This window comes from Herbidospora sakaeratensis (genome assembly GCF_001570525.1).
GTDB classification, from domain to species: domain Bacteria; phylum Actinomycetota; class Actinomycetes; order Streptosporangiales; family Streptosporangiaceae; genus Herbidospora; species Herbidospora sakaeratensis.
The window spans coordinates 55355-113025 of the sequence record NZ_BBXC01000019.1; the positions used below are offsets into that span (position 1 = coordinate 55355).

Below are 57671 nucleotides of genomic sequence, written 5' to 3' on the forward strand. Positions count from 1 at the left end.
CGCCCTCAGTGGCGATAAGCACATCGTCGCCATGGCTCATGACATTCATGGCCAGAAGTTCATCTCCGTCGACGAACCGCATACCGATCACGCCGCTGGTGGCCCGGCCCATGGGACGGAGGGCCTCGTCGGAGGCGGTGAAGCGGATCGCCTGGGCGTTGCGGGAGACCAGCAGCAGATCGTCTTCCTCGGAGACCAGCCGGGCCGCGATGACCTCGTCGTCTTCCCGGAGGTTGATGGCGATCAGGCCGCCGGACCTCGGGGAGTCGTACTCGGAGAGCCGGGTCTTCTTCACCAGGCCGCTGCGGGTGGCCAGGACGAGGTAGGGCGACACCTCGTAGTCGCGCAGGTCGAGGACCTCCATGACCCGCTCGTCGGGCTGCATCGCCAGCAGGTTGGCGAGGTGCTGGCCGCGGGCGTCGCGGCCCGAGTCGGGCAGCTCGTAGGCCTTGACCCGGTAGACGCGGCCCTTGTTGGTGAAGAACAGGAGCCAGTGGTGGGTTGTCGTGACGAAGAAGTGCTCGACGATGTCGTCCTGGCGCAACTGGGCGCCGCGAACGCCCTTGCCGCCGCGCTTCTGGGCCCGGTAGAGATCGGTGTTGGTGCGCTTGGCGTAGCCGCCGCGGGTGATCGTGACGACCATCTCGTCTTCGGCGATCAGGTCCTCGATGGACATGTCGCCCTCGTACGCGATGATCTCGGTCTTGCGCTCGTCGCCGTAGCGGCTGACGATCTCCCCGAGTTCCTCGCCGACGATCTGGCGCTGGCGGAGGGGGCTGGCCAGGATCTCGTTGTACTCGTTGATCTGGACCATCAGGTTCTCGTACTCGTCCTGGATCTGCTGGCGCTCCAGGGCGGCGAGCTTGCGGAGCTGCATGTCCAGGATGGCCTGGGCCTGCGTCTCGTCGATCTCCAGGAGGTCCATGAGGCCCTGCTGGGCGGCCGAGGCCGACGCCGACTGGCGGATCAGGGCGATCACGTCGTCGAGCCGGTCGAGGGCCTTGAGCAGGCCGCGCAGGATGTGGGCCCGCTCCTCGGCCTTGCGCAGCAGGTAACGGGTCCGGCGGACCACGACCTCGATCTGGTGGCCGATGTAGAACTTGACGAACTGGTCGAGGCGCAGCGTGCGGGGCACGCCGTCGACCAGGGCGAGCATGTTGGCGCCGAACGTGGTCTGCAGCTGGGTGTGCTTGTAGAGGTTGTTCAGCACGACCTTGGCGACCGCGTCGCGCTTGAGCACGACCACGAGGCGCTGGCCGACCCGCGACGACGACTCGTCGCGCACGTCGGCGATGCCGTTGATCTTGCCTTCCTTGACCAGCTCGGCGATCGACAGCGCCAGGTTGTCGGGGTTGACCTGGTAGGGCAGCTCGGTGATCACCAGGCACTGGCGACCCTTGTTGTCCTCTTCGACCTCGACGACCGCGCGCATCGTGATCGAGCCGCGGCCCGTGCGGTAGGCGTCGTCGATGCCGCGCTTGCCGACGATGAGCGCCCCGGTCGGGAAGTCGGGGCCCTTGACCCGCGCGATCAGCCCTTCGAGGAGCTCTTCGTCAGTGGCCTCGTAGTTCTCCAGCGCCCACCTGACGGCCTCGCCGATCTCCCGCAGGTTGTGCGGCGGGATGTTGGTCGCCATGCCGACCGCGATGCCGGCGGCGCCGTTGACCAGCAGGTTGGGGAACCGCGACGGCAGCACGACGGGCTCCTGAGAGCGCCCGTCGTAGTTGGGCTGGAAGTCGACGGTCTCCTTGTCGATGTCCCGCAGCAGCTCCATCGCGATGGGCGCGAGCTTGCACTCGGTGTAGCGCATCGCGGCGGGCATGTCGTTGCCGGGCGAGCCGAAGTTGCCCTGCCCGTCGACCAGCGGGTAACGCAGCGACCACGGCTGGGCCAGGCGCACCAGGGTGTCGTAGATCGAGCTGTCGCCGTGGGGGTGGTAGGAGCCCATGACGTCACCGACGACACGCGAGCACTTGAAGTAGCCGCGGTCGGGGCGGTAGCCGCCGTCGAACATCGCGTAGAGCACCCGGCGGTGCACCGGCTTGAGACCGTCGCGCACGTCGGGCAGGGCACGCGAGACGATGACCGACATCGCGTAGTCCATGTAGCTGCGCTGCATCTCGGACTGGATGTCCACCGGTTCGATGCGGTCAGCCGGCGGCGGGCCCGGAGGCAGGTTAACTTCCGTCACGTCAATCCTTCACAGGGTGGGGTTCGGCTGCCGCGGTCTAGACGTCGAGGAAGCGCACGTCGCGCGCGTTCCTGATGATGAACTCCCGCCGGGGGGCGACGTCCTCGCCCATGAGGACGCTGAACATCTCGTCGGCCTGGGCGGCGTCGTCGAGGGTGACCTGGAGCAGAATCCGCGTCTCCGGGTTCATCGTGGTCTCCCACAGCTGGTTGGCGTTCATCTCGCCGAGACCCTTGAACCGCTGGATGCCGTCGTGGGCGCGCGGGTCGCGCTTGCCGCGGGCGATGCCCTCTTCGATGATCGCGTCGCGCTCGCGGTCGGAGTAGGCGTAGGACGCGTCCTCGCCCTTCCGGTCCCACTTGATCTTGTAGAGCGGCGGCTGCGAGAGGTAGACGTGACCGGCTTCGATCAACGGCCGCATGAACCGGAACAGCAGGGTCAGCAGCAGCGTCGTGATGTGCTGGCCGTCGACGTCGGCGTCGGCCATCAGGATCAGCTTGTGGTAGCGGAGCTTCGAGATGTCGAACTCGTCGTGTACGCCGGTGCCGAGCGCCGTGATGAGCGACTGGACCTCGGTGTTCTTCAGCACGCGGTCGATGCGCGCCTTCTCGACGTTCAGGATCTTGCCGCGGATGGGCAGGATCGCCTGGAAACGCGAGTCGCGGCCGCCCTTGGCCGAACCGCCGGCCGAGTTGCCCTCGACGATGAACAGCTCACACTTCTCGGGCTCGCTCCACTGGCAGTCGGCCAGCTTGCCCGGCAGCCCCGAGCCGCTTTCGAGCAGCGACTTGCGGCGGGTCAGGTCACGGGCCTGACGTGCGGCGATGCGGGCACGGGACGCCTGGAGCGACTTGCTGATGATCTCCTTGGCCTCGCCCGGGTTGCGCTCGAACCAGTCGCGCAGGTGGTCGTTGCAGGCCTTCTGGACGAACGACTTGGCCTCGGTGTTGCCCAGCTTGGTCTTGGTCTGGCCCTCGAACTGCGGCTCGGCCAGCTTGACCGAGATGATCGCGGTCAGGCCCTCACGGACGTCGTCGCCGGTGAGGTTGTCGTCCTTGCCCTCCTTGAGGAACTTCTGCTCGCGCGCGTACCGGTTGACGATGGTCGTCAGCGCGGCCCGGAAGCCCTCTTCGTGGGTGCCGCCCTCGGCGGTGTTGATCGTGTTGGCGAAGGTGTAGACCGACTCGGAGTAGGAGGCGTTCCACTGCAGGGCGATCTCGACCGAGATGCCCTCGCCGTGCTCCTCGAAGTCGACGACCGAGTTGTGCACCGCCTCCTTCTTGGAGTTCAGGTGCTTCACGAAGTCGGACAGGCCGCCCTCGTAGTAGTAGGTGATCTCGGTCGGCTCCTCTTCGGCGCCGTGGTCGGGACGCTCGTCGCGGATGACGATCGTCAGGCCCTTGTTGAGGAAGGCCATCTCCTGGAACCGGCGCGAGAGCGTCTCGAAGTTCCAGGTCGTCGTCTCGAAGATGTCGCCGTCGGCCCAGAACGTGATCGAGGTGCCGGTCTCCTCGGTGGGCTCGCCCTGGATCACCTCGGTGACGGGCTTGGAGCCGACGTACGACTGGCGCCACTCGTAGCCGTCACGCTTGATCACGGCTTCGAGCCGGGACGACAACGCGTTGACGACCGAGAGGCCCACGCCGTGGAGGCCGCCGGAGACGGCGTACGACTTGCCGTCGAACTTGCCGCCGGCATGGAGGACGGTGAGCACGACCTCGAGGGTCGGCTTCTTCTCTGTGGGATGCTCGGCGACCGGGATGCCCCGGCCGTTGTCCACGACCCGCACGCCGTTGTCGGCGAGCAGGGTGACCTCGATGGTGTCGCAGTGACCGGCCAGGGCCTCGTCGACGGAGTTGTCCACAACCTCGTACACAAGGTGGTGGAGACCACGCTCTCCGGTCGAGCCGATGTACATACCCGGGCGCTTGCGAACCGCCTCAAGACCCTCGAGAACGGTGATTGAGCCTGCGTCGTAGGACAAGTGCGAAATCCTCCTGCCGCGGACACGCGGCAGGAAACATAGGATGGCTGCCTGCCGTGCCCGTCACCGTCGTGAGTGCCCCGATGCGCTCACCCTGGGGAATCGGCTCGCCACGGCCGGGGTGACACGCAAACGGACGTGTCCTTAAGTCCACTTTCATTCTACCGGCTCTCGGAGCCTCAGGTGGCATTGACGGGGGCTGTGATGCCCTCTAATACGATGATCTTGGTTTTGGTGTGACACCCCGGACCCTGGGGTTCAGCGCGCCAGGCGCGATTTCGGGCCGGTGCAAGACTTTTCCACAAGAGTCATGCCGATCTTGTGGAAGCCCGCGTCAGCCGAAAGTGTCACCCGGTCCTCGACTCCCCTTCACCCTGATGTGGCCCGCCTGTCGCGGCGGTGCGAGGTTGGGCCCGCGGACCTTCACGGCGGTGACCGTGCCGTCCCCGAGTTCCTCGTTCAGCCTTCTGACCAGCGTCGGAGCGAGCAAACGCACCTGGGTGGCCCAAGCGGTCGAGTCAGCCGAGACGATGACCTCGCCGTCTTCGAACGCCTCGGGACGGGTGTGCAGCCCGAGCTCGGCCCCGACGATCTCCCGCCAGCGCCCGAAAACCCCGCCGATCGCGACCGGTTCCTCCCACCCTCGGGCGGCCAGCAGGTCCTGGATCGCGGCCCCGAAGAGCATCGGATCGCCCGAGTCGCGCTTCGGCCCGCCCTTCTTCTTCCTGGGTTCGGTACGCGGAAGCTGGCCCCGCCGCTGGGCGTCGGCTTTGGCCTGGGCGAGTTTTTCGCGCGCGAGTGCGGCGCCTTTGGCGTTGGAAGCCCGCTGCCCCTCAGACGGAATGTCAACAGCCTGTGGATAACCGGCCGACGGCGCGTCACCAGCGTTCTGTGGATTGCCGGGCGTTTGCCGATCTCCACGCCGCCCCTGTGGATATCCAGGTCCCTGTGGATGGTCACCCGACACCGGTCACGCTCCCCTCGGTGACGTCGAAGCGGGCGCCGCTCAGTTCCCTCGGCACGTCCTCCGCCACCGCCGCCGTGATCAGCACCTGCTCCGCCGGGGCGACGATCTCGGCCAGCCGCCGGCGTCGCTGGGCGTCGAGTTCGGCGAACACGTCGTCGAGGATGAGCACCGGATCGCCCCCTTCGGAACGCAGCAGGTCGTAGGCGGCCAGCCGCAGCGCCAGCGCGAACGACCACGACTCCCCGTGGCTGGCGTAACCACGCGCAGGCAACTCGCCCAGCCGCAGCAGCAGATCGTCGCGGTGCGGCCCCACGAGGGTGACCCCCCGCTCGATCTCCTGCGCCCGCGCCTCGGCCAGCGCCTGTCCCAACCGTACGGCCAGTTCCTCGCGGTCCGTCCCCAGGTCGGCGTCCTCTGTGGAAAACCACCGGTAGTCGATCTGCGCCGGCACGGAACCGGGCGCCAGTTCCGCATAAGCCTTGGCCACCAGGGGCCGCAGGTTTTCCACAAGGTCGAGCCGGGCCGCGAGCAACTCGGCGCCGTGGCGGACCAGGTGGGCGTCCCAGACCTCCAATGTGGACAACACGTCGCCGGCTCCGGCCGAGGCGAACGCCGCGTCGTCCATCTGCCGCCTCGGGCTCCGGCGGCGGGCCTGGGAGGCGGTCCGGAGCAGGGCGTTGCGCTGCTTGAGGGCACGGTCATAGTCGGCCCGGACGCCGGCGAACCGGGGGTGGCGGGCCACGAGGAGGTCGTCCATGAACTTGCGGCGTTCGGACGGGTCGCCCTTCGACAACGCCAGGTCTTCGGGGGCGAACAGCACGGTCCGCAGCACGCCGAGGGCGTCTCTGGCCCGCGACACCGGCGCGCGGTTCACCCGGGCGCGGTTGGCCTTGCCCGGGTTGATCTCCAGCTCGACCAGCGCCCGTCTCTGGTCGCGCTCGATCACGGCCCGGATCACTGCGCGGGGGGCGCCGTGGCGTACCAGAGGAGCGTCGGTCGCCACCCGGTGCGAGGCGTGCGAGGCGACGTAACCGATCGCCTCGACCAGATTGGTCTTGCCCTGCCCGTTGGGCCCGACGAAGGCGGTCACCCCGGGTTCGAGCGCCAGCTCGGCGGTGGGGTAGGACCGGAAGTCCGTCAGCGACAGGTGGGCGGTGAACATGCCGGTAACGGTAACGGGCTCCCGCCGTGAAACGGGAGCCCGGCCGAGATCAGGAGCCGTTGGCCTCGGGCATGGTGCTGTCGGCCGCGCCGGGGGCGTCGGCGCCCTTCTCGTACGAGCCCTCGGCGGCCGTGACGGCGTGGCCGCCGAACTGGTTGCGCAGCGCCGCGACCATCTTCATGGCCGGCGAGTCTTCCTGGCGTGAGGCGAAGCGGGCGTAGAGCGCGGCCGTGATGACCGGCAGCGGCACCGCGTGGTCGACCGCCGCCTGGACGGTCCAGCGGCCCTCTCCGGAGTCCTGGGCGTAGCCCTTGAGGTCTTCGAGGCCGGGGTCTTCGTCGAGCGCGCGGGTGAGCAGGTCGAGCAGCCAGGAGCGGATGACCGTGCCGTGACGCCAGCTCTTGAACGCTCCAGGGACGTCGGTGACGATGTCGGTGGCCTCGAGCAGCTCCCAGCCCTCGGCGAAGGCCTGCATCATGCCATATTCGATGCCGTTGTGGACCATCTTCGCGAAGTGGCCGGCGCCGATCGACCCGGCGTGGACGAAACCGTCCTCGCCCTCGGGCTTGAGCGTGTCGAAGATCGGCCGCAGATGGGCGATGTCCTCGGGCTGGCCCCCCGCCATCAGCGCGTAGCCGTTCTTCAGGCCCCACACGCCGCCGGAGACGCCGACGTCGACGAACTTGATGCCCTTCTCGGCGAGTTCCTTGCCGTGCTTCTGGTCGTCGACGTAGTGGGAGTTGCCGCCGTCGATGATCACGTCACCGGCGGAGAGCGCGTCGCTCAGGGACGCGATGGTCGCCCGGGTGGGCTCACCGGCCGGGACCATCACCCAGACGGCGCGCGGCGCCTCCAGGCGGTCGACGAGCTCCTTCAGGCTGCCGACGTCGCTGACGTCGGGGTCGCGGTCGTAACCGACGACCTCATGGCCACCGCGGCGCAGCCGCTCGGCCATGTTGCCGCCCATCTTGCCCAGGCCGATCATGCCGATCTGCATGAGAGCACCCCCTCAGGGTTCCATCTACGGTCACGCGATTCGCCTACCCGACCCGAGGGTTGATCATACGGATTCGGTCAGCTTGAGAGGCGAATGGGCATGATCAGGTAGCGGTAGTCGGGTATGCCCCCATCTTCCACAGGCTTTCCACCGGTGAGGATGGCGGGCTTCGTCGAGGTGGTGAACTGCAGGCGAGCAACGTCGGAATCGATCGCGCCGAGACCTTCGAGCAGGAACTGGTGGTTGAAGGCGATGTTGATCTCGCCGCCGTCGAAGTCGACCGGCAGGACTTCCACAGCCTGTGCCTCGTCGCCGCTGCCCGCTTCGAGCACGACCTCGTCGCCCCGGAAGGCCAGCCGGACCGGGGTGTTGCGCTCGGCGACCAGGGCCACACGCTTGACGGCTTCGACGAAGGAGCTGGTGACCAGCTCGGCGCGGGCCGAGAACTCGGTCGGCAGCAGCGAGCGGTACTTGGGGAACTCGGGGTCGAGCAGCCGCGTGGTGGTGCGCCGGCCGGAGCTGCTGAAGCCGATCATGCCCTCGCCGGTGCCGCCCACGGAGCTCAGGGCGATCTCGACCTCGGCGCCGGTGACCAGCGACTTGGCGGTGTCGGCGAGGGTCCGGCCCGGGATCATCGCGATGGCCTGGAAGTCGGGCTGGTCGGGCTGCCACTTGAGCTCGCGGACGGCCAGCCGGTAGCGGTCGGTCGCGGCCAGCGTGACCGTGTCGCCGTCGATCTCCATCCGGACGCCGGTCAGCATCGGCAGGGTGTCGTCCTTGCCGGCGGCGGTGGCCACCTGGGCGACGGCCGAGGCGAAGATGTCGCTGCCGACCCGGCCCGCGGCCGGCGGCATGGCCGGGAGCGAGGGATAGTCCTCCACCGGCATCGTCAGCAGGGTGAACCGGGCGGTGCCACAGGTCACGACCGCCTTGGCGCCTTCCACCACGAAATCCACAGGCTGTGCGGGAAGCGCCCGGGTGATCTCGGCGAGCAGGCGGCCCGAGACCAGCACCACGCCGGACTCGCCGGTCTGCAGGTCGAGGGTCACCTCGGCGGAGACCTCGTAGTCGAACCCCGAGAGCTTGAGCTGCTGGTCGTCGGTGACCTCGAGGCGCATGCCGGCGAGGACCGGCACCGAGGGCCGGGCGGGGAGGCTGCGTGCCGTCCACGCGACGGCTTCGGCGAGCACGTCTCGGTCGACCCGGAACATCACGTGGATCAGCCTCCTGTGGTGGGTGGGACGGCGTCGGGCGGTGATGGCTGGGGGCGGCGACGCGGTGGCGCTGAGGTGTGACTGCCCATCTTCGTCGCTTGCCGGGAGGTGTCAACTCCGGGATTTTTTGCTCCGGCCCGAGCTCGAAGGTTGCTCTTGACTTTCCTCTAGGTAGAGATATCGGTCGTCTTAATAGGCGCTGTGGAAATGTGGAAGAACCCCTATAACCGCAGGTCAGCGGCCGGATTTTTGTCCACAGCACCTGTGGACGACCTGGGGATTACTCAGCGCGTGCTGGGGATAACTTTTAGTTACCCACAGGCCGTCCACAGGTTTGCACCCAGTTATCCACCGGTTACCCACAGCTTATCCACAGGTTCTCCACATGAGACACGCCCGACACGGAGTGTGTTTTTTCCACTACCCACAGGTCATCCACAGCGCGTCCACAGGTTATCCACCGCTGGAGGGGGGCTTCTCCACAGGTTGTCCACAGAACTGTCCACAGCCCGGTGTGGCCTGTTGATCTATGAGTTTCCAGCGCGCGACGAATTACACCTGTGTTCCGTGATCCACAGAGTTATCCACAGGCTGTGAATCAAGAGGTGCGTGCGCGCTGCTTGATCCGGGTCGTCAGCTCGTTGACCTGGTTGTACATCGAGCGCCGCTCGGCCATCAGGGAGCGGATCTTCCGCTCGCTGTGCATAACAGTGGTGTGGTCACGGCCGCCGAACTGGGCGCCGATCTTCGGCAGCGAGAGGTCGGTGAGCTCCCGGGCCAGGTACATGGCGATCTGACGGGCCACCACGAGGGCCCGCGACCGCGATCCGCCGCACAGGTCGTCGAGCGAGACGCCGAAGTACTCCGCGGTCGTCGACATGATGAGCGCGATCGTGATCTCGGTGCTGGAGCTGTCCTCGGTGATGAGGTCCTTCAGCACGATCTCGGTCAGCCCGATGTCCACCGACTGCCGGTTGAGCGACGCGAAGGCCGTCACCCTTATTAGTGCGCCTTCGAGCTCACGGATGTTGGTGGCGATCCGGCTGGCGATGTACTCCAGCACGTCGGGCGGCGCGGCCAGGCCCTCCTGGATCGCCTTCTTGCGCAGGATCGCGATGCGCGTCTCGAGCTCGGGCGGCTGCACGTCGGTGATCAGCCCCCACTCGAAGCGGTTGCGGAGCCGGTCCTCCAGCGTGACGAGCTGTTTCGGCGCCCGGTCGCTGGAGATCACGATCTGCTTGCTGCTGTTGTGGAGCGTGTTGAAGGTGTGGAAGAACTCCTCCTGCGTCTGCTCCTTGCCCTCGAGGAACTGGATGTCGTCCACGAGGAGGATGTCCACAGCCCGGAACCGCGCCCGGAACCCGTCGGCCTTGTGGTCGCGGATGCTGTTGATGAAGTCGTTGGTGAACTCCTCGGAGCTCACGTACCGCACCCGCGCACCTTCATACAGGCTCTGCGCGTAGTGACCGATGGCATGGAGAAGGTGCGTCTTCCCCAGCCCCGAATCCCCATAGATGAAGAGTGGGTTGTACGCCTTGGCCGGCGCCTCGGCCACCGCGACCGCCGCCGCGTGGGCGAACCGGTTGCTCGCGCCGATGACGAACGTCTCAAAGGTGTACTTGGCGTTCAGCCGCGCGGGCTCACCCGGCTTGCCGCCGGAGGGCCGGGGCGGCGCCTTGTCGTTCTTCTCCTCAGCCTGTGGATACTGCGTGTACGGCTGCTCGGCGGGCGGCGGCGCACCTGGGACTCCCTGTGGGCGACCCTGTGGAAAATCAGCCTGCTGCTCTGTGGGCTCCTGGTGAAAGCCCTGGCCGAAGCCTTGCGGAGATTGCACAGGCTGTTGAAAGCCATGATCCCCAGGCTGGGGAAAACCACCGGAACCGGTGGGCTGGGGATAACCGCCGGGGGTCCCGGCCTGGGGAAAACCACCCGACGGGGTGCTCTGGGGATACCCGGGCGTACCGGTCTGGGGAAAAGCCGGACCGCCACTCTGGGGAAAACCACCCGGACGGCCGTAGTTCTGCTGCTTGGGTTCCGCCTGGGTCGCGGTCGGATCGACCATCACCGCGATGCGGACCGGCCGGCCGAACTCCTGCGACAGCGCCTGCATGATGAGCGGCCGCAGCCGCACCTCGATGACCTCTTTGGCGAAGTCGTTGGGGGCGGCCAGCAGAATCGTGTCGTTGATCAGCCCGGACGGCTGCGTCATCTGCAGGAACGCGCGCTGCTGACCCGAGACTCCCTGGTCGAGGAGTGTGGTGAGCGCTCTCGCCCACAACTGGTTGAGGTCGACGCCGTCCACCGTTCGGCACTCCTCCCTGACGCGGTCCCCATGATCGCTCGCCGCGTGTCGTTATCCACACCCGCCTCGACCGGTCTGGTCCCGGTGGCGCCGGCCCCCGCTGTGACTATCCACAGAAGATCCACAGGAGATCCACAGGTGCTCTGGGTGTGGAGGGAAGGGCTGGACGCCTGACAGTAGCGGTGTGCGCGACCTGCGTTCAAGACGTTGTCCACAGCCTACTGGCACCCGTTGCCCACAGGATGTGGATGACCAAGGACCGTGTGGATAACCCCACAGCCTGTGGAAAACTAGGGGTGCCGGTTTGACCATTCGGGCGTCTACCCCGTAACGTGACCCGGTCGGCTTTCTCGGGACGGCTCTTTCGCATGCCCTGTGCCCGGTGGGCCGTAAACTTTGGTCTAATCGCCCTAACGACAGGGCACATCTAGCCTGGAGCCCATCGTGAGCAAGCGTACTTTCCAGCCGAACAACCGCCGTCGCGCGAAGACCCACGGCTTCCGGCTGCGCATGCGCACCCGCGCCGGCCGCGCCATCCTGGCCGCCCGCCGCCGCAAGGGCCGTCACGACCTCACCGTCTGACCGGCACTTCGTAGCAGCCCCGCCCGCCGTCACCTCTGACGGCGGGCTACTTGTTAAGGAAGTATCCGGTGCTCCCGCCCGCTTCCCGCATGCGCAAAGGCGAGGAGTTCGCCGAGGCGATCCGGCGCGGGCACCGCGCCGGTAGACCCTCCCTGGTCGTCCACTTCACCGCTGTGGAGGCCGACGAGGCCCCGATCGTCGGGTTCGTCGTCAGTAAGGCCGTGGGTGACGCGGTCACCAGGAACAGGGTCAAACGGAGACTCAGACACCTGATGCGGGCACGTCTGCACCTCCTTCCGCGAGGTAGCCTGCTGGTGGTACGCGCCAATCCACCGGCCGCGTCCGCGCGCAGCGAGCACCTGGCCGCCGATCTCGATGTCGCGCTCCAGCGACTGATCCGGCGGCCGCGGGATGGACGGTCATGACAACCGAGCAGCCCCAGCCGGTCACGCCGGTCTCGACGGCTGCCCGCGTATTGATCGTCCCGATCAGGTTCTACCGGGCGTTCATCAGTCCCCTCCTGGGGCCTCGATGCCGCTTCTATCCCTCTTGCAGCGCGTACGGTCTCGAGGCGATCGCCGTGCACGGGGCGCTGCGCGGGGTGTGGTTGACCATCCGTCGCATCGGCCGATGCCATCCCTTCCACCCCGGCGGGTTCGATCCCGTGCCCCCTCGACCCCACGACAAGCAAGGGAGCTAGCTCGGTGGAGCTGTCCTGGCTGAACTGGCTGTATACGGCCATCGCCTGGGTGATCACCCATATTCACAACTTCTACAGCCTCGTCCTCAGCCCCGATAACGGGCTGAACTGGGCGCTGACCATCATCACGCTGACCGTGCTGATGCGAATCCTGATCTTCCCGCTCTTCCTGAAGCAGATGCGCTCCTCGAAGAAGATGCAGGAGCTCGCGCCCAAGGTCCAGGATCTGCGCAAGCGTTACAAGAACGACAAGCAGCGCATGAACCAGGAGGTCATGCGCGTCTACCAGGAGGCGGGCGCCAACCCCCTGGGCGGCTGTCTGCCGGTCATCGCGCAGTTCCCGATCTTCATCTCGATGTTCACCGTGCTGAACGCGATGGCCCACGGCCAGCCCCGCTTCGGCATGACGCAGGAGCTCGTCGACAGCGCCCGCGCCGCCCACATCTTCGGCGCCCCCCTCCCGGCGACCTTCTTCACCAGCGCCGCCGACATCGAGAAGTACGGCGCCGACCCGGTCATCGCCAAGATCGTTCTGGTCATCTTCGTCGCGATCTCGTCGCTGACGACCTTCCTGACCGTCCGGCAGAGCGTGACCCGCTCGATGGCGCAGATGCCCGACAACCCCATGGCGCAGCAGCAGAAGATCCTGATGTACATCTCGCCGCTGTTCGCCGTGTTCTCCCTGAACTTCCCGCTGGGCCTGATCCTCTACTGGGTCACCACCAACGTGTGGACCCTCGGCCAGCAGCACTGGTTCTACAGCCGCAACCCGATGCCGCAGTTCGACGCCAAGGGCAACCTGATCCCCGTCGAGGTCAAGCCGGGCTTCTTCGCGCGCTTCCGCAAGACCCCGCCCGTTTCCGAGCAGCCGGCGGAGCCAGAGCCTAAGATCGTCCGTCAGCAGCCGACGCGCCAATCACGTAGCAAGCGGACCGGCAGCAAGAAGTCGTGAGAGGGAGTTCCCACGTGACCGAAGCCGAGGAGACCGTCAAGGCGGCTCCGAGCGTCGCCGCCCTGGAGCAGGAGGGCGAGATCGCCGCCGACTACGTCGAGGGGCTGCTCGACATAGCCGACCTCGACGGCGACATCGACATGGACGTCGAGGGCGACCGCGCCCTCGTCTCCGTGATCGGCCTCAAGGGCGGCGACCTGGTCGGCCCCGGCGGCGAGGTCCTGGAGGCCCTCCAGGAACTGACCCGCCTGGCCGTCCACCGGCAGACCGGCGAACGCTCGCGGCTGATGCTCGACGTCGCGGGTTACCGCGAGCGCCGCCGCGAGGAACTCACCAAGATCGGTGTCGCCGCCGTCGACGACGTCAAGTCGTCCGGCGAGCCGAAGGCCCTCAAGCCGATGACGCCGTTCGAGCGCAAGGTCATCCACGACGCCGTCGCCGCCGCCGGCCTGCGCAGCGAGTCAGAGGGGGAGGAGCCCCGGCGTTTCGTCGTGGTCCTGCCCGCCTGACACTCCCGCCTGTGGAAACCGCCGCCCCGTCCCGGGTCGGCGGTTTTCTTTGTCTGTACGGCTTACGCCTGCACTTTTGGCCTGCCGCGCACAGTTGTCCACAGGACACACACCGCAGTATCCACAGGTTTATCCACAGGCTTCCTGGCCGTCGTCCACCGCCCGATACCCTACGAGGGATGACCGAAGAAATGAGCAACCAGCAGCCCCCCGAAGCCGCCATCGCGGTGTTCGCGGGTGACGCCTTGGCCCAGGCGGAAACGTATGCCTCCCTGCTGGCCGGGCCGGGGGTGGTGCGTGGGCTGCTCGGCCCTCGGGAAGTCCCTCGGATCTGGGATCGCCACCTGTTGAACTGTGCCGTGATCGCCGAAGCGGTGCCGCCCGACGTGAAACTCGTCGACATCGGCTCGGGCGCGGGCCTGCCGGGCATCGTCCTGGCGATCGTCCGCCCCGACGTGACCGTCACACTCCTTGAACCGTTGCTCAGGCGCACCGTCTTCCTCGAAGAGTGCGTCGAGACCCTCAAGTTGCGCAACGTCGAGGTGCTCCGCGGCCGCGCCGAAGAACTGAAGGGCAAACGCACCTTCGACGTCGCCACCGCCAGGGCCGTCGCCCCCCTCGACCGCCTGCTCTCCTGGTCGCTCCCCCTGCTCCGCGAGGGCGGAGAGCTCCTGGCCATGAAGGGGGAACGGGCTGCCGAAGAATTGGCGGGCGCCGACACCCAATTGTCCGCTCACGGGGCAAAGACGGCCGAGCTTGTCACGGTCGGGCGCGGTAAAGTCGATCCGCCTGCAACTCTGGTCCGCGTCATCGCCGGCGCCGGTTCACGAGCTGCACAGCGCCGACGTAAGAGGTAGTCGCGGTCGGGCCGGGAACGATCGAACGACCTGTTGAATCAACCCGGGACGACCCGAAAGACTCGCGGCGACGCGACGAGCGCGGCCTGATGGGGGTGGGGCCGCACTCCCGCTCCGAACCACCGGCCAAGGCCGGTCGAAAGGACGACCAAGGTGTCCCAGCCCCCGCTAAGCCCCGGTGATTCCCCGCTGGTTCGAGAGGCACTGAGTTCTGTGGTTTCACGTGAAACAGCCGCGCCCGGCAAGCCGGCCGCCGACGGCCCCGTCGGATACTCCGCCCGCCGCGACGGCGACTGGCCACGCCCGCCCAAGACCCGAGTGATCTGCATTTGCAACCAGAAGGGCGGCGTGGGCAAGACGACCAGCGCCGTGAACCTGGCCGCGGCCCTCTCGATGCACGGCCTGCGGGTCCTCGTGGTCGACCTCGACCCGCAGGGGAACGCCTCTACGGCATTGGCCACCGAACACCGAGCCGGGACACCTTCCATTTATCAGGTCCTCGTGGAAGACCTTCCGATGGAGTCGATCGTGACCCAGGTCCCGGACATGCCGGGCCTGTTCTGCGCTCCGGCGACCCTCGACCTGGCCGGCGCGGAGATCGAACTGGTGCCGATGGTGGGCCGTGAGACCCGGTTGCGGCGCGCGTTCGCGGCGTACGAGTCGGCGCAGATGGACTACATCCTGATCGACTGCCCGCCGTCCCTGGGCCTGCTGACGGTCAACGCCCTGGCGGCCGCACAGGAAGTCTTGATCCCCATCCAGTGCGAGTACTACGCCCTGGAAGGTCTGACCCAGCTCCTCCAGAACGTCGAGCTGGTCCGCGTCCACCTGAACCAGACCCTGAACGTGTCGACCATCCTGCTGACGATGTACGACGGCCGCACCCGCCTGGCTTCCCAGGTGGCGGAGGAAGTCCGCTCCCACTTCGGCGCCACCGTGGTCGACGCGGTCATCCCCCGGAGCGTCCGGGTGTCCGAGGCGCCCAGTTATGGCCAGTCGGTCATGACCTACGACCCGGGTTCGAGCGGCGCGATGGCCTACATGGACGCGGCACGAGAGATCGCGTACCGCGGTGCCGCTGTCGCGGAAGCGTGAACCTGTAGCCTCTTACAATCGTGCGCGGCGTTTGAGAAACGACGCGGCGTTTCGGTACGACGGGCTGACGGAGATCAGCCATGCGGCGTTTCGGTGCGGGTGAGGAGCAAGGGTGAGTCAGCAGCGTCGGGGGCTCGGCAAGGGTTTGGGAGCCCTCATCCCCACCGGCCCCATCGTCGACCCGTCGGTCGTCGGCGTGCCGGCCCCCACCCCACCGGGTGACAGGGAACTGATCCCGGTGGCCGGGGCCTACTTCCACGAGATCGCCGTCACCCAGATCATCCCGAACCGCCGCCAGCCCCGAACCGTCTTCGACGAAGACCGCATCCGCGAACTGGCCGACTCCATTGCAGAAGTCGGCCTCCTCCAGCCGATCGTCGTCCGCGCCGCCGGCGTCGACGAAGACGGCAGGGACCAGTTCGAACTCATCATGGGCGAACGCCGCCTCCGCGCCAGCCGCCTGGCCGCCCTGGAGCGCATCCCCGCGATCGTCCGCAGCACCGGCGACGACGAGATGCTGCGCGAGGCCCTGATCGAGAACCTCCAGCGAGAGCAGCTCAACTCCCTGGAAGAAGGCGCGGCGTACCGCCAGCTCCTCGACGACTTCGGCGCCACCCACGAGCAACTGGCCAGGAAGATCGGCCGCTCCCGCTCCCACATCACCAACACCCTGCGCCTGCTGAACCTCCCCCCGAACGTCCAGCGCCGCCTGGCAGGCGGTTCGATCACCCCCGGCCACGCGAGAGCTCTCCTGTCTCTGGACAGCCCGGAAGCCCAGGAACGCCTGGCGACCCGAATCGTGGCCGAAGGCATGACGGTCCGGACGGTCGAGGAGATCGTGTCCCTGGGGGAGGCGACGGCCGGTCCCGCGCCGCGGAAGCCGAGAACGAAGCAGCCGGTGGCACCGGCACTGCGGACGCTGGCGGATCGGCTGTCGGATCACTTCGAGACCAAGGTGAAGGTCGATTTAGGGCGTCGGAAAGGGCGGATCGTGGTGGAGTTCTCCACGATCGACGACCTTGAGCGCATCATCGGAACGATGGCACCGGACGCGGCTAACCAGATGCGGGAGCAGGAGAGCGACTAGGTTTCACGTGAAACAGCTCCCTTGGACGTGAGTCCGGGGGAGCTGTTGCTTTCCGGAGGCAGGGAGCTTAGTCGCCGGGAAGGACATGGTTTCACGTGAAACCGAGACCGGATTTCTGACGAGACAGGTGGCTCCCGTTCTCTTGCGGGCGCCACAGCGGGCTTGAGCGACCTTGTCTTTTGCCCTCGCTGGCAACGGCGGGGCCAGGGGGAGGCGAGCAGGTGAGTGTGACATCTCCCGTCGCGGGACCCCAACCACATCGTCCCCGAGTCGGCCGGTGGCTAGCCTCCTGGACGACCCGATAGACGGCACGCCGTGGGCGCACCAGCACGGTGCTCGCAGCCCCATGCCGACGGACACTTCGGGTCGCTCTCACGGTCGCCAGCAGCGTGAGGAGCGCGGCGAGTCCATAGGCGGAGACAAGGAACGGCCCAAACCGAGACGGCCTGGCAAGGCGGTAGGCGGCAGCCTGGCCGCCGCGACCGCGCCCGACAGGTTGCCGATCTCGGCCCCGGTGATCGACTTCCTGCTGTCGCATCCAAGCGGGCAGACGATGCACACCGCCGGTTCAGCCCGGTACATGTGGCAGACAGCCAGAACACGGAGCCTTCTTCTCGAAGGGCTTGGCTCGGAGCGGAAAAACTCTGAGCAGAAGGGAAGGCGCATGGAGATGCGGCATGAAGGGGCGCCTTCCTGTGACCACTCATCAGCGCTCACCAGCCATCGACTGGACCTCTGGGGCGGCACTGGAGGGTAGCCCGAGGCGGCGAGCCCACGTGAAGCTGAGCACAGCAGCAGCGTCGCTTGCTAGCGAAGGCCTTGTCGGGCTCAGCAGCGCTCCAGCCCTGGCGCTTGCACCGACATTGGCGCGACCCCACTTGCTCAATGGCAAGGCCGACTGAGTGCTCGGGGACGAACCTCGATCGCGAAAACGTGTGAGTCGGCATAGGCGTGAGCTTGGGCAGGGGCACCTCCCGAGAAACGTGTGGGTCCGCGCAGGCCTCGGCCTACGCAGGGGTACGTCCCGCGAATGACGCAGCTGTGGCTGCGCCGTATGTATATATGAACACGGGCAGCGAGCGTCTCTGGATGAGCGCCCATTTGCTACACGTGAGGCGCTGCACCGACGATGAGGTCGTGAGGCCAAGTTGAGGATTCCGGTAGATCTCTCACCCCGGTCGAGCCTGCTGGTCGAGACAGCAAGTCCGCGAAGAACGATGCCGTGGGCAGCGAATGAGCATCTGCCCGTCATGAGGCCGTTCATTCCGACCGGATGAGTAACCATCGGAGCTCCGGTCGGAGGGGCTCGCTACGCCAGCGCGAGGACATGACGCCGAGTCGGTGGAGCCCGGTAGATCCCTCGCCTGACATCGCTACTCGACTGCATGCTCTTCCATCCGCTGCCGTGCCACCCAGTCCGTCCTCAACTGACCGAAGGTCTGAAAGATGATCGTGTCGTTCAGGCAAGGAGCGTCTGCCCATCACGCACTCATTCATTCCTGGCAAGGGAACGCTGAAGGCGGCCGTCGCTGCGGAGCCCTCAGATCAAGCAGACGTGATGTGCCACGGGTGCATCGGCCTCAAATTGACCCCAGCTCACTGACCGCCAGTCCAGCGTGGCGGCAGTCTCCGCCAGTGCTTCTGACCTATAGATCCGAGTGACCTATAGATCCGAGCTTCGGAACACCTAGCCTGCGGTCTCAAGCGGCGGGTGGGAAAACCCTCCGGGGGCGAAGAACCCTGCTTGATCTGTTCCACATGACCTAGCAGTAAGAAGTACTACGGAGCAGAGCTGCAGTGAACCGCTCAGCTCCGGCGCTCGAGCAGGCTCGCCATGATCGACGTTTGGCGTCCTCTCGGCTGAACCGAAGGTGTCGACCAACACCATCCTCGCTCAGGGTTTAGGGAGCATCTCGTCCCACCACTACACGAGAGACGTGGACGGTTACCTCTGCCTCTCCCCCCGCTGTGCCGGCGGAGGTCTTAGCTCAAAGCCGATGCAGTCACCGCCACATGGCTGCGAAGGCGCGCCAGCGTGATAGGAGTTACCAGGCGCTAGATCCATTGGTCGGTACTGACTTGATCGAATGCGTGGGCCATGTCGAAACCATCCACTACGCCTGGACAAGCAGTGGCGCAGAGAGGCAGGGATGTTTGGCGAGCGCAGAGTCGAGTTCAAGCTTGAGCGCAAAGGTCGCGCATAGGGCTGCACCTCACCCTGATTGGCATTTGGGCAACCCATCGGCGACGAACTGGTGCTCTGTCCGCCGCGCCCACCGCATGAATTTGTGTCCGCCAGGCCCACCGCATGAACAGGAGTCCGTCGCCTGCGACAACGCGGAACCACGCTAGAACTTGAGACCGCGTCCCTGCATTCCGACGTGCAGGGGTAACAAGACGGCGGCTCCTTGACCGAATGTCTCATGCTCGCGCACTGCAGCCGGCTTGAGGCCGGTCTGCGCGGTACCAGCACCGGGGCGCTCTTTCCTGCCTCCACGCATGCCCGGAAGGAGCAGAGGGAGGACTGGCGCGCAATCCAAGTGATCACAGCACACCCGAGAGTCGCTCTCAGCTGGCGAGGAAGACGATGAGGCAAAGAGCCCGGCCGGTCAAGGCTGTCCGAGAGGGGAGCGCCCCACATGTGTGCGGACGTCCTCGCCGACCCTCTCTCACGCGCCTCCGCTTACCAAGGAGGACGCTGATCGTCTCGGGGATGTTTGGTTCTTCCTTCAGCTCCAACAGAACGGGAGGCTGCTGAAGATCGGCCCTCCTCTCGAACGGCTCGACCCGTGCGGAGAAGAAGACGCGAGATGAAGGAGCGCCTTCCTGTGCCACAGCTATCTGTTGCTCGCCCTAATGTCGCCCGCCCTCTTGGGCGCCGTCACTGACTTGCCGTCGGCCAGCACACGTTTCACGTGAAACATCGCACTGAAGCGCACTGCATTCGACAGGCATCGTGAACGATCGCTCGACTCGGAGCAGGCGCCAGCGAGGGCGATGTCGGACCGTGAGGTCTCAGCACATCGGCACCTACCGCAAATGGCATCGCCGCGTGAGACTCACGGTCGCTAAGCTGCATCACTCATCGACGGCATGCTAGGTAAGCAGATGCCTCTCTCCCCAGAGGTGATGCGTTGGCGGCTGACGATCCGCTGCCTCGATCGTGGTCTGCGCGTCGCCGTGCTGAGGCGCCACTCTTCTATTTTGCAGAGCCGACCGAAGGGCCATCCGGTCGGTGCAGCGGCGCTACGTCGTACGCGCTGGCCGTGGATCAGCGAGCCGGGAACCACGCGGGGAAGAGACGGCTTAGCAAGCCTGCGCGAGAGAAGTACCGCGGATGAGGATGTCATCGACAGCTGTGTGTCCAAGCTCAGGCAAATGGATCCACCGGGAACAGCGACACATCGACCTTGGCAGACACCTAGGCGGGGCCAGCCAGAGCATCAGGCCGGCCCCACCGCAATGTTTCACGTGAAACTAAGCGCCTCATGCGTAGCCGCGATTAGCGCGTCGACGTCTTCCTCGGTCGTGTCGAAGGCCGTCACCCACCGCACGACTCCCCCAGCCCGATCCCAATGCCCGAAGGTGAACCTCTCCATCAGGTACGCGATCGCCTTCTCCGGCAGCACCGGAAACACCGCATTCGACTGAACCTCGTACCGGAACTTCACCACCGAAGCCACCCCGTCAGCCAACCGGTGTGCCATCGCGTTGGCATGCGAGGCGTTCCGCAGCCACAGGTCGCCACGCAGCAAGGCGGTGATCTGAGGGGAGAAGTACCGCATCTTGGAAGCCAGCTGCATGCCCTGCTTACGAAGGAAGAGTGCCCCAGGCAGGAGTTCCGGCCGCAGGACGATCAGCGCTTCCGCCCCCAGGGCGCCGTTCTTGGTCGCGCCGTAGCTGAGGACGTCCACGCCGACAGCGGTCGTGATGTCCCCCAGACCGCAGCCGAGTTCGGCGGCCGCGTTGGCCAGTCGAGCTCCGTCCATGTGGAGGAAGAGGCCGTTCTCATGAACCACCTCCGCCAGCGCCGCGATCTCTTCAGGCGTGTAGACGGTCCCGCACTCGGTCACCTGCGAGATGGACACCACCCGAGGCTGCGACAGGTGCTCGTTGCCGACAGCCCCAAGCTGCGCGAGCACGTCGGCAGGCCGGAGCTTCCCGTCATCCGTCGCCACGGTGAGCAGCTTCGTCCCGAGAACCCGCTCGGCGGCGCCGGCCTCGTTGCCGTTGATGTGGGCACTGGCTGGGCAGATCACCCCGTCGTACGGCCGGAGCATCAACCCCAGCCCCACCACGTTGGCCCCGGTCCCGTTGAACATGGCGTAACCCTGCGCCTGTTCCCCGAAGACCTCCCGGACAGCGCTCTCCATGTCGGCCGTCCAGGGATCGCTGCCATAGGGGAGCGTGTCACCGTCGTTGGCCGCAACGACCGCTGCCATCACCTCGGGATGAACACCCGCATGATTGTCACTACCGAAGCTTTTCGCATGAACCACCCGCCAAGCCTAGGTCAGCGCCCTCCTGGCCCAGACGCCCAGGTCCCGCCAGACCAGGCCCGACGGCGGCCACGAGATCAAAGCGACGTCACACCCTTGTATCGGCTGAGGTGCCTGAAGCTGATCGACTCGAAAGCCTGGAAGGTGGCCATGCATTCCATAGGGGAGTAGACCGTGCTGTTGCGAACGTAGATGAAGAGACCAAGCTGCCTGGGTGCCATCCAGGCGAACCTCCATCGCATATCTGCTCGATGACTCCGCACCTTTGGGAGGAACGTATGCCTACAACGGCGGGGAGCATGTACGGCTGCTGATGACACGTCATCATGCGAGTAGACGGGTCCCGGTCGCTCATCCCGGTCGCTCATCCCGGTCGCTCATCCCGGTCGCTCATCCACGGCTTACGAGACCCGACACAGGAGTACGGCTGAGTGAGCATCGACACCTTGTTGCTGAACGTTAGAGCCGACTCTTCAACCCGCTCGAAATGTTCATGCCCCAACCCGTAGACGACCTCGTCTCATGGCTCCCGGAGAAGCCTTGGTGCTGACATCTTCTGGCGATACGGGAAATCGGCGCTGCAACATCTCATGGGCGGTCTGGCCGACCAGCGAACGTGTCGACACCGCAGGCATACGGTCCCTTGCCCGGCTGCGGCGCCGGTCGGTGGAATTCGTCTTCCAGTCCTTCCATCTGGTGGAGGAGCTGTCGACAGCCGAGGCTTCCTCGACGACGCGACGGCCCTGGAGGTCCGGTCGCATCTCGCGATCTGCGACGCCTGCGGGGAAAGCCTCGCCGGTCTGGCCGCGGTTCGCGAACTCCTCTCGGCGGTGCCGGTGACCGCCATGCCGCTGGGCGTCGCGATGCGGATCGACAGGGCCCTTGAGTCCGAGGCGGAGCGGGGTGGCCTCCGCCTCGTCGAAGCGCCCGACTGAGAGCGGTAGCGGGTGGCCGTCGCCCACGTCCTGGCCAACGAGCCGCTGGTGATGACGGCGGACGAGCTGACTGGTAACCGCGACACCACGGCGACCAACGAGGTGCTGCGTCTGTTCGCCGGGCTGCGCGACATGGGGCAGACCCTCGTATTGGTCACCCATGACGGGCGGATCGCGGTCACTGCCGACCAGCTGATCTCGATGGGCGACGGAGTCGGCCAGGTTCTGCACAACCTCCATCAGCTTCTGAGAGGTCTTCGACAAACCGTCCGGGCCGATTAACCGGGGTGGGCTTCACAGTGTCGCCCGTCTTGGTCACATCGATAGACCACGCCAACCTCAGACGAATCGTCGGTCGACTGAAAGACGATGAACGGCCCTGTGGTTGGTGGACCACGCGTTAATGGTGCAGGTGGACAGCCTGCCAGGGGTCGTCCGGGCGCCGGAGGGATGGGCTGGGCGAATGCGACGAGATCCTGGATTCGCCGGTCGTATCCGAGAGCGAGAGCCGCTGGAAGTCGCACTGACCCCCGCCGCCCACCTCCTGGTCACCGCCCGGAAGGCGACATATGTGCACTAGTACGCACTAGACGCCTTGTGTGGTTTTGTGCGCAGAACGGCCCCTGGCCCCGGTCCTAGCGTGAGCGTCGTCCGGAAAGACGGACGACGAACCACAACGGAGGAAACAGTGCACACGATCGGCAAGCTGCTCGCCGGAACCGTTCTCGCCGGCATCGCAGCCACGGGGGTTGCTATCGCACCGGCCGCCACGGCATCCGCCACCACCGCGTCGACCTCCGCGTCGGCCGCGCAGTACGGCTCCAGCTGGGACCGCTTCGAGCGGGGCGACGGTCGCTTCGACTACCGCTGGGGCAAGAGCGGCGGCCGCTACTGGCTCGACTTCCGCATGTGGGACCGCGACCACAACGACCGTGACTACAGCTTCTTCGACGTCTACTACAAGAACGACGGGAAGTGGTTCTTCTACAAGCGGTACAACACCAAGAGCTTCCTGTCCAAGCACATCGTCTTCGGCAAGCACGTCGACGACTTCCGCGTCCGCGGCGGCTACGGCCACAACGGCAGCTTCGGCTGGGGCGGCTGGCACCACCGCTAAAACGACTCCCACGGGGTGCTGATGTGACAGGCCCGGACCTTCATGGTCCGGGCCTTCGGCATTTCTCCACCGCGTAGAACGATGGCCGATCCGCCGCTTCGGCTGCTCAGGGAGGTCATAGGCGCACCGCTGAGCGAGCGGATGCTTGCCACTCACGCGGCGGATCACCCCATAGAACGCTCAAGCAGCCTCCCCGCCCGCTGCCGGTCTCACCGGCATAGGCTCGGGATCTCGGGTTTCGACTATGAGGTTTCCGCCGAGGTCCCCCTCGATCTGCACATCTCAGATTGTGCGTCTCGGGCCGCCTGCTCGCCACGATCACCCGTTGGGCCGGAGCGTGCGGGTGATCACCACGGCCCCGCCGGCTTCCGGATTTGTGACAACACCCGGCAGACCGTCTCGAGATCTGCCGGAGTCCACCGACGGCCGCATCCTGGAGGCGATCAAGCCTGTCCGGCGGGAACCGGCCTCGGGATGCGCGACGCCACGTGTCCGGATCCCGCCAGGTCCGAAACGGGCGATCAACCCCGGCGTCCCGCCGCAATCTCCAGCAACCCCCGGCAAAGCGCCCCCAGATCCCGTCCAGCCGCCTCAGCCGCCATAGGCAGCAGCGAAGTCTCCGTCATCCCAGGCGCCACATTCACCTCGAGAAACCAAGGCTTCCCGTCGCCATCGACAATCAGGTCAGTCCGCGAAACGTCCCGCAGCCCCAACGCCGAATGCGCCGCCACAGCCATGGCCTCACAAGCCGCCATGGCCTCGTCCCCCAACCGCGCCGGCGCGAAGAACTCGGTCCGCCCCGCCGTATACCGAGCCGCGTAGTCGTAAGCCCCGCCGTCAGGCACGATCTCCACGGGAGGCAACGCCACCGGCCCCTCCCCCAGGTCGACAACCGACACGGCCACCTCAACGCCTTCGATGTACGTCTCGATCAGCGCCGTGTCCCCATAGGCGAAACACCCCACCATCGCCGCCGGCAGTTCCTCGGCCGACCGCACGATGGAAGCCCCAAGCGCCGACCCGCCACGCGAAGGCTTCACGAACAGAGGCAATCCCAGGGAGTCGACGATCCGCGAAAGCACCGCGGAAGCCCCCAGGTCGTGAAATGTCTCCTTGGGGAGGGAAACGGAGTCCGGCGTGTTCAACCCCCACGACCGCACCACGGCCTTGGCGGTCGGCTTGTCGAAAGCCACCCGGCACGCGTCCGGCGCCGCCCCCACGTATGGCACGCCGAGGAGCTCCAGAACGGTCCGGATCGCGCCGTCCTCGCCGGCCCCGCCGTGCAAGGTCACGAAGACCGCGGTGGGCCGGTCGGCGAGGACGGAGGGCACCAGGGACGAGTCGGTGTCGCGGGTCTCCACGTCGACGCCCTGGGCGCGCAACACTTCGGCCACCCGGCGGCCGGACCTGATGGAGACCTCACGCTCGTAGGACAGTCCTCCTGCCAGCACGAGCACGTTCCCGAGATCGCTCATAGCCCGGCCTTTCTCCGATTCTGTACGGCTAGCCCGAACAGGCTAGCCGTACAGAGGATCAGGCGAGGTCTGGACCGGGTGTGTCCACCCCGGAGTGACCGGCCCGGGACCGGGTGCCGAACATCTCCACGGTCCGGAGTTCTTCCTCGATGACGCCGGCCAGGCGGCGGACGCCCTCGCGGATGCGGTCGGGCTGCGGGTAGCAGTAGGACAGGCGCATGTGCCTCGATCCCGAGCCGTCGGCGTAGAAGCCGGTGCCGGGGACGAAGGCGACGCGCTTGTCCACGGCCTGGGGGAGCATGGCCTTGGAGTTGAGGCCCTCGGGGAGGGTCATCCACACGAAGAAGCCGCCGGCCGGTTTGGTCCAGGTGCAGCCCTCGGGCATCAGGGTTTCGAGTGCGCCCAGGAGGGCGTCGCGGCGTTCGCGGTAGAGCTCGCGGAAGGTCTTGATCTGCTCCCGCCACGGCTGGGTCGTCAGGTACTGCCCGACGGCCAGCTGGGTGAAGGTCGAGTGGGACAGGACCGCCGACTCCATCGCCAGCACGAGCTTCTGGCGGATCGCGTGGGGGGCCAGGGCCCAGCCGACCCGGAAGCCGGGTGCCAGGGTCTTCGAGAACGATCCCAGGTAGACCACCCCGTCGGGGTCGTCGGCGCGCAGGGCGCGCAGCGGCTCGCCGTCGAAGCCGAGCAGGCCGTAGGGGTTGTCCTCGACGACCAGGATGCCGGCCTTCTGGCAGATCTCCAGGACCTGGCGGCGGCGGACCAGGTTGAGGGTCACGCCGGCCGGGTTCTGGAAGGTCGGGATCGTGTAGAGGAACTTGATGCGCTGGCCGGAGGCCTGGAGCGCGTAGATCGTCTGCGCCAGGGACTCGGGAATGAGGCCCTGGTCGTCCATGGCGATGTGGACGACCTTGGCCTGGTAGGCCGAGAAGGTGCCCAGGGCGCCGACGTAGGACGGACCTTCGGCGAGGACGATGTCGCCGGGGTCGACGAAGATGCGGGTGATCAGATCGAGCGCCTGCTGCGAGCCCACCGTGACGACGACGTCGTCGGCGCCCGCGTCGATGCCCTCCATGCGCATGACCTCGCAGATCTGCTCGCGCAGTGCGGGGTCACCCTGGCCCGAGCCGTACTGCAGGGCTTCGGGACCGCGGCGGTTGACGAGGTCGGCGACCAGTTCGCCGACCACGTCGAGGGGGAGCGCCGTGACGTAGGGCATGCCGCCGGCGAGGGAGACCACTTCCGGCCTCGATGCGACGGCGAACAGAGCTCGGATCTCGGAGGCGACCATCCCGGTAGCTCGTGCGGCGTACCGATCGACGTAGGCATCGATGCGTGACCCGTGGGTCGCGGGTGTCCGACCGTGATCCGTCTCATTCGTCACGGTCCACCTCCGTTTCATAGGCGTTAATTCAGAGGGTAAGGCAGCCGGGTGAACGGTCCGCAATCGGTATCAGCATGAGAGAAGGGCCGTGTGCTGCGCGCCGAATTCCTGTTCGGACCGGGAGCACCGGCTACTATTCCAGCAAAACTGCCGGGACCAATGCCGGGAATAGGGGCGTCACGTGTCGCGTCGGCTGGCCAGCATCACGCTCGACAATCTTGATGACCTGCCGCGCAGGTGTCGTAATTGCGTGTTCTGGGAGCTCGACCCCATGGGGGGCGAGCGGGCCGCGCAGGCCGGGGAGCCGAGCCTCGAGAAGGAGGCGTGGGTCTCCGCCACGCTGCTCGAATGGGGTTCCTGCGGCAAGATCGCCTATGTCGACGGGGTGGCCGCGGGCTTCGTCCTGTACGCGCCGCCGCTATACGTGCCGCGATCGGTCGCCTTCCCCACGTCGCCGGTGAGTTCCGACGCGGTGCTGCTGATGACCGCCCACATCATTCCGGAGTTCTCCGGCGGCGGGCTGGGGCGCATGCTCGTGCAGGGCGTGGCGAAAGATCTGACCCGCCGGGGTGTACGCGCCATCGAGGCGTTCGGCGACCTGAAATGGGAGCAGCCGGGGGCGTGCGTGATGCCGGCCGATTATCTGCTGTCGGTGGGCTTCAAGACGGTCCGCCCGCATCTGCGCTTCCCCCGCCTGCGGCTGGAGCTGAAGACCGCCGTCTCGTGGCGTGAGGACGTCGAGGTGGCTCTGGAACGGCTGCTCGGCTCCATGAGCCCCGAACGGGCGCTCCGGCCCGTCTGAAACGATCTGAGAGCCGTACAGGCCCAAAGAAGAAGCCCTCCCCGGAGGGAGGGCTTCCGAAACTAGATGACGCCGTCGAGTTCGCGGAGCAGCATCGCCTTCGGCTTGGCGCCGATGATCTGCTTGACGACCTCGCCGCCCTTGTAGACGTTCATCGTCGGGATCTGCAGGATCCCGTAGTCGCGGGCGATGTCGGGGTTCTCGTCGATGTTGAGCTTCACGACGGTCAGCTTGTCGGCGTGCTCGTTGGCGATCTCCTGCAGGATCGGCGCGACCTGGCGGCACGGCCCGCACCACTCGGCCCAGAAGTCGACGATGACGGGCTTGTCGCTCTGCAGGACCTCGGACGCGAAGTCCTTGGTGGTGACGTTCTTGACGGTGCCCACGATGGCTCTCCTTGTGTTGGGTGGGAACTATTCCTGGTCGGTGAGCCAGCGCTCCGCGTCGAGCGACGCGGCGCAGCCGGTGCCCGCTGCGGTGATGGCCTGGCGGTAGGTGTGGTCGACGACGTCGCCACAGGCGAACACGCCGGGGATGTTGGTCTTGGTGGTGGGCGCCTCGACCTTGATGTAGCCCTCGTCGTCGAGGTCGATCTGGCCCGCCACGATCGTGCTGCGCGGGTCGTGGCCGATCGCCAGGAACAGGCCGGTCGCGTCGACGGTCGACTCCTCGCCCGTCTTGACGTTGCGGACCCGCACGCCGGCGACCTTGGCCTCGCCCAGGACGTCGACGACCTCGCTGTCCCAGAGGAAGCGGATCTTCTCGTTGTTGAACGCCCGCTCCTGCATGATCTTGCTGGCGCGTAGCTCGTCGCGGCGGTGCACGACGGTGACCGACCGGGCGAACCGGGTCAGGAAGGTGGCCTCCTCCATGGCGGTGTCGCCGCCGCCGACGACCACGATGTCCTGGTCGCGGAAGAAGAAGCCGTCACAGGTGGCACACCAGGAGACGCCCTTGCCGGACAGCCGCTTCTCGTTGACCAGGCCGAGCTCGCGGTAGCCGGAGCCGGTGGCCAGGATGACCGACTTGGCGTAGTAGGTGTCGGTGTAGGTCTTGACGACCTTGGGGTTGGCGTTCAGGTCGACCTCGACGACGTCGTCGGCGACGAGTTCGGCGCCGAACCGCTCGGCCTGCTTGCGCAGGTTGTCCATGAGGTCGGGGCCCATGATGCCGTCGGGGAACCCGGGGAAGTTCTCCACGTCGGTGGTGTTCATGAGGGCGCCGCCGGCGGTCACCGAACCCTCGAAGACCAGTGGACGTAGATCGGCTCGGGCGGAATAGACGGCCGCCGTGTAGCCGGCCGGGCCCGACCCGATGATGATCACGTTACGGACGTCGCTCAACGCTCTGCCTCTCCTTCAAGCTCTGCACGGGCGTCAACAGATCCTAGGCGTCGGCGATTCCCGCCACACATGACGAAGGCCCCGCGGCATTCCGCGGGGCCTTCGATCAGCAGAAACTCAGTTCCAGGTCGCGAGACCCTCGGGACGCAGGTTGTGGCAGTCGGGGCCGACCACGACCACGCGGACCGCGTTGATCGTCTTGTCCTCCCAGAAGGCCATGATCGTGGCGTCCTGGCCGTTGTAGAAGGCCTGGTCGACCGCTATCGGCTGGCGGTCGAGCTCGTTGGCCTTGTGGGCCACGCACTTGTCGGTCTGCGCGTCGGTGTTGGTACCGGTGCCGGGCTCGGGACCGAAGTAGCCGAGCAGGGGGCCGTTCAGCTCGCGCGAGGTGTAGTTGTGCCCGCTGGCCCGCACGGCCCAGGCCGACTCGGCCGTCTTCAGCGGCGACTTCTCGGGCGAGACGGCCGGTCCGGCCACGGTGACGCCTCCGTCACCCGATCCGGACGCCACGATCTGCGTGGCCAGGCCCACTCCGCCGAACACCACGGCCGCCGCGGCGGCGGCCGCGACCGGCATCGCCCAAGCGCGGCCGCGAGTCTTCTTCCGGCGAGCTGCCAGCGGCACCACGGGCGCGGTCGGCGCCGGCTCGACCGGCTGCTCCCAGGGCGAGTCCTTCATGATCTCGTCCCAGTCGGGCGTCTCGACGAGGCGGAGGCCACCCCGCTCCGCCTCGGACTCAAGGGCCCTGTCGATCCGCATCGCGACGCCCAGCGGCATGGCGGTCACCGGCACCGCCGAGAGGAGTTCGCGAACCGCGGCCAGACCGGCGAGGCTTTCCCCGCAGGCGTCGCAGATCGCGAGATGCGACCGGACCTCCAGGGCCGTCGCGTCGTCGAGGAGGCCCTCGGCGAGTTCGGCCAGGATCTCCAGGTCGTAGTGCGTGTCACCCGTCACGAAGTTGTGCTCCCTTCGGGGATGAGACGCGAGTGAGGTCGGTTCGGTTCCGCAGATGGGAAAGAATCGGGGCAAGTTTCGCGCGCCCCCGCGCACAACGACTCTTCACCGTTCCGGCCGGTACGTCCAGTACGGCGGCGGCGTCCTCGACCGAGTAGCCCATCATGTCGACGAGCACCAGAGCGGCCCGCTGGTCGGCCGGCAGCAGCTTGAGCGCGGCCGTGACCTCGAGAGACACCTCGCGCTCGGCGGTCTGGTCGGGCAGCGGCATGTCGCGTTCGGCGGCCTCGATGAGCTCGTCGTCGGCGACGGGCCGGACCGATTTCCGGCGCATACGGTCAAGACAGGCGTTCACCACGATGCGGTGCAGCCACGTGGTGACGGCGGCGTCGCCCCGGAAGCTCTCGGCCTTGCGGTAGGCGGACACGAAGGCGTCCTGCACCGCGTCGGCGGCCTCGTCGGGGTCGCCGAGCGTCCGCAGGGCGACGGCCCACATGCGGTCGCGATGGCGCTTGACGATCTCGCTGAACGCCGTGGTGTCGCCCTCGATGTGACGGGTCAGCAAATCGGCATCACTCAGCGCCGGCCGACCGGAGAGGTCGGTCGGTGGGGGTATGTCTGGCGGCGAGGTCACTGGTCTGCCGATCCCGAGGGGTTCACGTGCACGATGGTGCCACCATACTTCCCTCTGCGAACGGCAAAGCGCGTAAACCAGATCAAACCGGCCTGCTTCTATGGCAGGTTCAGAGCGCGAGCCACGGTCGGCCTCCGGCCGCCCGCGTCTCGCGTCATTCCTTCACTCCCAGAAGCTTCACGTCGCGGATCATGGTCCGGTAGCCGTTGTTGTGCGGGGGCAGCTCGGTGAACCACACGAGCAGGTAGCGGGTGGGCGACGAGCCGTTGAGGTCGAAGGTCACCTTGCCGCTGACGTCTTTGCGGGTGAGGAAGGTCTTGAGGCTCTCGGGCGCGGGAGAGGCGCCGGTACGCAGCTCGACCGTCCCGCCGGAGGCGCCGAAGTCGATCACCGCCTGGGTCAGCCGGGTCTCCTTGCCCAGGTCGAGCAGCAGGCCGACGCCGTCTTTGAGGCGGCCGAAGTCGGGGCCGCCGTAGGTCTCGGAGTGCCAGTCGGTGGTGGCCGAGCCGTCGATGGCCAGGGCGGCCAGCTCGTTGCGCTCCTCGCCGTCGCCGAGAGGGTCGAAGCCGGTCGCGCCGGAGATCTTCACCTCGGCGGGCTTGCCCGCCGCCTGGCCCTCTTCGGCCGTGGCGCTCGGGGCGGCGCTGGGGACGGCGGGCTCGGTGCCCAGGCTCTTGCCGAGCGTCCAGGCGCCGACGCCGACCACGACCATGGCCAGCAGCACCACCACGGTCAGCAGGAACCGCGACAACATGGGGGAGCGGCGCGGCGCCGGGCGGTGGATCATCGGCGGCATCGGCGGCCGGCCGCCGATCGTGTCGACCGGCTCGGAGCGCAGCTCGACGGCCGGGGGCAGGGTCGAGACGGAGGCGGGGGCCGGGCGGGGCACCTCGGCCAGGGCCTCGGCGACCTCCATCGGGGAGTCCATCGGCTCGACCGACTTGCGCAGGCCGAGGATGCGCGAGGTGATCGTGTCGAGGTAGTTGGGCACACCCGCGGTGACCTGGCGCGGGGTGCAGTAGTGGTCGTCGTCGAGGGGGGCCTCGGGCAGGCCGCAGTCGTCGTCGGGCGAGGGCCAGTGGCCGGTGAGGGCGGCGTACAGGAGACGGCCGAGACCCTCGGCGTCGGCCTGGGCGCGTTCTTCTTCGGTGAGGTTGTCGGCGATGTCGAGGATCGCGGCGTCGACGCCGACCCCGAGGACCTTCACGGTGTTGCCGGAGGTCCACATCAGCCGGTTGGGGGCCAGGTTGAGGTGGGCCAGGCCGTGTTCGTGGGCGTGGGCGATGGCCTCGGCGGCCTCGGCGACCAGGGCGGCGCCGCGTTCGGCTTCCAGCGGGCCGGCCGCGAGCAGGTCGAGCAGCGACTCGCCGGAGACCCACTCGCTGACGACGTAGGCGACGCCGTCTTCGTCGGCGGCGTCGAAGACCTGGGTGAGGCGGGGGTCGGTGAGGCGGGAGGCGGCTCGCGCGGCGATGACCACCTCGTGCTGGCGTTCGAAGTCGGGAGCGAAGGTGTGCACGGCCACCGGCCGGGCCAGCACTTCGTCGATGGCCTTCCAGAAGGTGGCGCCGGACGACTCGTTCACCCGGTCTTCCAGCCGGAATCGATCAGCGAGACGGGTTCCGGGTTCGACAGTGGACATGCTCACGCCGCCGCTCCCAAGAACGGCAGCCGACTCCGGGTGGATCCGCCCACACCTGCTCGCTTCCGCTCGACCTTCCACTGTGGCGCACCATGCTAGTGCCGCGCCGGTCTTGCCCGCCTTCCCCTTCGGAGTCGCATCAACCGGACCTTAAGCCCCGTTGGCACGGAAACCGTTAGCGTCCTACCCGTCTCGTCACCATTCCAATGATGGACCGCACTTCCTGGATGCCCAGACGGTGCGCGAGCGCGAGGTAGACGCCGAGCGCGAGACCGCCGCCGACGACGAGCACGACCAGCGAGCTGAGCACGGTCACCTCGGCGATCCGCACGCTCGCCCACAACACCGCCAGCGCCACGAGGGCGGCCGGGATCGCCGCGAGGTACATGCGCATCAGTCCCGAGGCGACGGCCCGCCCGCCGAGTCCGCCGACCCGCCGCGACGCCAGCACCCACGTGAGGACGCACGCCAGAACGTACGTCACAGTGAACGAACCCGCCAAACCCATGACAACCAGGTCGGGTGGGACAGTGAAGTACAAAGTAAGACCGATCGCTGCGTTGACCAGCACGTTCGCCCCCGCGATCACCGCCGGAGTACGGGTGTCCCCGAAACTGTAGAAAACCCGCAGCAGCAATTGGAAGACCGAGAACGGCACCAGCGCGAGGCCGAACACCTGGAGCACGTTGCCGATGTAGATCGCCTGCTCGACCGAGACCGCCCCCCGGCCGAAGATCAGCACCGTCACCGAGGGGCCGAGCACCATCAGCAACAACCCGGCGGGCACGATCAGCGCGCTGACGGTCCTGACCCCGCCCGCGAACTCCTCGCGGGCCGAGGCGAAGTCCTTGTCGTGCACGAAACGGCTCAGCCGGGGGAGCAGGGCGGTGATCACCGAGACCGCGATGATCCCGTACGGCAGCTGGAAGAGCTGGAAGGCGTAGGAGTAGGGCGTGAGGCCGCGGCCGTGCACCCCCTCCTCCGCGGCGGCGGCGCCGGCCCCGACGGCCAGGTTGGTGGTGATCACGAAGCCGACCTGGTTGATCACCGTGAAGGCCAGCGCGCCCGCGCCGAGCCGGGCCATCTCCCCCAGGCCCGCGTTGCGCAGGTCGAACCTCGGCCGGAACCGCACCCCGGCCCGCAGCAGCGAGACGACCAGCACGAACGCCTGGGCCACGATGCCGGCCGTGGTGCCGAGTCCGAGCAGCACCAGATCGGCGTGGGTGACCTGGCCGATCTCCGACGGGCCGTCGCTCAGCAGGTAGGCCGCCGCGACGCCGATGACCACGACGTTGTTGAGCACCGGGGCCCACATCGGGGCGGCGAACCGGTCGCGGGCGTTCAGGATGGCCCCGGCCACGGCGCCCACGCCGAAGAAGGCGATCTGGGGGAGGATGAACTGGGCCATCGTCACGGCCGCCGCGACACCCTCGGGGGGGAGCTTGTCGGCGTACAGGAGCACGAGGGGCCGGGCCAGCACGACCGCGATGATCGCGACGGCGGTGAGGCCGAAGGCGGCGACGGTCAGCAGCCGCTGTTCGTAGGCGGCTCCCCCGTCGGCGTCGATCTTCTGCCGCCGCACGATCGCCGGCACCACCACGCTGCTCAGCACGCCGGTGATCAGCAGGTCGAGCAGCACGAAGGGGATCGTGTAGGCCACGTTGTAGGCGTCGCCGAGGATCGCCGTGCCGATGGCGGAGGCCAGGATGGCGGTCCGCAGGAAACCGGTCACACGGGACACCAGCGTGCCCGCCGCCATGATCGCGCTCGCGCGCAGCATCCGGCTCATCGATCAGCTCCTTGATCCACCCGGCCTACAGCGAGACGAGGCTACGCCCCTTGGGGCTCCTCCTGCTCCACGGGCATCTGCACGGGCGCCGGGAAGACCGGGTCCTTGCGCTGGTGGCGGCGCAGCAGCCGCATGACGACGGCGGCCAGCATGATGGTCACCGCCACGCCGACGATCACCAGGGCGATGCCGGTGTATCCGGTGGCGGAGATCACGATCTCGGTCGGCTTGCCGTACTTCCGGCCGTCGGCGGTGAGCAGCTGCACGTCGAACTTGGCCTGGCCGTGGTCGGCGGGCACCACGACGGGGATCTCGTAGGTGCCGGCCTTGCCGGCCTGGACCTCGGCCTGCTTCTCGACGAACACCCCGCCGGCCGCGTCGACCTGGAGCTGGTCGGGGTCGCGCGACTTGACCTCGAGGTTGAAGTTCACGTTCTCGCGGAGCGTGTTGCGCACCGTCACCAGGATGCGGCCGTTGGTGCCGGCCACCGCGAACGGGTCGTCGGCGCCGACGATGAAGACCCGGGCCATCTGTTTCGCGATCGACGAGTTGAGCTGCCGGGCGTACCCGGGCGCCTTCTTGCCGCCCCGCCACGACGCGGAGGTCAGCCGCAGCACCGCCCGGTCGTAGGTGCGCTGCCCGCTCGTCGGCAGCGCCATCGCGACGTCGGCGGTCCGGGCCAGCCGGCGAACCCCGTTCATGTACGACTTGGGCAACTCCCTCTGCCGCGCCTGCGGCGGGTAGACCAGGTCGCCCACCCGGGCGTTCTTGGCCGGCCTGATCGAGGCCAGCGGCACGTCGCGCACCCACGGCAGCGGCTTGAGCAGCGCGGTCATGAAGGTCGAGTCGGGGTTCCACAGGTGGTTCGAGGGCATCGCGATCAGCGGCGCCGCCCGCTCGGCGGTCAGCCCGTTCATAGCGGTCTCGGCGATGTAGCGCTGCCGGGCCGCCACGGTCGCCCCGGCCGCGCGGCCGTCGGTCGCGAGCAGCCCGCTGAGCACCGGATCGGCCGTCTGCACGATCACCGGCCCGCTCACCGTGTCGACCACCCCGGCCGACCCGGCCCGCGCCGCGACCGCCTCGGGCGGCAGGGCGGCCTGGGCCAGCAGCACCGTGTCGACGCCGTTGACGGCCAGCGCGTCGAGGGTGTCGCGGTCGACCACCCCGCCGACCGGCCAGACCGTGGACGTGGTCGCCGACCCCACCTTGAGCAGCTGGTTGGTGGCGAACGAGCCGACCAGCAGCGCCGTGGGGGTGGTCGTGTCGAGCCCGTTGTGGACGACCGCGCCGAGGTCGGCGTCGGCGTAGGGCATCGCCATGACGGGGTTGTCGGCCAGCGCCGACCGCAGGGAGGTCACCCACTCGGCGCCCTGGGCCACGCCCTCCTTGGCCGTGCCGTCGAGGTAGTAGGCCCGCGACAACCGCTGGGCGTCGTCGAGCACCGAGCCGTCGACGAACCAGGTGGCGGTCTCGTCGGTCGCGGTGGCCAGCGCGAGCAGGTTGTTGAGGCGGCCGTCGCCGAACAGGTCGTCGTCGAGGAACGTCTGGTCGTCGGCCCGCTTCGGCTGCGCGGTCAACGGCAGGGCCAGCGCCAGCCGGGTCGGCTTCACGGCGGTGCCCTCGGGGACGTACGTGAGGAAGGTGCGCTCGACGCCGACGACCTGCCCGGTGGCGCCGTCGACGGCCTCCACCTCCAGGGGGTAGACGCCCGGCTGGCTGATGCTGAGCTCGGCCGGCGACACCGAGATCGTGAACGGCAGCTTGCCCGAGCCGTCGAGCGGGGTCGCCTGCACCTTCGGCCGCCACGAGTTCGTGAAGATCGTCTGGCCGGTGACGTAGGCGGCGATGTCGGCGCGCGAGGTGAAGGGGCGTCCGGCGGCGTATCTGATCTGCACGCGGACGGGGCTCTGCGGGATGCCGGTGACGGCGCCGGCGATGGTGATCGTCTGGTCGGCCCGGGTGGGGGACTCGGGGCTGAACTCACTCAGCGTGACCGGGTCGGCCGCACGCGCGGTGGCCGCCGCTGCTGTGGGGGCCGCCGGGATCGCCAGGCCCGCACCGGCGAGCAGAAAGGCGAACAAGACGGGACCGAGGCGACGCACGCCCTGAATGCTATAGGCCCCGGCCATATGGCCGTTGTCAGCTTGCCAGGCCGTGACCGGCGAGCTCCACCGGCTTTCCCGAGGCCAGGGGGAACAGATGCACAGCGCGTAGTCGCAGCGCTGTCATGCGTTCACCCGTCGCGGTGTGCACGAACGCGTCGGGGTCGGTGGCGTCGACCAGCCGCCGGTCGATCAGCAGGGTGAGCTTCTCGGGGAGCAGCAGCGGGCAGACCAGCCCGGCCGCGTAGTCGGTGACCGCGTTGACGGTGTAGGAGGAGGCGGGCCTGACCCGTTCGGCGCCTAACGCGGCGGCGATCACGCTCGGCCGGGGCTTGCGGGCCACCGAGCTGATGACGGCGACGGGTTCGCGGCACCCCCGGGTGGTCACCTCGAACACGGTGACGGTCACGCAGGTCTCCGGCGGGACTCCGAGCATCTTGGGCAGCTCGTCGGCGGAAGTCAGGACGCGTGGAAGCCGTACGATTTCATGGTGGATTTGACGGGCGAGGAGCCAGCGATGGATCGCGAGGGCGTCCTGCATGTGGTGTGCTCCTTCTCCCGGCCCCCGACAGATCTGCACTGAACGTAGCCTGCTGATCGCCATAGGTGTATTAGCCCAGTGGCACCTGTTCCGTAACCGAAGGACCTACCCAGCTTGTCCCCTACAAACCCGATAGAGAACGCTCTGGCCGACCTGCTCCGCCGGATCGAACCCGTCGCCCACGAACTGGGCGACCTGTTCGCCAAACACGGCCACGAGCTGGCCCTCGTGGGCGGGCCGGTGCGCGACGTGCTGCTCGGCCGGTCGGGGGCCGACCTCGATTTCACCACCGACGCCCATCCTGAACGCGTTCTGGAGATCGTGCGCGATTGGGGCGACGCGATCTGGACGATCGGCATCGACTTCGGCACGGTCGGCGTACGCAAGGGCGACTGGCAGCTCGAGATCACGACCTACCGCAGCGAGTCGTACGACCCCAAGTCGCGCAAGCCCGAGGTGTCCTACGGCGACACGCTCGAAGCCGACCTGGCCCGGCGCGACTTCGCGGTCAACGCGATGGCGGTCCGGCTGCCCAGCCGGGAGTTCGTCGACCCCTACGGCGGGCTGGGCGACCTGGCCCGCAAGGTGCTGCGCACGCCCGGCACGCCGGAGCAGTCGTTCGACGACGACCCGCTGCGCATGCTGCGCGCGGCCCGGTTCGCCTCGCAGCTCGGGTTCACCGTCGACCCCGACGCGATCAGGGCGATGACCGAGATGGCCGGCCGCATCGAGATCGTCTCGGCCGAGCGCATCCAGGCCGAGCTCGACAAGCTGATCTGCGGCGCCCACCCGCGCGAGGGCCTGACCATCCTGGTCGAGACGGGCCTGGCCGACCACGTCCTGCCCGAGCTGCCCAAGCTGCGGCTGGAGATCGACGAGCACCACCGGCACAAGGACGTCTACGAGCACACGCTGATCGTGCTCGACCAGGCCATCGCGCAGGAGGTCGGCGGTCCCGACCGGGTGCTGCGCTGGGCGGCGCTGCTCCACGACATCGGCAAGCCCAAGACACGCAGGAACGAGCCCGGCAACCGGGTCTCCTTCCACCACCACGAGGTCGTCGGCGCCCAGATGACCAAGCGTCGCCTGACCGCGCTGCGGTTCCCCAAAGAGGTGACCTCCGACGTCGCCCGTCTCGTCGAGCTGCACCTGCGCTTCCACGGCTACGGCACCGGCGAGTGGACCGACAGCGCGGTGCGCCGCTACGTCCGCGACGCCGACCACCTGCTCGACCGGCTCCACAAGCTGACCCGGGCCGACTGCACCACCCGCAACAAGCGCAAGGCCGCCGCCCTGGCCCGCACCTACGACCAGCTCGAAGAGCGCATCGCGAAGCTGGCCGAAGAGGAGGAACTGGCCAAGATCCGGCCCGAGCTCGACGGCAACGAGATCCAGGAGATCCTCGGCATCCCGCCGGGTCCGATGATCGGCAAGGCGTACAAGTTCCTGCTCGACCTGCGGATGGACGAGGGCATGCTCGGCAAGGACGTCGCCCGCGCCCGCCTGCTGGAATGGGCGGCCGCCCAGTGAACCTCGCGGAGCTCGACAGCAAGCACGTCTGGCACCCCTACGCGACGGTGCCGCCGGCCGTGCCCACCCATGTGGTGGAGAGCGCCGAGGGTGTCCGTCTCACGCTCGCCGACGGCCGCGAGGTCGTCGACGGCATGTCGTCGTGGTGGGCGGCCATCCACGGTTACCGGGTGCCGGAGATCGACGCCGCGATCACCGGCCAGCTCGGGCGTATGGCCCACGTGATGTTCGGCGGGCTCACCCACGAGCCGGCGATCCGGCTGGCCGAGCGGCTGGCCGCGATGACCGGCTACGAGAAGGTCTTCCTGGCCGACTCGGGCAGCGTCGCGGTCGAGGTCGCGATCAAGATGGCCGTCCAGGCGACCGGGAAACGGCGGCTGCTGACGGTCCGGGGCGGCTACCACGGCGACACGTTCGGGTGCATGTCGGTGTGCGACCCGGTCAACGGGATGCACCACATCTTCACGGGCGCGGTGGCCGAACAGGTCTTCGCGCCGGTGCCGCCGCTCGGCTACGACACCCCGGTCGACCCCTCCTACGTCGAGGAGGTCGACCGGCTGGCCGCTGATCCGGCGGTCGGTGCGCTGATCCTGGAACCCGTCGTCCAGGGCGCCGGGGGGATGCGCTTCTACAACCCGGCCTACCTGAGGGCGTTCCGCGAGATCTGCGACCGCCGCGGGCTGCTGCTGATCGCCGACGAGATCGCCACCGGCTTCGGCCGCTCGGGCACCCTGTTCGGCTGCGACCACGCCGACATCAGGGCCGACATCGTCACCCTGGGCAAGGCGATGACCGGCGGCTACCTGACCATGGCCGCCACCCTGACCACTCCCGAGATCGCCGAGCGCATCGGGCTGCTGATGCACGGGCCGACGTACATGGGCAACCCGCTGGCCGCCGCCGCGGCCGGCGCCTCGCTCGACCTGCTGGCCGCCCGCCCGTGGCGGGCCGAGGTCGGCCTCATCGAGGAGACCCTGCGCAAGGGCCTGGCTCCGGCGCAGGGTTCGGTCGCCGATGTACGCGTCCTCGGCGCCATCGGCGTCATCGAGTGTCACCAGCCGGTCGACATGAAGAAGGCGCAGGACACCGCGCTCGATCACGGTGTCTGGCTGCGCCCCTTCGGAAAACTCGTCTACGCGATGCCGCCCTACGCCTGCACCGAGGCGGAGGTGGCGACCATCGCCGCGGCGATGGTCGCCGCGGCTACGGCTTGACGGGGAGCGGCTCCGCCTGCCGGACGACCGGAAGCACGGCCAGCCGGTAGGCGCCCGCCGCCACGAAGTAGAGCACGGTGACCATCGTCAGCACGAAGAACGACTTGCCGTCGGGCGGCAGCAGCGCCGCCGAGATCGACACGCCGGCCACCATCATGCCGTTGAACAGCAGGTCGTAGATCGAGAAGACGCGCCCCCGGTAGGCGTCGGCGATGCCGCGCTGGACGACGACGTCGGTGCAGATCTTGCCGCTCTGGCCCAGCACGCCGGTCACGAACCCGGTGACCAGGAAGCCCCACTGCTGGAACGGCGCGCACAACACGAACTCCAGCGCGCCGCACAGGCCCAGGGTGATCGGGATCCACGACTCGATCCGGAACCGCTGGGTCGCCCACGGGGTCAGGAAGGCCGCCGCGAAGTAGCCCAGCCCCGAGGTGGCCACCACGCCGCTGAGGGCCATCAGCCCCACCTCGGCGTCGGTGGTGAAGTAGTAGCGGTAGAGCATCAGCACCATGCCGAGCGACATGCCGTAGAGGATCCGGTGCGCGGCCATGCTCCCGAGGGCCGCGGCGGGACCCCGCCGGTGGGCGATGTAACGCACGCCGTCGACCAGCCCGCTCAGGACGTGACGCACGGCGTCGCGGGCCTGTGGCCGCTCGGGGTCGAACGAGGGGCCGAGCAGCTGCCGGCTCATCTGCCGGGCGATCAGCGCGCTGGACGCGAAGATCACGCCGGAGATGACCAGGATCCCGGCGGTGCCGAGGTGTTCGGGCCCGAGGATCCACCGCAGCCCGAAGCCGACACCCGCGCCCACGAACGTCACGACGGTCCCGGAGGTCGGCGTGACCGCGTTCGCGATCATGAGCGTGTCTTTGGGCACGACGTGGGGCAAGGAGGCCCCGAGCGCCGAGAGGAAGAAGCGGTTGACGCCGAGCACGCCGAAGGCGGTGGCGTAGAAGATCCAGTCGGGGGCGTGGGCCGCGACCGCGGCGGCCGACAGCAGCAGCAGGCCGGCTCGGATGAGGGGGGCGATCACCAGGATCTGGCGCCGTGACCAGCGGTCGATGAAGACCCCGGCGAAGGGACCGATGATCGAGTAGGGCAGCAGGAGGACCGCGAAGGCGGCCGCGACATCGGCGACCGACGTCTGCTTCTCCGGACTGAAGAAGGCGTACCCGGCCACCGCGAGCTGGAAGATCCCGTCGGAGAACTGCGAGACCAGCCGGGTGCCGAAGAGCCGTCGGAAGTCCCTGCCTCGCAACACCACACGAAGATCTGAGACGTAGGACACGTCGTCAGCCTACGCGCGGGGCAAGCCTGGGACATCAGGGTCATCCCCGATAGGGCAGAACCGGAACGGAAGAGACCGTAGTCTCATTGCGTGACGAACGATGAACACGTCGTGCTTGTTGACCCTGCGGGCAACGCGGTGGGCACCGCCCCCAAGTCCACGGTCCACGGCACGGCCACCCCCCTGCACATGGCCTTCTCCAGCTACGTCTTCGACGCGTCGGGCAACGTGCTGCTCACCCGCCGCGCCGACCACAAGATCACCTGGCCCGGGGTGCTGACCAACAGCTGCTGTGGTCACCCCCTGCCCGGTGAGGGCCTCCCGTCGGCTGTGATTCGCCGGCTGTCCCACGAGCTTTCGCTGACCGTTTCCTCGGTCGACCTGCTGCTCCCCCGCTTCTCCTACCGCGCGGTCATGCCCGACGGCACGGTCGAGCACGAACTGTGCCCGGTCTACCGCGCCCTGGTGGGCGAGGAGCCGACCGCCAACCCCGACGAGGTCGGCAGCGTCCTGTGGATGCCGTGGAAGGAGTTCTCCGACCAGGTGCTGGCGGGCGAGCTGGAGATCTCCCCGTGGGCCGCCGAGCAGCTGCCCCAGCTGGTCGCGCTCGGCCCCGATCCCCTCACGTGGCCGGTGGCCGATCCTGACGACCTTCCTCCGGCCGTACGCGATCTGTAGAAAAGCCGAGGGCCCCGGGATGTCCCGGGGCCCTCGGCTGTGGTCTAGCGCTCGACCTCGCCGCTGATGAACTTCTCCACCGCGTCGCGGGCGTCGTCGTCGGAGTACTGCTCCGGCGGCGACTTCATGAAGTAGGAGGACGCCGACAGGATCGGCCCGCCGATGCCCCGGTCGAGGGCGATCTTGGCGGCCCTGACGGCGTCGATGATGACGCCGGCCGAGTTGGGCGAGTCCCACACTTCGAGCTTGTACTCGAGGTTGAGCGGGGTGTCGCCGAACGAGCGGCCCTCGAGGCGGACGTAGGCCCACTTGCGGTCGTCGAGCCACGGCACGTGGTCGGACGGGCCGATGTGGACGTCGGCCTTGGCCATCTCGTGCGGGATCTGCGAGGTGACCGACTGGGTCTTGGAGATCTTCTTCGACTGGAGGCGCTTGCGCTCCAGCATGTTCATGAAGTCCATGTTCCCGCCGAAGTTGAGCTGGTAGGTGCGCAGCAGCTCGACCCCGCGGTCTTCGAACAGCTTGGCCATCACGCGGTGGGTGATGGTGGCGCCGACCTGCGACTTGATGTCGTCGCCGACGATCGGCACCCCGGCGTCGGTGAACTTCTGGGCCCACTCGGGGTCGGAGGCGATGAAGACGGGCAGCGCGTTGACGAAGGCGACCTTGGCGTCGATCGCGCACTGCGCGTAGAAGCGGTCGGCCTCCTCCGAGCCCACGGGCAGGTAGGAGACGAGCACGTCGACGCGGGCGTCCTTGAGCACCTGGACCACGTCGACCGCGTGGTCGTCGGACTCCTGGATGATCTCGCGGTAGTACTCCCCGAGACCGTCGAGGGTCGGACCACGCTGGACGTTCACGCCGAGCGGCGGCACGTCGCAGAACTGGATGGTGTTGTTCTCGGAGGCGAGGATCGCCTCGGAGAGGTCACGCCCGACCTTCTTGGCGTCGACGTCGAAGGCCGCCACGAACTCGACGTCGCCGACGTGGTAGTCGCCGAACTGGACGTGCATCAGGCCCGGCACACGCATGGCCGGGTCGGCGTCCTTGTAGTAGTGGACGCCCTGCACCAGTGAGGCGGCGCAGTTCCCCACACCCACGATGGCTACGCGCACCGAACCCATCGCACTCGCTCCTTTGGATCGTTATTCATCGGAACCGGGACGCTCGTCCCGTTCTGATTGGCTTTTATCGGCGGCTTGCGCCCGTTCAGTGTTGATCAGCTCGTTGAGCCAGCGGACCTCACGTTCCACCGACTCCAGGCCGTGCCGCTGCAGCTCGAGGGTGTAGCTGTCGAGCCGCTCACGGGTTCGGGCCAGGGCCGTGCGGACGTTTTCCATTCGTTCCTCCAGGCGGCTGCGCCGCCCTTCGAGGATCCGCAGGCGTACTTCGGCCTCCGTGTGACGGAAGAACGCGAAGTGGATGCCGAAGCTCTCGTCCTCCCAGGAGGAGGGACCCGCTTGGGTCAGCAACTCCTGGAGGCGCTCCTTGCCCTCGGCGGTGAGCTTGTAAACGATCTTCGACCGGCGGCCGAGGACCACGTCGTCCGGGGGTTCCTCCTCGACGATCAGGCCGTCGGTGAGCAAACCCTTCAAGCATGGGTAGAGCGAGCCGTAGGAGAACGCGCGGAACATCCCGAGCAGGGTGTTGAGGCGCTTGCGCAGCTCGTAGCCGTGCAGCGGGTTCTCGTGCAGTGAGCCGAGGACGGCGAGCTCCAGAACGCCGTTTCTGGACCCGGTCACTGGAGGCACCTCCTCGGTATTCTTGGTCGATGTATCGAGCTGATACATCTGCAGGATACGTCGCGGCGTCAGGGCGTGCAACGCGAGCTGCGGACGGCCGATCTGCCTGGGGTAACGGCCAACGGTTGGGCAGGATTTGGCAAAGGGACGTAATCTTGCCCACATGTGGTCACAGCGGACGGGAGTGGCAGGAGGGCCGATGCGGCCCGGAACCATGCCCGTACGCTGGGTAAAAGCCCGGTCAGCAAGGGCCCCGATGGCCCATGAATCCGGCGAATACCCCGACGGGGCGCCGGAGACCTGTCAAGGTTGTGACCGGAACCGTCTGGTGGTCTCGTACGTCCTCGGGACAGACGCCGAGTAGACGTCGACGAGCATTCCCCACGAACTTTGACGAGGACGCGTGAGTAACAGCAGCTATGGCCCGGGACAGACGGGCGGCCCCTCGGAGGGCGCCGGCCGTGGGCCCCGACCTGGGCGGCGCCGTCGCTCGCCCGCAGAATCGGCTCCCCCTCAGGCACCGCAGGCACCGCCGCATCAGCCGGTGACCGGCGGCTGGGGCGCGCCACCCGCGCAGCCCCCCGCCCCGCGGCCCGGCCAGCCCGGCCGCCGCCAGGAGGCCGCATTCGAGGACACCGCCTCCATGGGCGCCGTTCCCCCACCCGCGGGCCCCGGTCAGCCGGGCGCGGGTCAGCCCACCCGCATAGGCCGCCCACCAGGTGGGCCCGTGAGCCCGGGCGGGAACCTGCCCTTCCCGCAGGGCCCGAGGCCCGTCGCGCCGGCCGGCGCCACGGGCGGCTTCCAGCGTCCTGTCGAGGGTGAGTCGACCCAGATGATGGGCGCCGGCAGCGGCGGCCGACGCCGCCGCGGCGGCCCGCCGCAGCCCCTGCCCGGAGGCGGGCCCGGCGGCCCAGGTGGTCCGAAGGGGCCCGACGACTTCGACGACGACGATGACGAGCCGCGCCGCCGCACCGGCTGGCGCCGGTTCGTGCCGAGCTGGAAGATCGTCGTGGCCGGCGTCACGGTCGTCGTCGCCGGCGTGTTCGGCATGATCGCGATCGCGTACGCCAACACCCCGGTCCCCGACAAGAACGACGCGCAGGCCGAGGCGCTCGCCCAGGGCTCCACCGTCTACTACGCCGACGGCAAGACCCCGATCGCCCACCTCGGCACCAAGCGCGTCATCGTCGACATCTCCAAGATCTCGAAGACGCTGCAGGACGCGGTCATCGCGATCGAGAACGACACCTTCCGCGAGGACTCGGGCATCTCCATCCCCGCCATGTTCCGTTCGGTGTGGATGACCGCCACGGGCCAGCAGCTCCAGGGCGCCTCGACGATCACCCAGCAGATGGCCCGCAACTACTACGACGGGCTGAGCCAGGACGTCTCGGTCAAGCGAAAGGTCATGGAGATCTTCGTCGCGGTGAAGATCAACAAGACCATGGAGAAGGACGAGATCCTCGAGCAGTACCTGAACACGATCAACTTCGGCCGGGCCTACGGCATCGAGGCCGCCGCGCAGGCCTACTTCGGCAAGAAGATGACCGCCGCCAAGCTCGACGTGAACCAGGCGGCCTACCTGGCGGCCCGCGTCCAGACCCCGAGCTGGTCGGCCGACGAGCCCGCGCTCCAGTCGCGCTTCAAGGACGTCGTCGCCGCGATGGCCCGGCTCGACCCGGCCAAGTACGGCAACCTGCCGCAGACCGCCAAGTTCCCGAAGACCATCAAGGACCCCAACCTCAACGAGATGGGCGGCCTCAAGGGCTACATGGTCTCCGTGGCCATCCACGAGCTCAAGGGCCGTGGTCTGACGGAGGAGGCGATCCAGAGCGGCGGCTACAAGATCGTCACGACCTTCGACCCGAAGCTCATGAAGACGGCCCAGAAGGTCGTCAAGAACGTCATGGCGGGCGTGCCGAACACCCGCGAGGTGCACACCAGCCTGGCGGCGGTCGACCCGACCAACGGCCGGGTGATCGCCTTCTACGGCGGCGACGACTACGTCAAGGACAACTGGAACGAGCCCTTCGACTCCGCCAAGCAGGCCGCCTCGGCGTTCAAGCCCTACGTGCTGGCCGCGTGGCTCGACGCCGGCTACAGCCTGAACAGCTGGCTGCCCGGCAACGAGACCGTGCCGAAGGAGATCCCCGGCCAGGCCAGGGGCGGTTTCACCAACGACCACGGCGGCCCCGCGGCGGTCACCGCGATCACCGCGACCTCGGCCTCGGTCAACACCGCCTACGTCTCGATGGCCTACAAGCTCGACGAGGACACCGGCACGATCGGCAAGCTCAGCTCGGTCCGCGACATCGTGGTCGAGGCCGGCTTCTCCGAGCAGCGCATGGACGCCGACATCAAGCGCGGCACCTACCAGTTCTCGATCGGCTCGGCCCAGGTCACCGCCGTGGAGCAGGCCGCCGGATACTCGATCTTCGCCAACGCCGGCAAGCACGTGAACTACCACGTGATCAAGGGCGTCTACCAGGGCAAGCAGCTCAAGTACCCCGAGCGCAAGCCGGTCAAGCAGGTCATCTCGGCCGAGGCGTCCGCCGACGCGGTCGTCGCGCTGGAGGAGGTCCTCAAGTCCGGTACGGCCGGCGGCCAGGGCATCGGCCGTCCGGCCGGCGGCAAGACGGGCACCAACAACGAGGAGAAGGAGGCCTGGTTCGTCGGGTTCACCCCGCAGGTCTCCACCGCCGTCGGCATGTACCGCGAGGAGTGCCGGACCAAGAGCGGCAAGGTCGTGCCCCCGGTGAACGCGCGCTGCCCCTACTGGAAGGGCAAGACGCCGGAGACGGGTGACCCCAAGTTCACGATGGCCAACCCGTACAGCCAGCCCTACGAGGTGTCGCTCGGCTTCGCCGGCGCCAGCTTCCCGACCCGCATCTGGCGGGAGTTCATGCTGGAGGCCCACAAGAACAAGCCGGTCGCGCAGTTCCCGCCGAAGGCCGGGGTCGGCGCCCCCGAGAACATCGTGCCCAGCCCGACTCCGACGCCCAAGCCGGAGGAGGAGGTCATCGAGGAGCCGACCCTGCCGTGGGAGGACGACGGCGGCGGCCCTGGCGAGAGCGAGTGCTTCCCGGGCGCGCCCGAGTGCGAGGTCGACATCCCCGACGGCGGCGGCGAAGTGCCGTTCGATCCGTTCAGCTCGCCGGCCACCCCGGCGCAGCAGCAGGCTCCCCCTGCCTCGTCGGGACGTAAGTCGTAGGGTTCGGACTCGTCCAGGTCGGGGTGTCGCCGGTACAGTGCGACACCCCGACACCTGATCGAATGGCCTCATGATGACCCGGACGACGGAAGCCCCCGGGCCGCGCGCGGCGGTCGTAAACGGACTCATTCCATATGTGCCGCTGGGCCTGCTGGCCTCGTTGGGCGCGATCCTGGCCTACTACTGGAAGTCCGCCTGCCGGTTCGGCGGGGCCTGGAACTCCGGCATCGATCAGTACACGAACTTCTGCTACACCGACATCTATCCGTTGTGGTTCGCCCGCGGCCTGAATGAAGGAAAGATCCCTTACATTCAGGGAGAGGTCGAATATCCCGTCGGCATCGGCGGGATCATGGAGCTGGTGCGCCGCCTGTCGTTCGGCGACGCGGTCCGCTTCTACGACCTCACCGTCATCCTCATGGGCGTCAGCCTGGTGATCGGCGTGTTGTGCATGGCCGCGCTCGCCGGGCCGACCCGCAAGTGGGACGCCCTCTGGTACGCCCTGGCTCCCGCGGTCATCTTGTCGGCGTACATCAACTGGGACCTGGCCGCCGGAGCGCTCGCGCTCGGCGGGCTGCTCGCCTGGGCGCGCGAGCGCCACTACCTCGCCGGGGCGCTGCTGGCCCTGGCGGTGGCGACCAAGTTCTACCCGCTGATGTTCCTCGGGGCGCTGTTCCTGCTGACCGTGCGCACCGCCAAGTGGGGACCGTTCCTGAAGATGCTCGGCGCGGCGGTCGGCGTGTGGCTGCTGGCCAACGGGCCGGTCATGCTGGCCAGCTTCGACGGCTGGAAGCGCTTCTACACCTTCAGCAGCGAGCGCGGGGTCGACTGGGGCGGCCTGTGGTTCTTCTTCCAGAAGTACCAGTGGGGCATCCTGGCCGACGGCGAACACCTGAACCTGATGGCGATGATCGCGGTCGGCGTGCTGCTGCTCGGCATCGCGATCCTCACCCTCGCCGCGCCCACCCGGCCCCGGCTGATGCAGATCTGCTTCCTGGCGCTGGCCGCGTTCATGGTCACCAACAAGGTCTGGTCGCCCCAGTACGTGTTGTGGCTGATGCCCTTCGCGGTGCTCGCCCGGCCGAAGTGGCCCTCGCTCGCGGTGTGGCAGGTGACCGAGGTCTGGTACTTCTTCGCCATCTGGCTCTACTTCGTCGGCATGGACCCCAACCACACGGCGCAGGGCATCGGCGACGGGCCCTACTTCCTGGCCGTCTGGGCGCGGGCGCTGGCCGTCATCGCGCTGATGGTGCTGGTCGTGCTCGACATCCTGATGCCCGACCGCGACGTCGTCAGGGTCGCCGGGATCGACGACCAGGCGGGTGGGGTGTTTGACGGGGCGCCCGATCGGTTCGTGCTGTTCCGCCGGGCCGCCAAGACCGAAACGAGCTGAGATGCGATACGCCGCTCCGGTGTGGCTGCTGACCCGCGTCCTGCTGTTCCTGGCCGCGATGCAGATCATTCCGGTGGGTTTCTCGATGTCGTTCGAGAACGACATCCGGCTCTACTCCGACTGGTCGAACGTCCTGCTCACCGGGCAGTTCCCCGACAACGACGACAAGTGGCAGTATCCGCCGTTCGCGGCCATCCCGATGCTGGTGCCGCACCTGCTGCCGTTCTTCGACTACCTGGTGTCGTTCTTCCTGATCGCGATCCTGTGCGACCTGGGGATCCTGCTGCTGATCTGGCGGTTCTGCCGGCGTACCGGCGGCGGGAACGGGGCCCTGTGGGCCTGGGTGGTCGGGCCGGTGCTGCTCGGGCCGCTGCTGATCGCCCGCTACGACCTGATGGTGGCGATCTTCGCGGTGGCGGCGCTGACGGCGTCCACCGACGCGGCGGTGCGGGGCGCGCTCATCGGCATCGGATTCTCGATCAAGGTGTGGCCGATCGCGCTGCTGGCCGGGCTGCGCCGCTGGCGCGAGTTGCTCACCGGCAGCGCCTCGGCGGTGGCCGCCACCGTGGTGGCCTGCGGCGCGACCGCGCTGGTCATGCCCAACGCGCTCGACTTCCTGACCGCCCAGCAGGAACGCGGCCTCCAGGTGGAGTCGATGGCCGCGACGCCGTTCGTGCTGCTGCGCGCCCTCGGCCTGTGGGGCGGCTTCTCCACCTACCAGCACGGCGCGATGGAACTGGCCGGCCCGGGGGTCGAGACGGCTATCACGATCGCGGTGCTGGCCACCCCGATCGCGGCGGTGCTGCTCGTCGTGTGGTGGTTGCGGGCCCACCCGACCGAGGCCACGTTCTACGACGCGGCGCTGACGACCGTGCTGCTGCTCGTGGTGACCAGCCGGGTGCTCTCACCCCAGTACATGATCTGGCTCATCGGCCTGGCCGCCGTGGTGTTCTCGGTGCCGAGGTCGAGCCAGAAAGAGGTGGCGTGGTTGCTGCTGGCGGCCACGCTGCTGACCGGGATCGCCTATCCGTGGATCGAGGAGCACTACTCGTGGAAGGGCGAACTGCCCGGCACCCTGGTGCTGGCCGCCCGCAACCTGCTGCTGCTGATGGCCGCGGTGTTGTCGTTCAGAAGGTTGTGGACGAGCACCCGCCGCCCCCCGGCCGAAGACGACGCCGGCGAGCGGGAGCTCCAGACCGTACCCACTTCTTGAGCGCGGGAATCCGCAGACTTTATCCACAGGCTGTGGATTAAAGATTTTTTCTGAGGAAGGCGATGTCGTCGGCCTGGCCGTCGCCCGGCGTCTCCACCACGATGGGGGCGCCGGCCTGGCGGCAGATCTCCAGGATCAGCTCCGGGTCGATCTGCCCGTGCCCCAGGTTCGTGTGTCGGTCGGCGCCCGAGTCGAACGCGTCCCGCGAGTCGTTGCAGTGGACCAGGTCGATGCGGCCGGTGATCGCCATGACCCGGTCGACGATGCCCTCGAGGTTCTCCCCGGCGGCGTGGGCGTGACAGGTGTCGAGGCAGAAGCCGATCTTCTCCGGCTCGCGGGCCTTCGCGGTCACCGCGTCCCAGAGCCGGGCGATCGTGTCGAGGTGGCGGGTCATGGCGTTGTCGCCCCCGGCCGTGTTCTCGATCAGGACGGGGATCGGGCAGTCCATACGCTCGAACACCTTGCCCCAGTTGTCGAACCCCTTCTGCGGGTCTTCGCCCTTGTTCAGGTGGCCGCCGTGCACGATCAGCCCGGTCGCGCCGAGCTCGGCCGCGGCCTTGAGCTGGCCCTCCAGCAGCTTGCGGCTGGGGATGCGGATGCGGTTGTTCGTCGTGGCGACGTTGATCAGATAAGGGGCGTGGACGAAGACCTGCACATCGGACTCGCGGATCGCGTCGGCGCTCGCGGGCATGACCGGCCCCTTGAACCCCTGCGGATCACCGAGGAAGAACTGCACCACCTCGGCCTCGCGAGCGGCGGCGTGGGCCAGCGGGTCGTCCTGGTCGACATGAGCTCCGATACGCACCATGTAGTCGAGCCTAACGGGCTTTTGAAGAGCGTTTCAAAGGTGATCGTCCGGGCAGTCGCGATGGCGGTTGACGCGCCCTGCGTCTCGCGCGTCACGACAAAAGGAGACGACATGCGCTACCGGGTCGGGAGTTTCATCCTGCTGATCTACATCCTGGTCGGCATTTACGTGGCGTGGGTCTACGACTACCTCACGCCCGGCATTCTTCGCGACATCGCCGAGGCCCTTCTTTCGATCTTCCTCTGGTTCCTCGTCCTTCTCGGGGTGGACCTGCATATCGGCAAGTGATTTCCATGGAAAAGGCCGCAGCGCGTGCTGCGGCCTTTCTTTTCGCCCGTGGACGTCTAGACGAATCCGCCGTGGGCGATGCCCAGCCCGGCGCCGACGAACGACCCCACGATGCCCATGATGTTGAACACCCGCTGGGGCGTGGTCACCGAGATGAACTGGGAGAACAGCCCAGTGAAGAAGCCGACCGCGCCCAGCCACGACGCGGGCACGTGGAGGGCCACGACGAACCCGAAGACGAAGGCGAAGACGCCGATCGTGAACACCGAAAGACACAGGACGTTCTGCAGCCGATGGGGCCGGCCGTCGGTGTTGAGCGTGAGTTTTCGCGGCTGGCCCGCGACGGGATCCAAGATGTGTGGCATAAGCGCCACCCCCTTCTCCTGTCTTTTCAGGCAGGTTCAGAACGCGAGCCACGGCCGGCCTTCGGCCGTCCGCATCTCGCTTCCCCTCAGGATTCCCGGACCGGACCGGACACAACCGCCGCCCTGGTAGCCTTGACGGGCTGCGTCTGCTAAGGACGCGCGTCCTCCTGTCACGGCAAGGCGTCGTGGCCGCAGAGTCCAGAGGAGGTTGGATTCCGCATGCGTCGATACGAGATGATGGTCATCCTCGACCCGTCCCTCGATGAGCGCACCGTGCAGCCCTCACTCGACCAGTTCCTCGCCGTCGTCCGCAACGACGGTGGCACCGTGGAGAAGGTCGAAGTCTGGGGCCGTCGCCGGCTGTCCTACGACATCGACAAGAAGTCCGAGGGCATCTACGCCGTCGTCGACCTCTCGGCCGAGCCGGCCACGGTCAAGGAGCTGGACCGTCAGCTCAACCTCAATGAGGGCATTCTTCGTACGAAGGTGCTGCGTCCCGAACTTCACTGACGTTTTGTCGGAGCCTGGCTTTACGCTGGGCGACTAATACGTCGGCGGGATACGAAAGGCTACGACCGATGGCAGCAGGCGACACCACAATCACCATCGTCGGCAACCTTGTCGACGACCCCGAGCTCCGCTTCACGCCCACGGGGCAGGCGGTGGCCCGGTTCCGCATCGCGTCCACTCCGCGGTTCCTCGACAAGCAGACCAACGAGTGGAAAGACGGCGAGGGCCTGTTCCTCACTTGCAACGTCTGGCGTCAGGCGGCGGAGAACGTCGCCGAGAGCCTCCAGCGCGGCATGCGGGTGATCGTGCAGGGCCGGCTGCGCCAGCGGTCGTACGAAACCAAGGAAGGCGAGAAGCGCACCGTCTACGAGGTCGAGGTCGACGAGGTCGGCCCCTCGCTGCGCAACGCCACCGCCAAGGTCAACAAGACCGCCCGTCAGGGCGGCGGAGGCGGCGGCGGCTTCGGCGGCCCCGCCAACGACCCCTGGGCCAGCGCGTCCCCGGCCCCGTCCGGTGGCGGCGGCTTCCAGGGCGGCGGCGGCGGTGGTGGCGGCGGCTACAGCGGCGGCAGCCCGCAGGGCGGCGGCGGCTTCGGCGGCGACTACAGCGACGAACCGCCTTTCTAAATCCATATGAAAACCGAGCGACCATTCCCGCTTCGCGCGGGGCTCTGAAAGGAGCACCACGATGGCCAAGCCGGCACTGCGCAAGCCCAAGAAGAAGGTTTGCCTGTTCTGCCACGACAAGATCTCCTACGTCGACTACAAGGACACGGGCCTGCTGCGGAAGTTCATTTCCGACCGCGGCAAGATCCGCGCCCGCCGGGTGACGGGCAACTGCACCCAGCACCAGCGCGACGTCGCCACCGCGATCAAGAACGCCCGCGAGATGGCGCTGCTGCCCTACACCTCCACCGCGCGCTAAGAAAGGAGCCTTGGGAAAATGAAGCTCATTCTGACCACTGAGGTCTCCGGCCTCGGCGCCCCTGGCGACATCGTCGAGGTCAAGAACGGCTACGGCCGCAACTACCTCATCCCGCGCCAGTACGCGATCCTGTGGACGCGCGGCGCGGAGACCCAGATCGCCTCGATCAAGAAGGCGCGCGACGCCCGCGAGATCCGCGACCTGGGCACCGCCAAGGAGGTCGCCGGCCAGCTCGGCGCCCTCAAGGTCAAGCTGAAGACCAAGGCCGGCGCTTCGGGCCGCCTCTTCGGCTCGATCACCACGGGCGACATCGCCGACGCCGTCAAGGCGGCCGGCGGCCCGACCCTCGACCGCCGTCGCATCGTCATCGACAACGCGATCAAGACCACCGGCACCCACCGGGTCAGCGTCAAGCTGCACCCGGAGGTCGCCGCCGCGGTCGACATCGAGGTCCTGGCCGTCTGATCCCGGCCACCCGAAGCCCCTTCCGGCCCGCCGGAGGGGGCTTCGTCGTGCTCGCCGAAGGATTCGGCGCTCCGGGTCAGGTGAGAGCGGCCGGCTTCGACCTCCGAGTCAGATGAGGGCGTGGACATCGCCTGGAGCGCACCTACTCGGCCGGGCTCACCCGCGCCAGGTCACCCGGCTGGCCTGTGCGGAGAACCGGCGTATGGGCAGCGCTAGGGATCTGACCGGTCTGAGTGGAGAATCTGCGCCTAGGGAGGGCCAGATCGGGCGGGCTCACCTGTGTTGGGTCATCCGGCTGGTCTGTGCGGAGAGCCTGCGCGTGGGGAGCGCCGGGTCGGCCGGGCTCACCCGCGTTGGGTCATCCGGCTGGCCTGTGCGGAGACAGGTCGGGCTCGGACAGAACGCCCACGGGCGCTCGTCGCGGTCAGGAGGCTGGGGGTCTGGTGACGGTCGGGCCGGCGACCAGCCACTTCGAGCCGTAGGCGCGGGTGCCCAAAGTGATCAGACGGGCGGCCATCCACACGCCGATGGCCAGCCACAACCCCGCCAGGCTGCCGGCCACCAATGCGAAGGGCAGGAACGCGACGGTCGTCGCGACCGCGGCCCACGCCAGATAGCGCTGGTCGCCCGCGCCGATCAGCACCCCGTCGAGCACGAACACCACACCCGCCGGCGGCTGGAGGACGGCCGCGATCCAGATGATCGATGCCAGGGCCGCCGTCACGGCGGGGTCGGCGTCGAACAGGGCGGGAACGAACGGCCCGGCGGCCAGCAGTCCGAGGCCGAGGACCACGCCCGAACCGATGCCCCACAGGACCATCCGCCAGGTCGCCCGCCGGGCCGCCGTCAGTGCCCCGGCCCCGAGTTGGCGGCCGATGATGGCCTGACCGGCGATCGCGATGGCGTCGAGGGCGTAGGCGAGCAGGGTCCAGATCTGGAACATGATGCCGTGGGCGGCCACTTGGGCGGTGCCCATCCGGGCCGCCATCACGGTGGCCACGATGAGCACGATCCGCAGGCAGAGCGTGCGGATGAGGATCGCGATCCCGGCCAGGCCCGACGCCTTGATGCCCGACAGGTCGGGCCGCAACGACGCGCCCTCCCGCCGCGCGCCCCGCACCACCATGACCAGATAGGCCGCCGCCATGAGCGTCTGCGCGGCCGCCGTGCCGGAGGCGGAGCCGGCCAGCCCCCAGTCGAGGCCCAGGACGAACCAGGCGTTCAGCGCCGCGTTCAGGGCGAACCCGCCCACGGAGACGACCAGGGGAGTCACCGTGTCCTGGAGGCCGCGCAGCACACCCGTACCGGCGAGGACCAGCAGCATGCCCGGAGCGCCGAGCAGGCTGACGCGCAGATAGGTCACCGCGTCGTCGACGATGGCCGGTTCGGCCCCCACGAGGCCGACCAGCCACGGTGCGAGGGGCCAGCAGACCACGACCACGGCGAGCCCGATGGCCGTCGCGAGCCACAGGCCGTCCATGCCGCCCTGGACGGCCTCCCGCCGCGCCCCCGCCCCGATGCGCCGGGCGACGGCGGCGGTGGTTCCATAGGCGAGGAACACGCACAGGCTGACGATCGTCGCCAGAATCGTGCCCGCGACGCTCAGCGCGCCGAGCGCCCCGGTGCCGAGCCGTCCGACGATGGCGTAGTCGGCCAGCAGGAAGAGGGGCTCGGCGACGAGCGCCGCGAACGCGGGGACGGCGAGCCGGAGGATCTCGCGATCGTCGGGGGACATGGAAGTCATTCTGCCGGTCAAGAAAAAACTTCTATCCACAGGGGGTGGATAACATCTCCGCAGCTCAGAAGGTTATCCACAGACATGTGGAAAGGTTATACACAGGCTAATCCCCAAGCTGCCCACACCCTGGAGGCCGTCGTCCACAGGTTGTCCACAGAGTTATCCACAGGCCTACGTTGCTGATGGCGTGAGGTGGCGGGAAACTGTCGGAGGCGTCATCTACAACTGGGGGTGGGTGCGAGCGAGGGGGAGGGCCAAGTGAGCGTCGTCGACTTCTCCGGAGGGCCTTCCGAGCCGTCCTTCGAACGCACCCCGCCGCACAACATCGAGGCCGAGCAGTCCGTCCTCGGCGGCATGATCCTCTCCAAAGACGCCATCGCCGACGTCGTCGAGGTGCTCCGCGCCGACGACTTCTACCGACCGGCCCACCAGATCATCTACGAGATCATCACCGACCTCTACGGCCGGGGCGAACCCGCCGACGCCGTCACGGTCTTCAACGACCTCCAGCGCCGCGGCGAGGTCGGCCGGGTGGGCGGCGGCGCCTACCTCCACACGCTGACCGCCGTCGTCCCCACCGCCGCCAACGCGGGCTACTACGCGAAGATCGTGCGCGAGCAGGCGGTGCTCCGCCGCCTCATCGAAGCCGGCACCCGCATCGTCTCCTACGGCTACGGCGGCCAGAACGAAGAGGTCGACGACCTGGTCGACCGCGCCCAGGCCGAGATCTACAAGGTCACCGAGCGCCGCACGTCCGAAGACTATCTGCCGCTGTCCGAGATCATGCCGGGCGCCCTCGACGAGATCGAGGCGATCGGCAGCCGGGGCGGCCAGATGGTCGGCGTCCCCACGGGCTTCCAAGACCTCGACGCCCTGACCAACGGCCTCCACCCGGGCCAGATGATCGTCGTCGCCGCCCGCCCGGCCATCGGCAAGTCCACGCTGGGGCTCGATTTCGCCCGTTCTGCGGCAATCAAGCACGGCATGACCACCGCGATCTTCTCGCTGGAAATGTCGCGCAACGAGATCACCATGCGTCTGCTGTCCGCAGAGGCCAGGGTCGCGCTCCACGCCATGCGCTCCGGCATGATGAACGACGACGACTGGACCCGCATGGCCCGCCGCATGGGCGAGGTCGCCCAGGCCCCCCTGTTCATCGACGACTCCCCCAACATGTCGATGATGGAGATCCGGGCCAAGTGCCGCCGCCTGAAGCAGCGCAACGACCTGAAGTTCGTGATCGTCGACTACCTCCAGCTGATGAGCTCCCCCAAGAGGACCGAGAGCCGCCAGCAGGAAGTGTCGGAGTTGTCACGTGCGCTGAAGCTGCTGGCCAAGGAGCTGGAGGTCCCGGTCATCGCGATCTCCCAGCTGAACCGTGGCCCCGAGCAACGCACCGACAAGCGGCCCCAGGTCAGCGACCTGCGCGAGTCGGGATGTCTCACGGCGTCGAGCCGGATCCTGCGGGCCGACAACGGGCAGGAGGTCAGCCTCGGTGAGCTGATGGAGGCGGGGGCTCAGAACATCCCCGTATGGTCGCTCGACGACCGGCTCAAGCTCGTGCCGCGCACGATGACCCATGTCTTCAGCAGCGGCGTCAAGCCGGTCTTCCGCGTGCGGATGACGTCGGGCCGGGAGATCGAGGCGACCGGCAACCATCCTTTCCTCACCTACGACGGCTGGCACGCCCTCGATACGCTGTCTCCCGGCACGCGGGTCTCGGTTCTCCGGCATGTACCGCCGCCGTTGGAACTCAAGGCGCTCGACGAGGATGAGGTCGTCCTGCTCGCGCACATGATCGGTGATGGATCGTTCGTGCGGCGGCAGCCCATCCGCTACGCGTCCCGAGACGCGGCCAACCTGGTCGCGGTCACCGAGGCCGCGGCCCGCCGTTTCGCCATCACCGCCGTTCGCGACGAACACGAGGCGGCTCGGTGCACGAGTCTTCGCCTTCCGGCTCCCTTCCATCTGACACACGGCAAGCGGAACCCCATCGCGGCGTGGCTTGACGATCTCGGCCTGTTCGGGCTGCGCAGCCATGAGAAGTTCGTTCCCGGCCCGATGTTCGCCGCGCCGAAAGAGCAGCTCGCCCTGTTCCTCCGACACCTGTGGGCCACCGACGGGTATGTGTGGTGGGACGAGAACGCCGGCCAGGCGCGGATCTACTACGCCTCCACCAGTCGCAGGCTGATCGACGACGTGGCACGGTTGCTGCTGCGCTTCAACGTGATGACGAGGATCAAGACGAACCAGAAGCAGGGATACCGGCCGGGCTACCAGCTTGTGATCTACGGTGCGGAGAACCAACTGCGGTTCCTCGACGACATCGGTGTCCATGGTGCGCGCGGTGCCCAGGCTCACCGGTGCAGGGCCGAACTCCGGCTCAAGGTCGGCGGCACCAATCTCGACACCGTACCCGTGAAGGTGTGGGACCAGGTGCGTGACATCCTCGCTGGGCGACGGATCACCCACCGGGAGTTCGCGGTCGCCATGGGGCATTCATTCAATGGGAGCGCGATGCGGCGGGCGGCCCCGAGCCGTGAACGGCTGGGCCGCATCGCGACCGTCCTTGACGACGCCGATCTGGAGATCCTCGCGACCAACGACGTCTTCTGGGACGAGATCGCGAGCGTCGAGCCGCTCGGAGACCAGCCCGTGTACGACGCGACCGTGCTCGGCACCCACAACTTCGTCGCCAATGGCATCAATCTGCACAACTCGATCGAGCAGGACGCCGACATGGTCATCCTGCTCCACCGCGAAGACGCCTACGAGCGCGAGTCCCCCCGCGCCGGCGAGGCCGACCTGATCGTGGCCAAGCACCGAAACGGCCCCACCGCGACGGTCACCGTCGCCTTCCAGGGCCACTACTCGCGGTTCGTCGACATGGCCAGCCACTGACCCGCCCTCAGGGAACCACCCGATAGTGGGTGACCAGGTGCTCCCCGTCGAACACGTGCAGCGCGAACCCCGGCGGCTGCTCCAGCGACACCGGCGGCCCGCTCTCGGTCTCGTACGGCGTCAGCGCCGTGCTGACCACCCCCGGCCCGACCAGCAGCGGCAGCCCCGCGAACGTCGTGGCCGCGGCCGTGTGGGCGTGGCCCGAGAGCACCGCCACCACGTTGGAGTGCCGCCCGAGCACGTCGGCCAGCTCGCCCGGGTTCCGTAGCCCGATCCCGTCGACGTAGGGGCTGTGCAGCGACGACGCCTGGTGGTGCATGCCTACGAACGCCTTGCCCGGCAACGCCGAGAGCGTCTCGTCGAGCCACGCCAGCGTCGAGGGCTCGAGCCGCCCCTCGGCCCGCCCCGGGATGCTCGAGTCGACCAGGACGATGCTGAAGGTCCCGACCGACAGCACCTGGTCGACCGGTGCCGATCCGGAGGAGCCGAGCAGCACCTCCCTGAACGGCGCACGCGAGTCGTGGTTCCCCGGGCAGATCAGCGTCGGGTGGCGGGTCGTCAGGATCTTGCGGGCGAGCTCGTATTCGGCCGGGGCGCCGTTGTCGGCGATGTCGCCGGTCACGATCACGGCGTCGACCGCGAGGCCGTCGACGTGGCGCATCACCCGTTCGGCCCGTTCGGTGGCGCGGGGGCCGCCGTCGATGTGGGTGTCGCTGACGTGGGCCACGACGATCATCTGGACCTCCTAGGCGAGCCGTTCGACGAGGATACGCGCCCGCGCCAGCTGGACCTTGCGGGCCTCGGAGGCGGCGTACTTGATGATCAGAGGGGGCGCCGACAGGTTGAGCACGTCGTCGACGCGGGTCCCGGTTCCTTCGGCGCTGAGGTCGAATCGGTACGCCATCCGCACCCCGCCCGGGCTCTTCACGTCTCCCCACACGGCGTGGTCGTCGGTGAACAGCTCGACCGCGATGAGGTTGTCCCACTTGAGGAAGCCGAAGAACCGGAACCGCTCGGTGGCGGTGTAGCGGACGACTCCGGGGGCCGACCGGTCCACGTCCTTCACGGCGACCACGATCGGGGAGAGCCCGATGTAGTTCTCAGGGGTCGTCAGATGGTCGAGGACCACCTTCGGTTCGACGCCGATGTGGAACGTGTTCTTCAACACCTGAGCCGGCACGCTGGGCCTCCGGGGTAGAACGTGATCTTATCTCGCGAATTCTGTCATCACCCGGCGAGTGTGATCGTCGGCGGGAAAGAACGATTCGATGGCCAACTCGGCCACGGTCACGTCAAGGGGGGTGCCGAAGGTCGCCACGATGCTGAAGAAGCGCAGTTCGCCCCCGTCGTGGCGCAGTCGCAGCGGGACGAAGATGTCGCCGGGCCCGGGGAACTCGATTTCCGGTTCGGGCTGGTCGCAGGGGTAGCCGCGGAGCTCCTCGTACAGGGAGACGAGCTCCGGGTCGGCGGTGAAGGCGATCTGGCGGCGCAGGCGGGAGAGCAGGTGGGCCCGCCACTCGCCGTGGTTGGCGATGCGCGGGGCCAGGCCCTCCGGGTGGAGGGAGGCGCGCAGCACGTTGGCGG

At 67.9% G+C, this 57671-nt stretch carries 50 protein-coding genes (2 of these 50 running past the window's edge); 23 read left to right on the forward strand and 27 right to left on the reverse strand.

Annotated features, from left to right (window positions below; translation table 11 throughout):
• From gyrA to dnaA, 7 genes are all read right to left on the reverse strand, one after another.
• On the reverse strand, window positions 1-2191 hold the 5' portion of the coding sequence (gyrA, locus tag AW271_RS29640) for a DNA gyrase subunit A (RefSeq protein ID WP_062340907.1). 329 nt of this gene lie to the left of the window's left edge; 2191 of the gene's 2520 nt are visible here — the first part of the coding sequence; its start codon is at window positions 2189-2191; its stop codon lies beyond the left edge, outside the window.
• 37 nt (window positions 2192-2228) lie between these two features.
• Entirely contained in the window at window positions 2229-4175 is a 1947-nt protein-coding gene (gyrB, locus tag AW271_RS29645; protein WP_083977443.1) for a DNA topoisomerase (ATP-hydrolyzing) subunit B, read from the reverse strand.
• Window positions 4176-4509: 334 nt separating this feature from the next.
• Complete coding sequence (locus AW271_RS29650; protein ID WP_083977445.1) at window positions 4510-5142, reverse strand: DciA family protein; 633 nt, start codon at window positions 5140-5142, stop codon at window positions 4510-4512.
• On the reverse strand, window positions 5132-6304 hold the full coding sequence (recF, locus tag AW271_RS29655; RefSeq protein WP_062340909.1) for a DNA replication/repair protein RecF: 1173 nt from the start codon (window positions 6302-6304) through the stop codon (window positions 5132-5134). Before recF ends, AW271_RS29650 begins: the two co-directional genes overlap by 11 nt.
• 49 nt (window positions 6305-6353) lie before the next feature.
• Window positions 6354-7301 (reverse strand): phosphogluconate dehydrogenase (NAD(+)-dependent, decarboxylating), encoded by a 948-nt coding sequence (gnd, locus tag AW271_RS29660; RefSeq protein ID WP_062340910.1) that lies wholly within the window; start codon window positions 7299-7301, stop codon window positions 6354-6356.
• 77 nt (window positions 7302-7378) lie between these two features.
• Entirely contained in the window at window positions 7379-8515 is a 1137-nt protein-coding gene (gene dnaN, locus AW271_RS29665; RefSeq protein WP_062340911.1) for a DNA polymerase III subunit beta, read from the reverse strand.
• A gap of 598 nt (window positions 8516-9113) precedes the next feature.
• Window positions 9114-10652, reverse strand: a complete 1539-nt coding sequence (gene dnaA / locus AW271_RS29670; protein ID WP_439649016.1) for a chromosomal replication initiator protein DnaA — start codon at window positions 10650-10652, stop codon at window positions 9114-9116.
• 609 nt (window positions 10653-11261) lie between these two features.
• Here dnaA and rpmH point away from each other — a divergent pair.
• The 8 genes from rpmH to AW271_RS29710 all read left to right on the forward strand — a co-directional run bounded on the left by rpmH (window position 11262) and on the right by AW271_RS29710 (window position 16599).
• Window positions 11262-11399, forward strand: a complete 138-nt coding sequence (gene rpmH, locus AW271_RS29675; RefSeq protein ID WP_155339926.1) for a 50S ribosomal protein L34 — start codon at window positions 11262-11264, stop codon at window positions 11397-11399.
• 68 nt (window positions 11400-11467) lie between these two features.
• A complete protein-coding gene (gene rnpA, locus AW271_RS29680) occupies window positions 11468-11824 on the forward strand; it encodes a ribonuclease P protein component (protein ID WP_062340913.1) in 357 nt (118 codons plus the stop codon).
• Entirely contained in the window at window positions 11821-12099 is a 279-nt protein-coding gene (yidD, locus tag AW271_RS29685; RefSeq protein ID WP_030452601.1) for a membrane protein insertion efficiency factor YidD, read from the forward strand. The genes rnpA and yidD overlap by 4 nt, the downstream gene beginning before the upstream one ends.
• A 4-nt stretch (window positions 12100-12103) precedes the next feature.
• A complete protein-coding gene (yidC, locus tag AW271_RS29690) occupies window positions 12104-13051 on the forward strand; it encodes a membrane protein insertase YidC (RefSeq protein ID WP_062340914.1) in 948 nt (315 codons plus the stop codon).
• Between the two features lie 14 nt (window positions 13052-13065).
• Window positions 13066-13560 (forward strand): Jag family protein, encoded by a 495-nt coding sequence (locus AW271_RS29695; protein ID WP_062340915.1) that lies wholly within the window; start codon window positions 13066-13068, stop codon window positions 13558-13560.
• Between the two features lie 179 nt (window positions 13561-13739).
• Complete coding sequence (rsmG, locus tag AW271_RS29700; RefSeq protein ID WP_062340916.1) at window positions 13740-14417, forward strand: 16S rRNA (guanine(527)-N(7))-methyltransferase RsmG; 678 nt, start codon at window positions 13740-13742, stop codon at window positions 14415-14417.
• A gap of 213 nt (window positions 14418-14630) precedes the next feature.
• Window positions 14631-15512, forward strand: a complete 882-nt coding sequence (locus AW271_RS29705) for a ParA family protein (protein WP_062340917.1) — start codon at window positions 14631-14633, stop codon at window positions 15510-15512.
• Window positions 15513-15624: 112 nt separating this feature from the next.
• Entirely contained in the window at window positions 15625-16599 is a 975-nt protein-coding gene (locus AW271_RS29710; RefSeq protein WP_062340918.1) for a ParB/RepB/Spo0J family partition protein, read from the forward strand.
• Window positions 16600-20066: 3467 nt separating this feature from the next.
• Here AW271_RS29710 and AW271_RS29715 read toward each other — a convergent pair.
• Complete coding sequence (locus AW271_RS29715; protein WP_245653270.1) at window positions 20067-21098, reverse strand: threonine aldolase family protein; 1032 nt, start codon at window positions 21096-21098, stop codon at window positions 20067-20069.
• Between the two features lie 947 nt (window positions 21099-22045).
• On the opposite strand from AW271_RS29715, the gene AW271_RS29720 reads away from it, so the two are divergent.
• Together AW271_RS29720 and AW271_RS29725 are read left to right on the forward strand one after the other, a co-directional pair.
• Window positions 22046-22315: a P-loop NTPase family protein gene (locus AW271_RS29720; RefSeq protein WP_062340919.1), complete on the forward strand. Its 270-nt coding sequence runs from the start codon at window positions 22046-22048 to the stop codon at window positions 22313-22315.
• Between the two features lie 406 nt (window positions 22316-22721).
• Window positions 22722-23150 (forward strand): hypothetical protein, encoded by a 429-nt coding sequence (locus AW271_RS29725; RefSeq protein WP_062340920.1) that lies wholly within the window; start codon window positions 22722-22724, stop codon window positions 23148-23150.
• A gap of 521 nt (window positions 23151-23671) precedes the next feature.
• Here AW271_RS29725 and AW271_RS29730 read toward each other — a convergent pair.
• Together AW271_RS29730 and AW271_RS29735 are read right to left on the reverse strand one after the other, a co-directional pair.
• On the reverse strand, window positions 23672-24625 hold the full coding sequence (locus AW271_RS29730) for a D-alanine--D-alanine ligase family protein (protein ID WP_062340921.1): 954 nt from the start codon (window positions 24623-24625) through the stop codon (window positions 23672-23674).
• Window positions 24626-24683: 58 nt separating this feature from the next.
• Window positions 24684-26027, reverse strand: coding sequence for an aminotransferase-like domain-containing protein (locus AW271_RS29735; RefSeq protein WP_083977449.1), 1344 nt, complete (start codon window positions 26025-26027; stop codon window positions 24684-24686).
• Window positions 26028-26259: 232 nt separating this feature from the next.
• Here AW271_RS29735 and AW271_RS29740 point away from each other — a divergent pair, with 232 nt between their 5' ends.
• Window positions 26260-26811, forward strand: a complete 552-nt coding sequence (locus AW271_RS29740) for a GNAT family N-acetyltransferase (protein ID WP_245653271.1) — start codon at window positions 26260-26262, stop codon at window positions 26809-26811.
• 62 nt (window positions 26812-26873) lie between these two features.
• Here the strand turns inward: AW271_RS29740 and trxA are convergent, their stop codons facing one another.
• From trxA to AW271_RS29780, 8 genes are all read right to left on the reverse strand, one after another.
• Window positions 26874-27197 (reverse strand): thioredoxin, encoded by a 324-nt coding sequence (trxA, locus tag AW271_RS29745; protein WP_030452614.1) that lies wholly within the window; start codon window positions 27195-27197, stop codon window positions 26874-26876.
• 27 nt (window positions 27198-27224) lie between these two features.
• Window positions 27225-28154: a thioredoxin-disulfide reductase gene (trxB, locus tag AW271_RS29750; protein WP_062340924.1), complete on the reverse strand. Its 930-nt coding sequence runs from the start codon at window positions 28152-28154 to the stop codon at window positions 27225-27227.
• 117 nt (window positions 28155-28271) lie between these two features.
• Window positions 28272-29108, reverse strand: coding sequence for an RsmA family anti-sigma factor (locus AW271_RS29755; RefSeq protein WP_062340925.1), 837 nt, complete (start codon window positions 29106-29108; stop codon window positions 28272-28274).
• Window positions 29098-29742 (reverse strand): RNA polymerase sigma factor SigM, encoded by a 645-nt coding sequence (sigM, locus tag AW271_RS29760; protein ID WP_062340926.1) that lies wholly within the window; start codon window positions 29740-29742, stop codon window positions 29098-29100. The genes AW271_RS29755 and sigM overlap by 11 nt, the downstream gene beginning before the upstream one ends.
• A 154-nt stretch (window positions 29743-29896) precedes the next feature.
• Window positions 29897-31384 (reverse strand): protein kinase family protein, encoded by a 1488-nt coding sequence (locus AW271_RS29765; RefSeq protein WP_063818161.1) that lies wholly within the window; start codon window positions 31382-31384, stop codon window positions 29897-29899.
• Window positions 31385-31559: 175 nt separating this feature from the next.
• Window positions 31560-33173, reverse strand: a complete 1614-nt coding sequence (gene murJ / locus AW271_RS29770) for a murein biosynthesis integral membrane protein MurJ (protein ID WP_062340928.1) — start codon at window positions 33171-33173, stop codon at window positions 31560-31562.
• Window positions 33174-33214: 41 nt separating this feature from the next.
• Window positions 33215-35275 (reverse strand): DUF6049 family protein, encoded by a 2061-nt coding sequence (locus AW271_RS29775; protein ID WP_062340929.1) that lies wholly within the window; start codon window positions 35273-35275, stop codon window positions 33215-33217.
• Between the two features lie 37 nt (window positions 35276-35312).
• Window positions 35313-35816, reverse strand: a complete 504-nt coding sequence (locus tag AW271_RS29780) for a YbaK/EbsC family protein (RefSeq protein ID WP_062340930.1) — start codon at window positions 35814-35816, stop codon at window positions 35313-35315.
• 114 nt (window positions 35817-35930) lie between these two features.
• On the opposite strand from AW271_RS29780, the gene AW271_RS29785 reads away from it, so the two are divergent.
• Complete coding sequence (locus AW271_RS29785) at window positions 35931-37346, forward strand: CCA tRNA nucleotidyltransferase (protein WP_062340931.1); 1416 nt, start codon at window positions 35931-35933, stop codon at window positions 37344-37346.
• Window positions 37343-38560: an adenosylmethionine--8-amino-7-oxononanoate transaminase gene (locus tag AW271_RS29790; protein ID WP_062341035.1), complete on the forward strand. Its 1218-nt coding sequence runs from the start codon at window positions 37343-37345 to the stop codon at window positions 38558-38560. Before AW271_RS29785 ends, AW271_RS29790 begins: the two co-directional genes overlap by 4 nt.
• On the opposite strand, the gene AW271_RS29795 is transcribed toward AW271_RS29790, so the two are convergent.
• On the reverse strand, window positions 38550-39851 hold the full coding sequence (locus tag AW271_RS29795) for an MFS transporter (RefSeq protein WP_062340932.1): 1302 nt from the start codon (window positions 39849-39851) through the stop codon (window positions 38550-38552). The two genes, AW271_RS29790 and AW271_RS29795, sit on opposite strands and share 11 nt — an antisense overlap.
• 90 nt (window positions 39852-39941) lie before the next feature.
• Here AW271_RS29795 and idi point away from each other — a divergent pair, with 90 nt between their 5' ends.
• Window positions 39942-40529 carry an isopentenyl-diphosphate Delta-isomerase gene (gene idi, locus AW271_RS29800; protein WP_062340933.1) on the forward strand — a complete coding sequence of 196 codons (588 nt, stop codon included), beginning with the start codon at window positions 39942-39944 and terminating at the stop codon, window positions 40527-40529.
• 44 nt (window positions 40530-40573) lie between these two features.
• Here idi and AW271_RS29805 read toward each other — a convergent pair whose 3' ends face one another.
• Together AW271_RS29805 and AW271_RS29810 are read right to left on the reverse strand one after the other, a co-directional pair.
• A complete protein-coding gene (locus AW271_RS29805; RefSeq protein ID WP_062340934.1) occupies window positions 40574-41653 on the reverse strand; it encodes an inositol-3-phosphate synthase in 1080 nt (359 codons plus the stop codon).
• A 21-nt stretch (window positions 41654-41674) separates the two neighbouring features.
• Entirely contained in the window at window positions 41675-42319 is a 645-nt protein-coding gene (locus AW271_RS29810; protein WP_062340935.1) for a PadR family transcriptional regulator, read from the reverse strand.
• Window positions 42320-42998: 679 nt separating this feature from the next.
• Between AW271_RS29810 and AW271_RS29815 the strand changes: the two genes are divergently transcribed.
• The 3 genes from AW271_RS29815 (at window position 42999) to AW271_RS29825 (ending at window position 48088) form a co-directional block, all read left to right on the forward strand.
• Window positions 42999-45482 (forward strand): transglycosylase domain-containing protein, encoded by a 2484-nt coding sequence (locus AW271_RS29815; RefSeq protein WP_062340936.1) that lies wholly within the window; start codon window positions 42999-43001, stop codon window positions 45480-45482.
• Window positions 45483-45618: 136 nt separating this feature from the next.
• On the forward strand, window positions 45619-46875 hold the full coding sequence (locus AW271_RS29820; RefSeq protein ID WP_245653273.1) for a glycosyltransferase family 87 protein: 1257 nt from the start codon (window positions 45619-45621) through the stop codon (window positions 46873-46875).
• 1 nt (window position 46876) lies between these two features.
• Complete coding sequence (locus AW271_RS29825) at window positions 46877-48088, forward strand: glycosyltransferase family 87 protein (protein ID WP_062340937.1); 1212 nt, start codon at window positions 46877-46879, stop codon at window positions 48086-48088.
• A gap of 37 nt (window positions 48089-48125) precedes the next feature.
• Here the strand turns inward: AW271_RS29825 and AW271_RS29830 are convergent, their stop codons facing one another.
• The gene (locus AW271_RS29830) at window positions 48126-48896 is read right to left on the reverse strand and encodes a deoxyribonuclease IV (protein ID WP_062340938.1); all 771 of its coding nucleotides are present in this window, start codon (window positions 48894-48896) and stop codon (window positions 48126-48128) included.
• A 39-nt stretch (window positions 48897-48935) separates the two neighbouring features.
• On the opposite strand from AW271_RS29830, the gene AW271_RS29835 reads away from it, so the two are divergent.
• On the forward strand, window positions 48936-49184 hold the full coding sequence (locus AW271_RS29835; RefSeq protein ID WP_062340939.1) for a hypothetical protein: 249 nt from the start codon (window positions 48936-48938) through the stop codon (window positions 49182-49184).
• A 56-nt stretch (window positions 49185-49240) separates the two neighbouring features.
• On the opposite strand, the gene AW271_RS29840 is transcribed toward AW271_RS29835, so the two are convergent.
• Window positions 49241-49549, reverse strand: coding sequence for a hypothetical protein (locus AW271_RS29840; protein WP_062340940.1), 309 nt, complete (start codon window positions 49547-49549; stop codon window positions 49241-49243).
• A gap of 219 nt (window positions 49550-49768) precedes the next feature.
• Here AW271_RS29840 and rpsF point away from each other — a divergent pair, with 219 nt between their 5' ends.
• The 4 genes from rpsF to rplI all read left to right on the forward strand — a co-directional run bounded on the left by rpsF (window position 49769) and on the right by rplI (window position 51448).
• Window positions 49769-50059 (forward strand): 30S ribosomal protein S6, encoded by a 291-nt coding sequence (gene rpsF / locus AW271_RS29845; protein ID WP_030452633.1) that lies wholly within the window; start codon window positions 49769-49771, stop codon window positions 50057-50059.
• A gap of 68 nt (window positions 50060-50127) precedes the next feature.
• Window positions 50128-50685: a single-stranded DNA-binding protein gene (locus AW271_RS29850; RefSeq protein ID WP_062340941.1), complete on the forward strand. Its 558-nt coding sequence runs from the start codon at window positions 50128-50130 to the stop codon at window positions 50683-50685.
• A 61-nt stretch (window positions 50686-50746) separates the two neighbouring features.
• A complete protein-coding gene (gene rpsR / locus AW271_RS29855; protein ID WP_030452635.1) occupies window positions 50747-50983 on the forward strand; it encodes a 30S ribosomal protein S18 in 237 nt (78 codons plus the stop codon).
• Between the two features lie 18 nt (window positions 50984-51001).
• Window positions 51002-51448, forward strand: coding sequence for a 50S ribosomal protein L9 (rplI, locus tag AW271_RS29860; protein WP_062340942.1), 447 nt, complete (start codon window positions 51002-51004; stop codon window positions 51446-51448).
• 424 nt (window positions 51449-51872) lie between these two features.
• Here rplI and AW271_RS29865 read toward each other — a convergent pair whose 3' ends face one another.
• Window positions 51873-53183: an MATE family efflux transporter gene (locus AW271_RS29865; protein WP_245653274.1), complete on the reverse strand. Its 1311-nt coding sequence runs from the start codon at window positions 53181-53183 to the stop codon at window positions 51873-51875.
• A gap of 261 nt (window positions 53184-53444) precedes the next feature.
• On the opposite strand from AW271_RS29865, the gene AW271_RS29870 reads away from it, so the two are divergent.
• A complete protein-coding gene (locus tag AW271_RS29870) occupies window positions 53445-56087 on the forward strand; it encodes a replicative DNA helicase (protein ID WP_062340944.1) in 2643 nt (880 codons plus the stop codon).
• Between the two features lie 7 nt (window positions 56088-56094).
• Here AW271_RS29870 and AW271_RS29875 read toward each other — a convergent pair whose 3' ends face one another.
• The 3 genes in view from AW271_RS29875 to AW271_RS29885 are tightly spaced (at most 27 nt apart) and all read right to left on the reverse strand, a layout consistent with a single transcriptional unit that may run on beyond the window.
• Window positions 56095-56823 (reverse strand): metallophosphoesterase, encoded by a 729-nt coding sequence (locus tag AW271_RS29875; RefSeq protein ID WP_062340945.1) that lies wholly within the window; start codon window positions 56821-56823, stop codon window positions 56095-56097.
• Between the two features lie 9 nt (window positions 56824-56832).
• Window positions 56833-57267, reverse strand: a complete 435-nt coding sequence (locus tag AW271_RS29880; protein WP_062340946.1) for an SRPBCC family protein — start codon at window positions 57265-57267, stop codon at window positions 56833-56835.
• A 27-nt stretch (window positions 57268-57294) separates the two neighbouring features.
• Window positions 57295-57671, reverse strand: partial view of a helix-turn-helix domain-containing protein gene (locus AW271_RS29885; RefSeq protein ID WP_062340947.1) — the final stretch only. Its footprint extends 394 nt past the window's final position; the window shows 377 of its 771 coding nt (coding positions 395-771); the start codon falls outside the window, past its right edge; its stop codon occupies window positions 57295-57297.

What these genes read in the sequence shown, in the direction of transcription:
- AW271_RS29830 (WP_062340938.1), bottom strand. Translation starts at nt 48,896, where the DNA reads ATGGTGCGTATCGGAGCTCATGTCGACCAGGACGACCCGCTGGCCCAC.
- rpsR (WP_030452635.1), top strand. Translation starts at nt 50,747, where the DNA reads ATGGCCAAGCCGGCACTGCGCAAGCCCAAGAAGAAGGTTTGCCTGTTC.
- AW271_RS29865 (WP_245653274.1), bottom strand. Translation starts at nt 53,183, where the DNA reads ATGTCCCCCGACGATCGCGAGATCCTCCGGCTCGCCGTCCCCGCGTTC.
- AW271_RS29850 (WP_062340941.1), top strand. Translation starts at nt 50,128, where the DNA reads ATGGCAGCAGGCGACACCACAATCACCATCGTCGGCAACCTTGTCGAC.
- AW271_RS29735 (WP_083977449.1), bottom strand. Translation starts at nt 26,027, where the DNA reads ATGAAACGGAGGTGGACCGTGACGAATGAGACGGATCACGGTCGGACA.
- AW271_RS29810 (WP_062340935.1), bottom strand. Translation starts at nt 42,319, where the DNA reads ATGTATCAGCTCGATACATCGACCAAGAATACCGAGGAGGTGCCTCCA.
- murJ (WP_062340928.1), bottom strand. Translation starts at nt 33,173, where the DNA reads ATGAGCCGGATGCTGCGCGCGAGCGCGATCATGGCGGCGGGCACGCTG.
- AW271_RS29875 (WP_062340945.1), bottom strand. Translation starts at nt 56,823, where the DNA reads ATGATCGTCGTGGCCCACGTCAGCGACACCCACATCGACGGCGGCCCC.
- AW271_RS29730 (WP_062340921.1), bottom strand. Translation starts at nt 24,625, where the DNA reads ATGAGCGATCTCGGGAACGTGCTCGTGCTGGCAGGAGGACTGTCCTAC.
- rplI (WP_062340942.1), top strand. Translation starts at nt 51,002, where the DNA reads ATGAAGCTCATTCTGACCACTGAGGTCTCCGGCCTCGGCGCCCCTGGC.
- rpsF (WP_030452633.1), top strand. Translation starts at nt 49,769, where the DNA reads ATGCGTCGATACGAGATGATGGTCATCCTCGACCCGTCCCTCGATGAG.
- rsmG (WP_062340916.1), top strand. Translation starts at nt 13,740, where the DNA reads ATGACCGAAGAAATGAGCAACCAGCAGCCCCCCGAAGCCGCCATCGCG.
- AW271_RS29780 (WP_062340930.1), bottom strand. Translation starts at nt 35,816, where the DNA reads ATGCAGGACGCCCTCGCGATCCATCGCTGGCTCCTCGCCCGTCAAATC.
- AW271_RS29825 (WP_062340937.1), top strand. Translation starts at nt 46,877, where the DNA reads ATGCGATACGCCGCTCCGGTGTGGCTGCTGACCCGCGTCCTGCTGTTC.
- gnd (WP_062340910.1), bottom strand. Translation starts at nt 7,301, where the DNA reads ATGCAGATCGGCATGATCGGCCTGGGCAAGATGGGCGGCAACATGGCC.
- AW271_RS29840 (WP_062340940.1), bottom strand. Translation starts at nt 49,549, where the DNA reads ATGCCACACATCTTGGATCCCGTCGCGGGCCAGCCGCGAAAACTCACG.
- AW271_RS29805 (WP_062340934.1), bottom strand. Translation starts at nt 41,653, where the DNA reads ATGGGTTCGGTGCGCGTAGCCATCGTGGGTGTGGGGAACTGCGCCGCC.
- yidD (WP_030452601.1), top strand. Translation starts at nt 11,821, where the DNA reads ATGACAACCGAGCAGCCCCAGCCGGTCACGCCGGTCTCGACGGCTGCC.
- recF (WP_062340909.1), bottom strand. Translation starts at nt 6,304, where the DNA reads ATGTTCACCGCCCACCTGTCGCTGACGGACTTCCGGTCCTACCCCACC.
- AW271_RS29765 (WP_063818161.1), bottom strand. Translation starts at nt 31,384, where the DNA reads ATGTCCACTGTCGAACCCGGAACCCGTCTCGCTGATCGATTCCGGCTG.